Genomic DNA, 49,040 nt, shown 5'->3' on the forward strand with positions numbered 1-49,040 from the left:
ACCTGGACGGCGACGGTCCGGCCGCCGTTCTTCATGGACGCGATGACGGCTTCGGCCACCGCGCCCGCCACCAGGCCGTCGTATGCGGTGGCAAGTGGTGAGGGACGTCCGGTGGCCACGGCGTCGGTCCACGCCTGCAGTTCGAGGCGGTAGGCGTCGGCGAACCGGGAGCGCCAGTCGGCCGGATAGCCGAGCGAGCGGGCCCGTGCCGAATCGGTCACCAGGCGGGCTGGGTTGGTGAGGGCCAGCGTGCCGTGCTCGCCCGCCACCTCGCAGCGGACGTCGTAGCCGTACCCGGCGTTGAGGAACACCTCGACACTGGTCAGCGCGCCGTCGGCGGTGCGCAGCAGCATCAGTTGCGGATCCTGCAGGCCGGTCGCCGCCGTCGTGGAGCGAGGAGCGTGCCAACTGACCTCCGTGATCGGGGAGTCGAGCAGCCAAGGCACGGTGTCGAACTCATGGATGGCCGAGCCGGTGATACTGAACTCGTTGGTCGCTCCGGGCGCGGAAGAGACCCCTCGGCTGACACAGTGCAGCAGCAGCGGCGCCCCGCAGACACCAGCTGCCAGAGCCTGCTTCAGTTCCACGTACGCGGGGTCGAAACGGCGCATGAAGCCCAGCGAGATCAGCCCTCCGCCGGCCTGCTGCTCCTCTCGTACGACGCCGATGCATTCGTTCAGCGTGGGTGCGAGGGGTTTCTCGCACAGCACCGGCTTTCCGGCCCGTACGGCGGCAACGGACAGGTCGGCGTGGGTCGTGTCGTGGGAGGCGACCACCACCGCGTCGACCTCCGGATCGGCGATCAGGGCGTACGGATCACCGGTGGCGCGGGCGTCGGGGACGGCACCTGCGACGGCGGCGGCCCGCCCCTCGTCGATATCGGCGACCACGGTCACGACGGCGCCGGAGACGTGGCGGTGCAGAGTGTTCACGTGGTCGGCGCCCATGTTGCCCGCGCCGATCACTCCTATGCGGACGGTGCTCATGCCGGGTTCACCCATTCCCCTCGCTCTGCGGACCGGACCGTGGCGTCGAGCGCTGTGGCGCCGCGACGCTGTGCACCGCGCGTCACAGCAGGCTCACCGCTTTGTCGACGGCGCCGGCGACGTCGCCGCCTGCGGGGTAGAGGAGGGAGCGGCCGACGACCAGGCCCTGTGCGGTGGGCTGCTTCAGCGCCTTGCCCCAGGAGGCGAAGGCGGCGTCGGCGTCCTTGACCTCGCCGCCGAGCAGCAGCGCGGGCAGGGTCGAGGCGGCCAGGACCCGCTCCATGTCCTCGACCACGGGGAGCTTGAGCCAGGTGTAGGCGGTGCGGCGGCCGAGTCCCGAGGCGATGGTGACCGACTTGATCACGGCGTCGGTGGAGAGGTCGTTGCGGATTTTGCCGTCCTGCCATGCCGAGAGGAACGGCTCGACCATGGCGATGAGTTGACGGTCGTTGAGCTCGTCGATCGCGTGGGCGGTGTTTTCCAGCACCGACGGCGTGGCGGGGTCGCCCAGGGCGATGCGGGTGAGCATTTTGCCGCCGTCGAAGCTCATCGCGGCGATGGTTTCGGCGTCGTAGCCGGTGAAGCGGTCGTCGATCTCGAAGACGGAGCCTGCCAGGCCGGCGCGGTTCATGGAGCCGAAGACGCTCTTGCCGTCCAGGACGCCGAGCAGGAGCAGGTCTTCCAGGATGTCGGCGGTGGCCAGTACACCGGTGACGCCCGGCCGTTCCAGGGCGGTGCACAGGCGGTCGAGCAATCGGGCGCGGTCGGCCATGGCAGTTGGGTCGCCGCCGACGCCGTTGGCGCCGCGCGCGGGGTGGTCGGCGGCGATGATCATTGCCTTGCCGTGTTCGCCGAGCAGCGAGGTGGCCTTGATGCGGCGGGCGGCGGCGGACGTGATGGCGCCGGGGTCGCCCACCCGGGCGGCCACGATCCGGCTGAGGTTGTCGGACGGCACGTCGTCACGCCTTTCGTTCGGTGGGGGTGAGTACTTGAGGGCGGCCCGCAAACCCTGTCGCGAGGCGTGCGCCGGGACGGCCACGGCCTTGGAGCGCCGTGGACCAGGCGTCCTGGGTGCGGCGGTTGGGTGGCCGCCCCGTGGACACCCGCGACAGTTACCGGTAGTTGATGCGTTCGCCGAGGTCAGGAGGCCGCTTCGCCGGCGGTCGCCACGGGTGCGGTGAGGTCCTTCTCTTCCGGGAGTTCCTCGACGTCGACGCCGCGCACCTGGGACAACTCGTGCTTGAGTGCGGCGAGTTCGGCGCCGCCGGCCATGTGGTTGGTCAGTTCCTCCAGGGTGATCTGGCTGCGCTCGGCGGAGAGTTCCATGGTGCCCAGGCGGAGCACGCTGAAGTGGTCGCCGACCATGTAGGCGTGGTGCGGGTTGTGGGTGATGAAGATGACGCCCAGGCCGCGGTCGCGGGCGGCGGCGATGTACTTGAGCACCACGCCGGACTGCTTGACACCGAGGGCGGCGGTGGGCTCGTCCAGGATCAGCACGCGGGCGCCGAAGTAGACGGCGCGGGCGATGGCGACGCACTGGCGCTGGCCGCCGGAGAGGGTGCCGATGGGCTGCTCCAGGTTGTCCAGGACGATGCCCATGTTGCGGAGTTCCTCGTCCGCGGTCTTCTTCATCTTCTCGATGTCGAGACGGCGGACGGGCCAGGGGCCCTTGGTCATCTCGGAGCCGAGGAAGAAGTTGCGCCATACCGGCATCAGCGGGACGGTCGCCAGGTCCTGGTAGACGGTGGCGATGCCCTTGTCCAGCGCGTCACGCGGGGTGGAGAAGCGCACCGGAGCGCCGTCGACGAGGAATTCGCCCTCGGTGTGCTGGTGCAGCCCGGAGACGATTTTGATGAGCGTGGACTTGCCGGCGCCGTTGTCGCCCAGCACGCAGGTGACCTGGCTGGGACGGACCTGCAGGCTGACGCCGTGCAGGGCGCGGATGTTGCCGTACGCCTTGCCCGCGTTGCGCAGTTCGACGATCGGGCGGTCCTCGTCCTCGGGCACGGTGTCCTGGAGGACGGCCCCGTGGGTTCCGGTTCCGTTGTCTGTCATCGGGTCACCTCCTGGTCGCCGACTGGCGAACCCACAGATTGATCAGGACGGCGCCGAGCAGCATCACGCCGAGGAAGGCCTTGAACCAGTCCGGGTTCCAGCCGGCGAACACGATGCCCTGGTTGACCATGCCGAACATGAAGGCACCGAAGACCGGGCCGATCGCCGAGCCGAAGCCGCCGGTCAGCAGACAGCCGCCGATCACCGCCGCGGCGATGAAGATCAGCTCCTGGCCCACGCCCTCGCCCGACTGCACCGTGTTGAACGTGAACAGCTGGTGCATCCCGACGAACCACGCACCCACGCCGACCAGCATGAACAGCGAGATCTTGGTGAACGTCACCGGCACACCGACGGCCCGCGCGCTGTCCTTGTTGCCGCCGACCGCGAAGATCCAGTTGCCGTACTTGGTGCGCAGCAGCACCCAGGTGGCGATCGCCGCGAAGACCAGCCAGTAGAAGACGGTGATCTTGACGTTGACTCCGCCGATGTCGAACGTTGACGCGAAGACCTTCTTGGCCTGGTCGAAGCCGTCCATGTTGCTGATGTCGTCCGTCGCCACATTGCCGGTGACCAGCTTGGTCACCGCGAGGTTGACGCCCTGCAGGATCAGGAAGGTGCCCAACGTGACCAGGAAGCTGGGCAGTCCGGTCTTGACCACCATCCAGCCGTTGAAGAAGCCGACGGCCAGCGACACGATCAGAGCGGCGATCACACCGACCCACACGTTCATGCTCAGCTGATAGGCGAGCATGCTCGCGGTCAGCGCCGAGGTGATGACGGCGACGCCGGACGACAGGTCGAACTCGCCCCCGATCATCAGCAGGGCGACCGGCAGCGTCATGATGCCGATGGTCGACGACTGGTACAGAACCGTCGCCATGGAGCTTCCGTCGCGTACCGGCGGAGCGGCGATCAGGAAGAACACGTACACCGCTGCGGCGCCGAGGAAGACACCCACCTCGGGGCGGGCCAACAGCCGGACGGCCAAGGGGCGTTCGGCGGTACGCCCGTCGGTCTGCTCGGGGCCGGAGGCCGGCGGTGTGGTCACCGCCGGATCGGCATGCTGGGTCATACCCATCACCGCGTGCCCTTCGCGGCGAACTTGGCGACGGCGTCGGCGTTGTCCTTGGTGATGAAGGCGGGGCCGGTGAGGACGGGTGCGGTGGAGCCGCCGCTGAAGTTGCCGTTGGTCTTGTAGAGCCACAGGGCGTCGACGGCGAGGTAGCCCTGGAGGTAGGGCTGCTGGTCGACGGCGAACTCGATGGTGCCCTTCTGGACGGCGGTGACGAGGTCCTTGTTGAGGTCGAAGGTGGCGACCTTGGCCTTGGAGCCGGCGTCGGTGAGGGACTGGACGGCGGTCAGGGCGATGGGGGCGCCGAGGGTGACGACCTGGTCGATGGTGGAGTCCTGCTTGAGCTTGGCGGTGATGGTGGACTTGACGGAGGGCATGTCGGTGCCGTTGACGTAGAGGATGTCGGTCTTGCCGGTGAAGCCCTTCTTCAGGCCGGCGCAGCGGGCTTCGAGGGCGACCTGTCCTTGTTCCTGGATGACGCAGAGGGCGTGTTTGGCGCCGAGTTGGTTCAGGCGCCCTCCGAAGGCCTGGCCGGCGATGTTCTCGTCCTGGCCGAAGTATTCGAGCATGCCGAGTTTCTTCCAGTCGCTGACGCCGGAGTTGAAGCCGACGACGGGGATGCCGGCGGTGGTGGCCTTGGCGACGACGTCCTTCATGGCGTCGGGTTTGGCGGCGGTCAGGGCGATGCCGTCGACCTTCTGGTCGATGGCGTTCTGGACGAGGTTGGCCTGGTTGCCGGCGCTGGGGTCGCTGGAGTAGACGAGTTTGATGTTGTCCTTGGCGGCGGCGGCCTGGGCGCCCTTGCGGATGAGGTCCCAGAAGGTGTCGCCGGGGGAGGCGTGGGTGACCATGGCCACCGTCATCCGGGGCGTGGTGGCCTTGCCGGCGGAGGCGTCGGTGCCGCCTTGTTCGGACTTCTTGCCGCCGGAGCTGCTGGAGCAGCCGGTGGCGAACAGGGCGCCGGCCAGGACGGTGGCGGCCACTGCGACGGCTCGGTGGTTTCTGTGCATGTCCCTTGCACCTCACTGTGCTGGTCAGGGGGATCGGAATGGGGTTTCGGCCTTGATGAACCTTGATCAAGGAGCTCCGCCCGGTCCGGCGGACGGGGCGAGCGGCTCGGGAGCGCCGTGTGCGGCGGGGTGTGCTGTGCGGCAGCCATGGGTGTGTGCTGCTGATCCAGTGGAGCTAGAGCGCGTTACTAGCGCGCGCTAGGTGCTCGTACTATGGAGCGCCGCACTGGTGATGTCAATAAGTTTGTCAGGACGTATCGACAAGGTTGCCGACGCGTCAGGCCCGCCCGTGTGCCTCCTGCGAGCGTCGTGACAGTGCGTCGATGACCACCGCGGCGAACAGGACTCCGCCCGTGATGACGAACTGGATGGCGGTGGGCGTGTCCGTGATCGCCATGCCGGAGGCGATCGACTGGATGACCAGCATGCCGAGCACCGCGGACCAGGTCGTACCCCGTCCTCCGTACAGGCTGGTGCCGCCGATGACGGCTGCCGCGATGGCGTTGAGGAGCAGGACGCCCGATCCCGAGCTCTGGCTCACCGAGGTGATGCGCGAGGCCAGGAACAGGCCGCCGATCGCGGCCATCGTCCCGGAGGCCGCGAGCACCGCGGTCTGGATGCCCGTCACATTGAGGCTGGCGCGGCGGGCTGCCTCGACGCCGCCGCCGAGTGCGTAGACCTGCCGGCCGTAGTGCGTGTGGCGCAGGACGATGTCGAGGCCGGCCACCACCACGAGGAAGATCAGAAGGGCGAGCGGCAGCCCCTGGAACCGGTTGAGCAGATAGGCCGTGGTGAACGCGATCACCGCGAGCCCTCCCGTGCGTACCGCGATGTCCCGCAGCGAGCGGTGCGGCATGCCCGCGGCCAGGCGGCGGCGCCGGCCCAGATATGACGTCAGGAAGACGGCGCCCGCGCAGAGCGCCGCCAGGCTGTAGGCGACGGCGTCGTTGGTGAAGTAGTAGCTGGTCAGCTTGGCGACCAGGCCGTTCTCATCGAGGTTGATCGTGCCGCTGGTGCCGAGGACGTAGAGCATGAAACCGTTCCAGGTGAGCAGTCCCGCGAGCGTCACGACGAACACCGGCACCCGGGTCTTGGCGCAGGAGAAGCCCTGGACGGCTCCCGCCGCGGCGCCCGTGAGCACCGCGAGGACGAGGGCGAGCCATTCGGGCACGCCATTGTTCACGTTCAGAACGGCGAAGACGGCTGCGGCGAGGCCGCTGATCGAGCCGACCGACAGGTCGAGTTCACCGAGCAGCAGCACGAAGACGATGCCGACCGCGATCAGGCCCGTGCCCACGATGTCCACGCTGAGATTGGACAGGTTGCGGGGGGAGAGGAAGTTCTGGTTGAGGGACTGGAAGATGATCCAGACCGTGGCGAGCACCAGGACCACGGGCAATGAGCCCAGTTCGCCGGCGCGGAACCTACGTCGGAGGGAGGCGGCCACGTCTCTCAGGGCGAGAGTGAGGGCCTGCCCGCGGTGCGGCGCGGGGGACTCGGCGGTCGGTGCGCCGCCTTCGGTCCGCGTGCTGTCCGTCATGCGGCGCATCCCTTTCACCACGCTGCGTCGTGGGTGGCCGGCCGCCGCGGCACGTTCTCCGTGGCGCCGGTGATGGAGGAGATGATCTGCTCCTGGGACGCGGTGTTCACGTTGAAGAAGCCGTTGTTGCGGCCGAGGCGCAGCACGGCGGCCCGGTCCGCGAGTGCCTTGACGTCGCCCATGTTGTGGCTGATGAGCAGCACTCCCATACCGCGGTCGCGCAGCGCGTCGACGAGGTCGAGGACCTCGGTGGTCTGCTCGAAGCCCAGCGCCGCGGTCGGTTCGTCCAGGAGCAGGACCCGGGGGTCGCCGAGCAGCGAACGTGCGATGGCGACCGCCTGCCGCTGGCCGCTGGACAGGGAGACCACCGGGGCGCGCAGCTCGGGGATGGTCCTGGTGAGGCGTTTGAGCAGCTCGATGGTGCGGCTCTCCATCTCCATCTCGTCGAGGAACCCGAACCTGCGGATCTCCCGGCCGAGGAAGAGATTGCCGACGACGTCGAGGTTCCCGCACAGCGAAAGGTCCTGGTAGACGGTGGCGATGCCCAGGTCCCGGGCGTCGTGCGGGCGCCTGATGTGCACCGTCCGGCCCTCCCACTCGATGACGCCTCTGTCCGCGGGGGCGACGCCGGAGATCACTTTGACGAGGGTGGACTTGCCGGCCCCGTTGTCGCCGAGAAGGGCGACGACCTGGCCGGCGTGGATCTCCAGCTCGACGTCTTTGAGGACCTCGACGGCACCGAAGCGTTTGCACACGCCGCGCAGCGCCAGCAAGGGGGAATCCGGCACGGAGATCATCTCCTTCCCGGGGCTCGGACTCGGTCGAAGCCGGTTCGTCAGGTCAGTCCGGACCTGCTGCAGGCGGCCTGGAGTCGGGGGACGCAGATCTGCTGGACGGTGTAGAAGCCGTCCTTCACCAAGGTGTCCTTGATGTTGTCGGCAGTCACGGACACGGGAGTGAGCAGGACGGCCGGAACGGTCTTGCCGCCGCTGGTGCGCACCTGGTCCTTGGCGACCTTGTCGAGGGCGGTGCGGCGGGCCGCGGCCACGGCCATGGCAGCGCCGGCGGAGGCCTCGGGGCCGAAGGGCTTGTAGACGGTCATGTACTGATCGCCGGCGACGATGCGCTGCACGGCGGCGAGTTCGGCGTCCTGCCCGGTGACCGGGGGCAGCGGGGCGACCTTGTTCGCCTTGAGGGCGGAGATGATGCCGGCGGCGAGGCCGTCGTTGGCGGAGTAGACCCCCTGGATATTGGCGGCGCCGAGGGCGGCGATGGCCCCGGACATGTTCGTGTTCGCGATCTCCGGCCTCCACTGAAGGGTGTCGTACGCCTTGCCGATCTTCACCCTCCCCGTGAGCACGGACAGGGCGCCCTTCTTGAACGACACCGCATTGGGGTCGCTGGGATCACCGTTCATCATGACGATCTGGGGGGTGTGCCCGCCGTCGCCCATGGCCTTCAGCAGCGCCCTGCCCTGGAGCCTGCCGACCTCCTGGCCGTCGAAGGAGACGTAACCCGAGATCGGGCCCTGGGACAGGCGGTCGTAGGCGATCACCGGGATGCCCGCCTGAGCCGCCTTCCTGACGGAGGTGCCGAGCGATCTGGAGTCCACCGCCACCAGCACGATCGCATCGACGCCCTTGGTGATCATCGAGTCCATCTGTTCCTGCTGGAACGCCACATCGCCCTTGGCGTTGGCGTACTCGATCGTGCAGCGGTCGCACAGCTTCATGATCTTCTTCTCGAGCAAGGGCCTGTCCTGCGTCTCCCATCGGGCCGTGGTGGCATCCGGCAGCAGCAGGGCGATCTTCGGTGAGTTCCCCCCGCCGGAGTCGCTTCCGGTGCCCGACCCGCAGGCCGACAGCGCAACGGCCGTCGAGACCGCGGTCATGGCGAGGGCCGCGCCCCGTATGCAGGCCTTCATGTGCGAGACCTCCCTCCGTGCGCGGGTCGGGTGGTCACGCCGGCATGGAGATCCAGAAATCCGCCTCGGAGATGCCGTGCGGAGGCGGCAGGACGACCATGCCGTCAGTGTGGCACCGGCCATGACGATCTGCGAATGCAGTGGCGGTTTGCCCGTATATACGATTCTGTTGTGAGGGCGCCCGATCTCAGCCGCATCCCGCGGCCCGGACGGGAGGTAGGTTGCGGACATGCCCCATGACGGCCGTGCCCGGGCCGGAGTGTCTCAGCCGATGGCATCCGGCGCCGACACCGCAGACACCGGTGTACCGGCTTCGGCATGCCGGGCGGGAGCGGGTGACCGGGCCCTGGCCTTCACCGGAGTGGTCCTGGCCACGGTCTATGTGCCCGATGCCGAGCAGCAGGAGCTTCGGCTGGCGGAGACGGCCCGGTGGGCCGCCTCGGATCACCGGCTGCCCGAGTATCTGCATCTGCCCGGAGGCTCACCCGCGGAACACGCCTTCCGTACGGGCCGGCCCCTGTGGCTGACTCCCGCCGAACTGGCCTCCTACCCCGAGGGCGGCCCGACACCGCGAGCGGAGACGTCGCTCGGTGCCCTGCCGCTCAAGGCGGACGGCAGCCGGCTCGGCTGTCTCGTCGTCGTGGGGGACTCCGCCGGCGGCTTCGAGGCCGGGCAACGCCGCTTCCTGGAGCGTTACGCCGACGCCGTCGCTGGCCTGCTGCTGGCCGCGGCCGGCCGGTCCCCGCCCCCGCCGCTGCTGGGTCCCGCCCTGCGGAGCCTGCACGTAGGCTCCTTCGTGCTGGTGCCGGACACCGGCTTGATCGAGGCGGACGACACCCTGCTCGAACTCCTCGGCATCACGCCCGCCGACTTCGACGGCAAGGCGGACACCCTGCTCGCCCATGCCCTGCCCGAGGACATGCACGCGCTGGTGTCGGTCCTGGAGCCGGCCCCCCAGGCGTTCGGCCGGCGGGAGCTGGAGTTCCGGGTCCGCGGCGCTGCGGGGGAGATGCGCTGGCTGGCCCTGAGCTGCCGGGTCGTGCCGGGCACCGACGAGCGGCCGGAGCAGGTGCTGGGCGTGGTGACGGCGACCTCGGTGCTGCGCCGGGGCCCCGACGACGTCTCCAGGATCCAGTGGCTGACCGCCGCACTCGACGACGCCACAACGGTCCGTGACGTCAGCCGCGTCGTGGTCACCGCGCTGCGCGAGCCGCTGGGCGCCGACCGGGTGGCCCTTGCGGAGCTGCAGGGCGACCGGCTCATGGTCACCGTGCTCGATCCGCCGCAACCCACCGCCTGGCCTCAGGCATGGCGTGCCGAGTGGCGCACGGAGTGGCCCGACGCACCGATCAGCGCCCTGCCCACCCTTCAACTGGCCCTGCGGGACGGACGGTTGGACCTGTGGCCCGCGGGCACGGCCTTCGAACCGAATCTCGCAGGCATCGGCGACGGAGGCCTGGCGGTCCTGCCGCTGCCCGCCAGGGGACGGGTCACCGGCCTGTGCCTGGTGGGCTGGGACCAGCCGCACGACTTCGCCCCCGACGAACGGTCCCTGCTGACCGCCACCGCGGCACTGGTCGGACAGGCTCTCAAGCGCGCGCACGAGCACGACGCCGAGCAGGAGCTCGCGACGATGCTGCAGCGCAGCCTGCTGCCCCGTCGCCTGCCGACGCTGCCCGGCGGGACGGCCGTGGCCCGGTATCTGCCCGCCAGGCGGGGCCTGCAGGTGGGCGGCGACTGGTACGACGTCATCGCCCTGTCCGAGGACCGGGTGGCGCTGGTCATCGGCGACGTACAGGGGCACAGCGCGGGAGCCGCGACCATCATGGGCCAGATGCGTACGGCGGTCAGGGCCTACGCGGTCGAGGGCCACCCGCCCGATGTCGTCGTCTCCCACGCCAACCGTCTCCTCGTCGGCATGGAGACCGACCTCTTCGCCACCTGCTGCTACGTCGAACTGGACCTGGAGCAGGGCAACACCCTCTTCGTCCGGGCCGGGCACCTGGCCCCGCTGGTGCGCCATCCCGACGGCCGCACCGAGGAGATCCAGGTCGAGGGCGGACTCCCGCTGGGCATTCTCGAAGAGGCGGAATTCCCCATGACCGCCGTCGAACTGGCCCCCGGCACGGTCCTCGCCCTGGTCACCGACGGCCTGGTCGAGGCCGCCGGCCTGCCCCTCGACGAGGGCATGCGCCAGACGGGCGCTGCGCTCGCCGCGGCCGATCCGGCGGATCTGGGGCGCATGGCCGACCAGCTCCTCGGCGACGTCGGCCGCCGTGAGGACGACGTGGCCGTGCTGCTGCTGCGCTACGACGGCATGGGGACCCTCCCGATCCGGGCCGGCTGGGTGGTGTGGCGGCTGCCCGACGCCGTCATGCACGCCCGCCGCTTCACCGCCCGCACGCTGCGCCGGTGGCAGGCCGAGGAAGTGGCCGACGCGGTGCTGCTGGTCGTGTCCGAACTGGTCACCAACGCCCTGGTGCACACGCAGGGCCCGGTCCGCCTCGACCTCATGCTCCGCGGCGACCGGGTACGGGTCTGCGTGACGGACTCCTCGCCCCGGGCCCCCGCCAAGCCGGTGATCGTGGACTGGGAGTCGACCGGCGGCCGGGGACTGCTCCTGGTCGAGGCGATGTCGGAGTCGTTCGGATCGAGGCCGGTGGCCGGCGGCAAGCAGGTGTGGAGCGAGATCGTCCTGCCGGGCCGAGCACCGGCATCCGCAGGCCCGGCACCGGGCCCGTCACGGGGGAGCCTGCGGTGAGAGCCCGCCTGTGGCATGTCGTCGCCGCCCTCGTCGCGGGACTGATGACCATGCCCCAGGCCGGCTGCGGAGGCGAGGGCCGGGCGGGCACGGGCAGCTTCACCGTCGGCCTGCTGCTCCCGAGCCGGACGGCCCCCCGCTGGGAGCACTCCGACAAGCCGCTGATCGAGAAGCGGCTGAAGGAGCTGTGTCCGCGCTGCACCACGGAGTACGCCAACGCCGAGAACGACGCGGACAGACAGCGGCAGCAGGTGACCTCCATGATCACCAAGGGGGTCGGGGTTCTGATCCTCGACGCCGCCGACGCGAGGGCGCTGCGTTCCTCCGTCCTCGAAGCCCACCGGGCGGGCGTACCTGTCGTCGCCTACGACCGGCTCGTCGAAGGCCCGGTCTCGGGCTACGTCAGCTTCGACGGAGCGCAGCTCGGCCGGCTGCAGGGCGAGGCCCTCCTGAAAGCCATGGGCGAGCGGGCGAGGAGCAGCCAGGTCGTCATGCTGAACGGCGATCCGACCAGCTCCAACGCGGCCTGGTTCAGAAAGGGCGCGCTGTCCGTCCTGACAGGCAGGGTCAGGATCAGCAGGTCGTACGACATCCAGGGCTGGAGCACGGACAACGCCTACGCCGACATGGCTGCCGCCATTGCGGCCCTGGGTGCGGACCGGATCGGCGGGGTCCTGGCGGCCAACGACGTGTTGGCCGCGGGCGCCATCTCCGCGCTCAAGCGCGCCGGTGTCGGGCGACTTCCCCCGGTCACCGGTCAGGACGCCGACCTCGACGCGGTGCGGCGCATCATCCGGGGAGAGCAGTACATGACGGTGTACAAACCGTTCCGGGCGGAGGCCGCCGCGGCGGCCGCCATGGCCGTGGCGCTGGGGCGGGGCGAGGATCCCCGAAAGGTCGCCACGACGATGACCGACAGCCCCACCACCAGCCGTATCCCGTCCGTCCTGCTCACCCCGAGCACTGTGACGGCCCGCAACATCGGGCAGACGCTTGTCAAGGACGACGTGTACACCGTCGAGCAGATCTGCACCCGCAAGCTCCGCCCCGCCTGCGAGAAGGCCGGGCTCGCCCAGTAGCCGCCGTCACGGGGTCCACTTGATGTTCGGGTTCACCTGGCCGGTCCAGTTGAAGGTGGCCATGTTGTCCCAGCCGTCCCCGCTGTTGTTGATGTCGGCGGGATCCCAGCCGTTGCCGGGGACCGCGTACCAGGTCGGCTCCCAGTAGAAGACGCCGATCGCGCCCGCGCTGCGGGCCGTGTTCTGCACGGCGGTGAAGTTGTCGGCCTGGCCCTGCCAGGTGAGCGGGTAGCCCGAGCAGCCGGAGGTCACCGAGTTGGCTGTGCTGTCCGCGTTCCCCGTGGTGAACGGGTACGCCGTCTCGGCGATGATCACGTCCTTGCCGTACCGGGACTTCATGTCGGACACCACGCTGCCCATGTTGGCCAGCGTGCCGTGCCACATGCAGTAGTAGGACAGCCCGGTGATGTCCCAGTTGACGCCCTTGGCCTTGATGCCGTCGTAGAACCAGCGGGCGTGCGCGTCACTGTCGGCGTCCGCGGTGTGAATGACGACCTTGGTACCGCTGTTGCATGCCTTGGTCGCGTTGTAGCCGGACTTGAGGAGCAGGCTGAGGTTGGTGAAGTCGTTGTTGATCACCTTGCCGTCGTCCCACAGCATGCCGACATTGATCTCGTTGCCGATCTGCACGCTGTCCGGAGTCGTGCCCTGGGCCTTGAGGCTGTTGCAGACGTCGTACGTGTAGTTGTAGACGTCCGTCTGCAGCTGGCCGATACCGTGGCTCGACCAGGCCGCGGGCTTGTACTGCTTGCCCGGATCCGCCCAGGTGTCCGAGTAGTGGAAGTCGACCAGCAGCTTGAGGCCCTTCGCCTTGACCGTCTTCGCGTAGGCCAGGACCTTGGCCTTGTTGTTGTAGCCGCTGGCCGGGTTGTTCCAGATCCGCAGCCGGACGTAGTTCACGCCGGCGCTCTTGAGGATGTCGAGCGGGTCCTTGGCGTTGCCGTTCGCGTCGTAGTACTTCGCGCCCAGGTCGAGAGCTCTCTGCGCCGTCGACACATCGGCGCCGAGCATGCTGAGCGAGCCCGCGGCGGCGGCGCTCGTCGGTGTGCCGAGCATGGCCGCCGGCAGCGCGGCGGCCGATGCGAGCAGGGCGGCGACCTTCATGGTGCGCCTGGAGCCGTGCACGGACATCCCGATCTCCTTTGACCCGGCGTTGAGTTGACGCGATGCATCACCCTGAGAACGTGCACAGTAGGGGAGCTCGTTGTCATGGGCAATACAAAGCACAAGCCAGGTGGGAAGAACCAAGAGATATGGGAGCGTGCACACTCGTTCAGGTCACTGGTGGTGCGGATGATCGAGTGCATGTGCATCTGCGTCGGCCCTGGCGCGGCCGACGAAGGCCTCCACGATGACCAGGAGGTTGGCCCTCCGAGTGCCCGTCAGGGCGTTGCCGCGGCTGCCCGTGTACTCCTGATTGTCCTGACGATCCGTCATATCCCAATGTCCGCGTGCGTAGACGGCCTCCTGTCGTATGTCCGGTACCGGCGGCGGTGTCGCATGCGGCGCAGGGATCGAATGCGTGACCTTCTCGCGGGCGGACCGGGGGCGTCCGTACTGCGGCCGTGCCGGCCGAGCGCTGGCCGGCCGCAGTACGGCCACGTCCTCGCCGCTCCAACCGTCCGGTGGCCGGCCGTTGGGCAGGACGCGTGCAGCCACCGGTTCAAGGTCGCTGTTCTCGGCGATCTCAACCCCCTTCCCCGCGCCGACGGTAGCCACCACAAGGTGAGCCGGGGGGGGGCGACGGTTCCCTCGCCCGTCAGTCCTCTGCCGTGAGGCGCTCGAAAACCAGTGGAGCAGAGCCGCTGTGCGCCCTTACCGTGCTGCCGGACCAAGTCCCCCAGGCAAGGACGTGCCCTTGTACACCGTGTGAGACCCCCCGAGTGCTGATCTGTCGCGCGTCGCACCTGTGCGCCGCGCTCCTTTCTGCTGCGGTCCTCTCACTGGAACCGGTGTACTTCTGTGCTCAACAACTGGGTTGTCATGCCCACCTGTCTGCCGCTCGTCCTCCGCCGTTGCCGCACGTGCGCGTCCGAACACTTCCGGGCAGACGGTAAATTCCGCGTCAACGCCAACCACAAGTTGCTCGACGTCTGGCTCCTCGTGCTCTGCACCTCATGCGGGGAGACCGCAAGGCTCACGGTCCTGGAGCGGATGAATGTGCGCGCCGTACCACCCGAGCTGCTGGACCGGATGCATGACAACGACCCCGAACTGGCAGCCGAGTTGCTCCAGGATCCCGTCGTGCGGCGCCGTAATCGCATCGCCCTCGACTGGGACAACGCCTGGCGCCTTGACACCGCCGGGTCGGACTACCTGGACCGCGATGCGATCGATGTATCGGTCCGCTTTGCGGCGCGGATCCCCGTCCGGCCGGTCCGACTGATCGCTGAAGGGTGCGGTCTTTCGCGGGCCGAGGTCGAGAGGCTGATCGCCGAGGGGAAGCTCGTTTCGGCAGTCCGGCTGAGCGGGAAGCTCTCCGGCGACTTCACCTTCACGCTGAAGCGCTGAGCCCCGCCCTCGGGGCCACGGGCCTGTCCGGCAGGATCCGCCGGACAGGCCCCGGATTCTACTGCCGGTGGTCCCCGATGATCACGGTGCCGCTGGTCCTCGTACCGTCCTGGTTGTCGTAGACGACGGCGCCGGTGGACTTCTTCCAGATCCTGATCCGGTACGTGTCCGGGCCGTCGGTGGCGGTGATGCGGAAGCCGTAGCCGCCGCTGCCGTCGACCGTGCCGGAGCCCTGGTAGACGGCCCGCGAACCGGTGATCACGAGCCAGTCGGAGGCGGTGGAGCGGAATGCCAGCCGGGCGGCGCCGAAGGTGAACGTGGCTTCTCCGGTCGGGGTGTTGGCTCCCTTCCGGTACCGGGCGCCGAAGCTGAACGCCGCCTTGCCCGTCAGCCCGGGCCCGGCCGGACAGGCACCGGCCGGGGACGTGATCGTGCCGACGCCGAACGCCGGACCGGCGGCGCGGTCGTAGACGATCACCTCGGGGAGCGTCGTGCTGTCCGTGCCCCCGTCGTCGTCGGTGACGGTGATCACCGGGCGGTGGATGCCCGCCGCGGCGTAGACGTGCTCGGCGCGGCAGCCGTCGCCGGAGTCGTTGACCTTGCCGGCTGCCGGGTCGGTGCCGTCCTTCCAGTCGATGCTGCAGGTGTGGCTGTCGGACGTGCCCGGGTCGGTGACGGCGGCGGTGACAACCACCGCTTTTCCGATGGGAGTTGGGGTGGTCGGGCCTGTCGCGGAGGTGATCGACGGGGCGGCGTTGGAGACCGTGACCGTGGTGGTGTCGGCGCTGCGGCCGCCGGTCAGGGTGAGCTTGAAGGTGCCGTTGTCGGTGCAAGTGACCGTTGTCCGGGCCGAGTTGGGGTCCGCGATGGTGCAGGGGGCGCTGTCCTCGACCGTCCAGTGGGGTGTGCCGGCGCCGGAGACGGTGCCGGCGAGCGGGATCGCGTCGCCCTCGGTGCCGGTGGCGTCCGGGCCCGCGTGGACGATGGTGACCGGGTCGATGCTCGTGAGCGTCGGGACGACCTTCTTGATCAGGCCGTCGGAGTCGAACTCCATCTTGTCGATGGTGGTTTCACGGTGGGTGCCGTCGCCGCCGGGGATGGCGAAGCGGTGGTAGGCGATGTACCAGTCGTCGGTGTTCGGGACGTGGACGACGCTGTGATGGCCGGTGCCCTTGATGCCGAGCGAGAGGTCCTTGGAGAGGATCACGCCCTGCCTGGTCCAGGGGCCCGTGGGGGAGGGGCCGGTGGCGTAGGCGACGCGGTAGTTCTCGTCCCGGGTGTCGTTCTCCGACCACATGAAGTAGTAGGTGCCCTTGCGTTTGATGACGAAGGAGCCCTCGTTGTAGCCGCTCGGGGTGATGTCCTTGACCTTCGAGGTGTCGATGGAGGTCATGTCGGCGCCCAGCGGCACCACGTACGCGTGGCCGTTGCCGAAGTACAGATACGACTGGCCGTCGTCGTCGGTGAAGACCGCCGGGTCGATCATCTGGCCGCTGAACTCGCCCGCCTTCAGAAGGGGTTGACCGAGCGCGTCCTTGAACGGGCCGGTGGGCGAGTCGGACACCGCGACACCGATGTTGGCGTCGGCGCAGAAGTAGAAGTAGTACTTGCCGTCCTTCTCGGCGATCGTCGGCGCCCAGGCCCTGCTGTCCGCCCAGGAGACGTCCGGCCCCAGGTCGAGGATGACGCCGTGGTCCTTCCAGTGGACCAGGTCGGTCGAGGAGTACGCCTTGAACCGGGTGCCGCTCCAGCCGTCGAAGCCGTCGGTGGTCGGGTAGATGTAGAAGGTGTCTCCGAAGCGGACGATGTTCGGGTCGGCGTTCAGGCCCGGCAGCACCGGGCTCTTCATGACGAGCGCCGACACGGTCCAGATGCGCTTCGTGCCGTCGGAGCCCGTCACCTCGTAGGCCACCGGCTTGGTGAAGTCCTGGACGCTGCTGGAGGCGGGGCTGATCGCCGCGCCGTGGGCCAGGGTGAACTCAGGTGCCAGGGACGTGAGATCGGTGCCCTCCTTCATCGGGAGGGTGATCCTGCTGTCGGCGTTGTCGACGATGGCGTCGACCTTCAGATCAGGGTGCGTGGCCTTCGTGATGCCCGCCGTGTTGCCGCTGAGCTCCATGACCTCGGCGGCCGACAGGGCGCGGTCGTAGATACGGAAGTCGTCGACCTCGCCACCGAAGTACGGATCGGCCGAGTACAGGGAGCGGCCGATGTAGCCGGTGTAGTCCTTGTTCGCGTCGTACAGCTCGGACGGCTTGATGGTGGTCGTCGTACGGGCCACTTCGACGCCGTCCGCGTAGAGGACCATCGTGCCGGTCGAGCCGTCGAGGGTGACGGTGACGTGGTGCCACTCGCCGGGGGTGAGCCGGGAGCCGCCGGTCAGCTTGGACTCGGCCGACCAACTCGCCTTGGTGATGGCCGAGTAGAGGCTGGAGCCGCCGTTGGAGGGCGTCGCGAAGAGGTACTTGTTGCTGTCGGGGCCGAGCCCGAACAGCCACTGGAAGTTGTCGCCGCCCTTCCACTTGGCGTACGTCGACACGGTCACGCTGTCGGCGTTCTTCAGCACACCGTTCGGGATCTTGACGTACGGCGATGTGGTGGAGTCGCCGGACATCTTGAACGAGCCGCCGTGCACGCCGGTACCGAAGTCGGGCGTACGGGCGTAAGTGCCGTGGTAGCCATGGCCGCTGGAGTCGGCCGCGATATTGCCGGACGTCTCGTCGAAGTCGTAGTGCAGGAGCAGGTCGGCCGGGACGTCGGCGCCCTGCTCGTCCACCGTGACCTGGGCCTGGACCGGTATCGCGGCGCCGTCGGGCAGACTTCCGGTGACCGTGAAGGTGCCGGGCCGGGCGTACTCGGACGCCGGTACGTCGTCCCAGCTGACGGCGACGGGGCGCTTGACGCCGTCGGCGTACGTGGCGATCACGGTGGCCGGCAGGACCGGGGCCTCGCCTGTGCGCGTCTTCACCGTCACGTCCGCGACGTTCTCCACCAGCTGGTCGGGCTGGTAGGCGCGCAGCAGCCGGTCGTATTCGGCCTGGGTGACGGGCAGGACGGTGCCGTGGCGCGGCTTGGCCGGCAGGTCGTAGGCGGTGGACGGGGTCCAGTTGCCGGAGTCCAGGTCTGTTGTCTCGAACGGGATGTAGCCGCGGCCCCCGAACTCGTCGAGGAACGCGTACCACTTCTCCTCGGTGTTGGACTTGAACACCAGCGGCCCCTCGGCCGCGCTCATCGTGCCCTTGCCGATGCCCTCCGCGACCGCGGTCCAGGAGGGGTTCAGGATCGAGTCGCTCTTCTCCTCGAAGATGAACTTGCTGTTGGGCGTGGAGGAGGTGTTGTTCCGCTCGTCCTTCGACAGACGGTAGTACGTCCCGTCGTGCTGGATCATCGTGGAGTCGATGACCGAGTAGCCGCGGTCGATCCACACCTTGGGCTCGCTGAAGGTGTAGAAGTCGCGGGTGGTCGCGTACATCATGCGGTTGTACGTGTCGCCGCTGTGCTCGGCGTTGTCGTACAGCTTCGACGCCCAGAAGACGACGTACTCGCCGAGCTTGCTGTCGTAGAACGCCTCCGGCGCCCAGGTGTTGCCCGCGCTGTCCGGTGAGATCTTCACCAGCCGCTGATCGGTCCAGTGCACCAGGTCGGTGGACTCCCAGATCATGATGGACCTGCTGCCGGTGCGCTGGGCGGCGTCCCAGTCGCCGTTGCCGTAGATCCTGAGGTCGGTGGCGATCTGGTAGAACTTGTCGCCCTCGGGGGAGCGGATGATGAACGGGTCGCGCAGGCCCTTCTCGCCGAGGGTGGAGGTGAGGACCGGCTTGCCGTCGTTCAACTCCCGCCAGTGCAATGGGTCGTTGCCCTTGCTGAGGGCGTTGTGGATCTGCTCGCCGTCCGCCGTGCCCTCGCCGGTGAAGTAGCTGAACATATAGCCCTTGAGGGCCGCCTTGGCGGGTAGTTCGGGCACGTGCACGGTGAAGGTACGGGCCGCGGTCGCCCCGCCCTTGGTGACGGTGGCGGTCAGGTCGACGGTGGTGGCGCCGTCGCCGTGTGCGGGGCGTTGGACCACTCCGTCGGCGGAGACGACGTCCGGGGCGGCGGAGGACCAGGTGACCGTCGTGCCGTATGAACCGCTCGTCGGGAGGCTGAGGTTGCCGCGTGCGTCGTCGAGGTTGTGGACGGTCAGCGCGTCGGCGGCCTGCCGGGTGGCGGTGGCGTCGTCGAAGTCGGGCAGGACCGTGACGTCGAAGGTCCGGGTGTCGGTGACGGTGCCCTTCTTGAGGGTCGCCGTGAGGGTGGCACGGCCGTCGGGTGAACCGGCGGCGGGGCGGGTCACCTTGCCGGAGTCCGAGACGACGGCGCTGTTGTCGCTGGCCCAGCTGATCGTGGAGCCGCCCGCCGTGCCGGTCTTCGGCAGGTCCAGGTCGGCGGTGACGGCGCCGGTGTCACCGAGGCTCAGGGCCGCCTTGTCGTCGGCGACGCCCTGTGTGTCGACGGGCAGGGCGAGTTGCCCGACCTCCGAGCCGGCCAGTGCGCGGTCGTAGACGCGGAAGTCGCGGATGCGGCCCTTGAAGAGCTTGTCGCCGGAGTAGACAGACCTGCCTATGTAGTTGGCGGTGGTGGTGCCGGAGCCGATCGCGCCGGGAGTGATGGTGACGGAGGTGTTGCGGCCGACCTCGACGCCGTCCTCGTACAGCACACCGGTGTTCCCGGTCTGGGTGTAGGCGAGGTGCTTCCAGACCGCGCGGGTGAGGTTGTGGGAGTCGGACGGCTTCGTCGTCTGTTCCGTCGACCAGTTGCCGGTCGCCACCGAGGTGCGCAGGGAGTTGCCGGTGGTGAAGAGGTAGCCGTTGCCGCTGCTGCCGCTGGAGTTGCCGAAGCCGTAGAGGAAGTACGGCGTGCTCTGGGCGGAGTCGATGAGCACGTCCAGGGAGACGGTGATCGAGTCCATCCCCTTCATCACGTCGTCCGGCACCTTGATGTAGGTGTCGGACCCGTTGAAGGCGAGCCCCTGACCGGACGCCGACCAGTCGGCGGTGCCATTGACCGTGCCGTCCCGACCGTTGCCGGACGTGTCGCTCACGGTGGTCCCGGAACCGGCGTCGAGTTTGTACCACAGGGCCAGACCGTCGGTGAGCCCGGAGGCTTCGGCCGTCGGTGCCGCCTGCGCGGGGAGGGCGGGTCCGGCGAGGGCCAGGAGCATCGCGGCGGCGGTAAGTCCGGCGAGCTGGCCCGCCAGGCGTCTCGCACGGTCGCGAAGTCGTGCACTGTGCGTCATGTCGGAATTCCCTGCTGAGACACGGCTGATGACGGAAAGAAAGGCAGGAGAAGGCGGGAGAAGGCGGGAGAAGGCGGGAGAAGGCGGGAGAAGGCGGGAGAACGCGGGATGCGGGCAGACGGAAATCGGCCGACGGCGAGGCGCTCGCCGTGGACCTGGTGTTACGTGGAGGTGACGTCGTGTTGCGAGAGTGTCAATCGGCGTCCTGTGGGGCGTCAAGAGGTTTCGAACGATGTGCGATAGGTCGAACAAGCTGGGGGCGAGATGAGTACAGCGACCGTCGTGGGTGCCGGACCCAACGGCCTGGCCGCCGCCGTCGCCCTGGCCCGGGCCGGCCTGCGGGTCACGGTGCTGGAGGCGGCCGAGAGGATCGGCGGCGGCACCCGCTCCGGAGAGGCGATCGTGCCGGGACTGCTGCACGACCACTGCTCGGCCATCCACCCCATGGCCGTCGGCTCGCCGTTCCTGAGCGGGCTCGGCCTCGACCGGTACGGGCTGCGCTGGGCGTGGCCGGAGATCGACTGCGTGCATCCGCTCGACGGCGGCACGGCCGGGGTGCTGCACCGCTCGGTGGCCGAGACCGCGGCCGGCCTCGGCGCCGACGGACGCACCTGGCGGCGGCTGTTCCAGGGCCCTTCGGCGGCGTACGACAGCTTCGGCGACGACATCATGGGCCCGCTCCTGCGCCTGCCCCGGCATCCCGTCCGCCTCGCCCGCTTCGGCATCCCCGCGCTCGCCCCTGCGGCCCTGCTGGCGAAGGCGTTCAGGACCGAGGAGGCGAGGGGGCTGTGGGGCGGCGTCGCGGCGCACGCCTTCCATCCCCTGGAGCGGCCGCTCACCGCGAGCGTCGGGCTCGGCATCGTCACCGCGGGGCACTGCTACGGCTGGGCCGTGGCCGAGGGCGGCTCACGTCGCATCACCGACGCGCTGGCGGCGCTGCTGCGCGAACTCGGGGGAACGATCGAGACCGGGGTACGGGTGCGGTCGGTCGCCCAACTCCCGCACACGGAGCTGACCTTGTGGGACCTGGCGCCCACCGCCCTGGCCGACATCCTCGGCGATCTGCTGCCGCCCCGGATCGCCCGCGCCTACCGGCGCTACCGCTACGGACCGGGCGCGTTCAAGGTCGACTTCGCAATCGAGGGCGGAGTCCCCTGGCAGGCCGGGGCGGCGCGGCGGGCCGGCACGGTGCACGTCGGCGGCACCTACGCCGAGATCGCGGCCACGGAGCGGGACATCCACGCCGGGCGGATGCCGCAGCGGCCGTTCGTCCTGGTCGGGCAGCAGTACCTGGCCGACCCGTCGCGGTCGACCGGCGACGTCCACCCCGTGTGGTCGTACGCCCATGTCCCGAACGGCTACACCGGCGACGCCACCGCGGCGATCATCGCGCAGATCGAACGGTTCGCGCCCGGCTTCCGGGACCGGATCGTCGGCACCGCGGTGCGCACCACGCCCGGGTTCGCCGAATACAACCCCAACTACGTCGGCGGCAACATCATGACCGGCGCAACGGACGCCGCGCGGCTCGTCCTCGGAGCACGCCCCACCCTGCAGCCCTACGACACGGGAGTGCCGGGCCACTATCTGTGCTCCGCGGCCACCCCGCCCGGCGCCGGCGCGCACGGAATGTGCGGGGCCCACGCCGCAGAACGAGCCCTGCGCCGACTGCGCGCCTGACCCTGCGGCGTCCCGGCACTGGTCTGACTTGTCCGATTCCTGCGCGGCGCGCACGCTGGGTCTGTGAGGACCCTCACCGCGCGAATAGAGCGAGAATGGCCACTTACGATCAAGGAGACGGTCACCGCAGGTGGTCAGCCGATGTCGCGACGGTCACCGTCGGCCTGGACGGCATCGTCACGGGATGGAGCGAGGGCGCTCGGCGGCTGCTGGGCCACCGCGCCCCGGATGTCGTAGGCCGCGCCGCGGCCGATCTGCTCCTGGGCCGGGAGGCTCTCCAGGCGGCGGGGCTCGCCCTCACCGGCTCCCGGGAATGGAGCGGTACGGCGGCGCTGCGGCACCGGGACGGCCACCGCGTCGAAGTGACCCTGCACGCCCATCCGTCGCTGGGCGGCGACGGCACACCCCAGGGATTCGTCGTCACGGTCACCACCACCCCCGCCGATGCCGGGCACGACCGCACGATGATGGAGTGGGCGTTCGCACAGGCCTCGATCGCACTCTCCGCCTACTCGACCACGTCCCGCTCGTGGCATCTCAACCCGGCCGCGCAAGGCGGCGAGCAGGCCCCCGGGGCGGAGAGCGGGCGGCTCACGGCCACCCCCGCCGACGAAGGCTTTCTCCGCTGCGTCCGCCGCGTCGCCGAAGAGGGCACACCGATGCGCTACGAGCACTCCGCCCCGGAACCGTCCTCAGCCTCCGCCTCCGAGCGCCACCGCGACCGCATCTTCGAGCTCTGGCCCGTCCGGGATCCCGCCACCGGCGAGGTCGTCGGCGTGGGCACCGCCGCATTCGACAGCAGCGACCAGCACTCGGCCCGCCGGCGGCTGGCCCTGCTGCAGGAAGCGGGCACCTGCATCGGCACCACCCTGAACGTGACCCGCACCGCCAAGGAACTCGCCGCTCTCGCCGTCCCGCGGCTCGCCGACTTCGTCAGCGTGGACCTGCTCGACTCCGTGCTGCGCGGGGAGGAACCTGTGCCCGGCCCGGTCGACGCGACCGTGGTGCTGCGCAGGGTCGCCCACCGGTCCGCGTCCGCGGGCGAGGCGGTGGCCGAGGCGGCCGTCGACCTCGGCGGGATCGACTCCTACCCCCCGTTCTCGCCTCCCGCCCGCTGTCTGACCGCCGGGCGACCGGTGCTCAGCGGCGCCGACGACCCGGACTTCGTCCGCTGGATCGCCGGGCACGAGTCACGCAACGCGGCGGTCCAGGCGTACGGAATCCACTCCGTCATGGCGGCCCCGCTGCGCGCCCGCGGCATCACCCTCGGGGTCGCGGTCTTCGTCCGGACCGAGGGCTCGCCGCCCTTCGAACAGGACGACCTGATGCTCGCCGAGGAACTCGCCGGCCGGGCGGCCGTCGGTGTGGACAACGCGCGCCGCTACACCCGCGAGCGCACCAACGCCCTCACCCTCCAGCGCAGTCTGCTCCCCCGTGACCTGCCCAAACAGGCGGCCGTCGAGGTGGCGTCCCGCTATCTGCCGGCCGGCCGGGGCGCGGGAGTGGGCGGCGACTGGTTCGACGTCGTACCCCTGTCCGGCACCCGCGTCGCCCTGGTCGTCGGCGACGTGGTCGGGCACGGCATCCACGCCTCCGCCACCATGGGGCGGCTGCGCACCGCGGTGCGCACGCTCGCCGACGTGGACCTGCCGCCGGACGAACTCCTCACCCACCTCGACGACTTGGTCATCCACCTGACCGCGGACGACACGGTGGACGGCGGGGTCCGGGACGACACCGGCGAGATCGGCGCGACCTGCCTCTACGCCGTCTACGACCCCGTCTCCCGCGTCTGCACCCTGGCCAGCGCGGGCCATGTCCCACCCGCCGTGCTGCTGCCCGACGGCACGGTCAGCGTCGTCGACCTCACCCCCGGCCCGCTGCTCGGCGTCGGCGGGCTGCCCTTCGAGGCCACCGAGCTGGAGCTGCCCGAGGGCAGCCTGCTGGCCTTCTGCACCGACGGTCTGATCGAGGCGCGCGACCACGATGTCGGCCTCGGTCTCGAACGGCTCTGCGAGGCCCTGGCCAGCCCCGTTCCCTCGCTCGAGGTCACCTGCGACACCATCCTCAAGGCCCTGCTGCCCGACAGCCCGGCGGACGACGTGGCCCTGCTCCTCGCCCGCACCCGCGCCCTGCACGCCGACCAGGTCGCCGCCTGGTCCCTGCCGTCCGACCCCGCGGTCGTGGCCGATGCCCGCGCCCAGACCTCCCGCCAGCTCGCCGCCTGGGGACTTGAGGACGTCGCGTTCGTCACCGAGCTGGTGGTGAGCGAGTTGGTCACCAACGCCATCCGCTACGGGGCCGTACCGATCGGGCTCCGGCTGATCCGGGACCGGACCCTGATCTGCGAGGTGTCCGACGCCAGCAACACCGCCCCGCATCTGCGCCGGGCCCGCACCTACGACGAGGGCGGGCGCGGGCTGCACATGGTCGCCCAGCTGACCCAGGGCTGGGGCACCCGGCAGACCTCCGTGGGCAAGACCATCTGGGCCGAACAATCACTCCCGGCCGGCTGACCATGGCCGGGCACACCCGCGACGAGGGCTTTGGCGGGGCGACGCACACGCTCGGGCTGCTGTACCCGCCGGCCGGCCGGGGCCGCGCCTACACCACCATGCAGCTCGCCTTCGTCGGAGGGGTCGCAGAAGCCGCCACCGCCCAGGGCTACGACCTGCTGCTCTCGCCCGGCGAGCGGTACGACGACCCCTCGTTCCTGCGGATGATCGGGGACCGGCGGGTCGACGGAGTGATCGTCATGGAGATCCGCCGGGAGGACGACCGCGTCGAGCGGCTGGCCGAGGAGGGCTTCCCCTTCGTGGCCATCGGCCGCAACCAGCGGGCCGACGCGGCGGGCTGGGTCGACCTCGACTTCGCCGGCCTGGCCGGCGGCTGTGTCCAGCACCTCGCCGACCTGGGACACACCAGGATCGCCTTCGTCAACCGGTCCGAGCGGCTCTTCGACAGCGGGTACGGGTTCGCCCGGCTCGGCGACGAGGGCTACACCGAGGCGATGAAGAAGCTGCTGCTCACCCCCCGCGCCTACCTCTGCGGCGACGACCTCGCCTCGGGGGAGCAGGTCGTGGAGCGGATCCTGCTGGACGACCCGGCCACCACCTCCCTGGTCACCCTGAACGAGGCGGCCCTGGAGGGCGTCTACCGCGGTCTCACCCGGCACGGCCGCAGTGTGCCGCGCGACTTCTCGGTGGTCGGCGTGGCCGCCAGCCCCTGGGCCGAGCAGGTGACCCCGGCGCTCACCGCCGCCGAGATACCCGCCAAGGAGATGAGCCGGGTCGCCGTCGACCTGATGATCCAGCGGCTGCGCTCACCCGACTCGCCGCCCCGGCACGTCCTGCTGAAACCCCTGGTCACCCTGCGCGCCAGCACGGGCCGCTGCCGTCCGGTGCCGGGTTCGGAACCCGAGGCCGACTTCTCTGATTTCCCCGATTTCGGCATAGATTTCTGATACGTCGGTTTCTGCGTCCCGATCACCGACCCCCCCTGGGAGCCGCCCCATGTCGTACCCCCTCGACCGCCGCGGCTTCCTGCGCACCTCGGGCACCGCGGCGACAGCGGCTGCCCTCGGCCTCGGCGGCACTCTGACCTCCTGCAGTTCGGCCGAGTCGGGTCCGGTCACCCTCACCTGGTGGGACTACTTCACCCTGGACACCTTCCAGCCCGGAATGAGACGCCTGATCAGGGATATCGAGGCCGGGGTCCCGGACGTGAGGATCGAGCGGCGGACCTTCCCGTTCGCGGAGCTCGACCGGCAGATCGCCCTGGCCGCGATCTCCGGCGATCTGCCGGACCTCGCCATCGTCGACAACGTCGCCATGAACACCCTCGGCGGCAACCATCTGCTCGCCGATCTCACCGCCAGGGTCGAGAAATGGGGACAGGCCGACCAGTACTACAAAGGCCCCTGGACCGGCTGCCAGGTCGGCGGGAAAACCCTCGGCATCCCCAACAACAGCAACTGCCTCGCCCTGTACTACAACACCGCGATGCTCAAGTCCGCCGGCCTGAAACCCCCCACCACCTGGGACGAACTGGCCTCCGCCGCCCACCGGCTGACCAGCGGCAGCCGCTACGGCCTGGCGCTGAGCGCGATCAAGACGGAGGAAGGCGTCTTCCAGTTCCTGCCGTTCCTGTGGCAGGCGGGCGGCGACCTGGACACCTTCGCCACCTACGGCGCCACCGCGCTGTCCTTCCTCGACGACCTGATCGCCAAGGGCTCGCTGTCCGAACAGTGCGTGGGCTGGACCCAGCAGGACGCCAACACACGCTTCCTCGACCAGCGCGCCGCGATGCAGATCAACGGCCCCTGGCAGATCCCCACCCTGAAGAAGGCGGCCTTCGACTGGAACGTGGTGGCCCTGCCCCGCGACAAGGCGGCCGCCACCTGCCTGGGCGGCGAGAACTGGGTGGTGATGGCGAGCAGTAAGCACGTCGACAAGGCATGGGAGGTCCTGGAGTACACCCAGCGCCCGTCGGTGCTGGTGCCCTACCTGGTGTCGTTCGGCGAACTGCCCGCCCGCAAGGACCTTGCCGACCAGGGCACTTGGGCCTCCGATCCGGCCCTGCGGCTCTTCCTCAGTCAGCTGCCGCTGGCCCGCCCGCGGCAGTACGGCGCGCACTACGCGGAGGCCTCGCAGGCCGTCGCGGAGGCGGAACAGGCCGTACTCGCCGGGTCAGCGTCCCCCTCCGCGGCGGCGAAGACCGCGGCCGTCAAGATCGACAAAGCCCTGGGCAAGCAGTGAGCCGGCCGCTGTCCCCGTCCGCACGCCGCCGGCGCGAGGGCTATCTGTTCTGCCTCCCGGGAATGCTCTTCCTCGCCCTCTTCCTGGCCTACCCGCTCCTCTACAACGTGTGGACGTCGGTCCACGACGTCGACCTGGGCCAACTGCTCGGCGGGGCCGAGCGGTTCAACGGCCTCGCCAACTACCGGACCGTGCTCGACGACCCGGCCTTCTGGCACTCCGTACGCCTCTCGCTGATCTTCACTCTGGGCTCGCTGCTGCTCCAGTTCACCATCGGCTTCGCCCTGGCCCTGCTCTTCGCCCGCCCGTTCCCGTTCAACGGCCTGCTGCGCTCGCTCCTGCTGGTCGCCTGGCTGCTCCCGCCGGTGGTCAGCGGCACCCTCTTCCGCTGGCTGCTGGACGCCGAGTCCGGCGCCTACAACGCCCTGCTGAAAGCGGTCGGCCTGGGCGCCCTCTCCCACGACTGGCTCACCGACCCGTCCACCGCCCTGGCGGGCGTCGTCTTCGCCAACATCTGGGTCGGGGTGCCCTTCAACATGCTGCTGCTCCTGGTCGGACTGCACACCATCGACCCCGAACTCCACGAGGCCGCCGCCCTCGACGGCGCGGGCGCCCGGCAGCGCTTCCGCCACATCACGCTCCCGCTGATGCGGCCGGTCTCGGTGACCGTCCTCCTCCTCGGCCTCGTCTACACCTTCAAGGTCTTCGACATCATCTTCGTGATGACGGGCGGCGGCCCCGTCGACGCCACCCGCGTCCTCTCCCTCTACGTCTACGAGGTCTTCTTCGCCTTCTTCCGCTTCGGCCAGGGCGCCGCCGCCGGCCTGCTGCTGCTCGTCGTACCGCTGCTCGCGGGCGTGCTCTACGTACGACGGCTGCGCCGCGAGGAAGAGACGTCGCCGGGCGGTGCCGTATGAGGCCAAGAGTCCACCCCTGGGTGCTCACCGCGACCGCCGCCGTCGTCACCGCGGCCTTTCTGCTGCCGGTGTACTGGATGGCGAAGACCAGCCTCACGCCGCCGGACCGTATCCAGGCCCCGACCCCGCAGTGGGTGCCCACTCCCGTCACCGGCCAGAACTACTCGACGGCACTGGGCTATTCGGGACTGACCAGGGCCCTGCTCAACAGCCTGGTCATCTCCTGCGGAGTGGTGGCGCTCACCCTGGTCCTCGGTGTCCCGCTCGCCTACGCGCTCGCCCGGATCCGGATGCGCGGCTCGGGCGCCATGGTGCTTGCGCTCCTGGTCGCCCAGCTGCCGCCCGCCATCGTGCTGGCGGCACCCCTGTTCATCCTCGAAAGCCGGGCCGGCCTCGCCGACAGCTACCCGGGCCTCATCCTCGCCGACACGACACTCACGCTCCCCTTCACGGTGATCGTGCTGCGTCCCGTGCTGCGCAGCGTGCCGCCCGAGTTGGAGGAGGCCGCCCAGATCGACGGCTGCGGACTGCCGGGTGTGCTGCTGCGCGTCGTCCTGCCGCTGATGGTGCCCGGAGTGGTCGCGGCGGCCGGACTGTCCTTCCTGATCGGCTGGGGGGAGTTCCTCTTCGGCCTCACCCTCGCCCAGGGGCCCGACGTCCAGCCCGTCACCGTCCTGCTCAACTCCTTCGTCGGACAGCACGGAACGTCCTGGGGCGCCCTGATGGCCACAGCCACCCTCATCAGCATCCCGGTGGTCTGCGTCTTCGCCGTCTTCCAGCGCTTCATCGTGGGCGGGCTGACCGCGGGCAGCGTAAGGGGCTGACGACCCTCAGGCTCCGTCCCGGGCCGCTCGTACCAGGGCGTCGAAGATTCCCTGCTGAGCGGAGTCCTCGTGGGCGGTGTCCTCCGGGTGCCATTGAACGGCCGTGAACCACCCATGGCCGCCGGGGAGTTCGAGTCCCTCCACGGTGCCGTCGGCGGCCCGTGCCGTGACCGTGAGGCCCGCGCCGGGGCGGTCCACCCGCTGGTGGTGGTAGCAGGACGCCTCCACCTTCTGTACGGCCGTGGCCTGCTCCAACAGGGTGCCGCACTGAACCGCCACCGGGTGCACCACGTGCCGGTGTGCGCGTTCCGGGCCGCCCATGTCCTGGTGCAGGGTGCCGCCGAGGGCGACGTTGACGACCTGGAGGCCGCGGCAGACGGCGAGCAGCGGCAGGCCCAAGTCCAGTGTCCGGCGGGCGAGTCGGAGGTCGAAGGCGTCCTGGAGGTCGTCGACGTCGTACACGCTGTCGTGGGTGTCGGTGGCGCCGTAGCGGTGCGGGGCGAGGTCGCCGCCGCCGGGGAGGAGGACGCCGTCGAAACGGGCGAGGCGTTCGCCGACCTCCCCGGCGGCGGGATGGATGCTCGCCGGTTCGCCGCCCGCCCGCCACACCGCCTCGATCAGCGCACGGGCGTTGACCTCGGCGGCGTACCGGAGGGCGGAGGTCGTCGCGGAGAAGCGGGCGGGTATCGCGATCAGGGGCCGGTTCACAGCTGGATCCACGTGGTCTTCAGCTCGGTGTACTTCTCGATGGCGTGGACGGACTTGTCGCGGCCGTTGCCCGACTGCTTCATTCCGCCGAAGGGGACCGTCAGGTCGCCCTCCTCGTAGCAGTTGACCCAGACCGTGCCGGCCTTCAGCGCGCGGGAGACCTTGTGAGCCGTCGACAGGTCGGAGGTCCACAGGCCGGCGGCGAGACCGTACTCGGTGGCGTTGGCCAGCCGTACCGCCTCGTCCAGGTCGTCGAAGGCGAGGACGGACAGCACGGGGCCGAAGATCTCCTCGCGGGACAGACGCATGCCGGGGGCCACGTGGTCGAAGACGGTGGGACGCAGGAAGCTGCCGCCGGTCCCGACCAGTGTGCGCTCGCCGCCGACGCGCAGCCGCGCGCCTTCCTCGCGGCCGGTGCCGATGTGGTCGAGGACGCGCTCCAGATGGCGCTCGCCCACCATCGCGCCCATCTCGGTCGCCGGGTCCAGCGGATCGCCGACCCGCAGCTCCCGGGCCCGGGCAACGATCGCCTCGGTGACGCGTTCGGCGATGGAGGAGTGCACCAGCAGCCGGGAGGGGGCGGTGCACATCTCGCCCTGGTTGAAGAAGATGCCCCAGGCAGCGGTGGCGGCGGCCCACTCCAGGTCGGGGGCGTCGGGAAGGATGATGTTCGGGGACTTGCCGCCCAGTTCGAGCCAGACGCGCTTGAGGTTGGAGTCGGCGGCGTAGTGCAGGAAGTGGCGGCCGACCGCGGTGGAGCCGGTGAACGCCAGGACATCGACGTCGGGATGGAGCCCGATCGCCCGCCCGGCGACGGGGCCGTCACCGGTCACGACGTTGAGCACGCCCGGCGGCAGCCCGGCCTCGGTGCCGATCCGGCCCAGCAACAGCGCCGAAAGCGGCGAGTTCTCCGACGGTTTGAGTACGACCGTGCAGCCCGCCGCCAGCGCCGGGGCGACCTTCCAACTCGCCAGCGTCAGCGGGAAGTTCCACGGCACCACGGCGCCCACGACACCGGCCGGCTCGCGGGTGATCAGCGCGAGGGCGTCCTGGGAGGTGTGGGGCGACTCGTCGGTCAGCTTGTCCGCCAACTGGCCGTACCAGCGGAAGGTGTTGATCGCGGCACGCAGTTCGATCTCGTACGCGTCGGTGATCGGCTTGCCCATCTCCAGGCTGATGGTCAGGGCGAGCAACTCCCGCTGTTCTTCCAGCAGTTCGGCGATGCGCAGCAGGATGCGACCGCGGTCGGCGGGCGCGAGGCGCGGCCAGGGTCCGGAGTCGAAGGCCCGGCGCGCGGCGGCCACGGCCAGATCGACCTCCGCGGGCCGGGCGTCGGCGACCTCGCGCAGGACCTGCCCGTCGCGGGGCGAGACGACCGCGAACGCGGTTCCCCCGCCCGGCTCGTCCGTCCCGTCGATGTGGTGCGCGCCGGGCAGCTCCAGATCCTTGGCACGACGCAGCAGGCCGTCGTGGGTGAGGGCCGACATCAACTCTCCTATGCGTGAAGGTACGGTGCGTGAGGACTTGCCTTGATGACCGGGCCGACGGCGGCACCAGGGGAGTGGTGCCGCCGTCAGCCTTGTGAGCCTTGTGTCGGAAGTCGGACGTCGAGCGGCGAGGTCAGTCCGTGGCGGCGGGCCGGTCACGGGTCAGCCGCGCCACGCCGAGCCCCAGGACCAGCACCGCGGGGACGGTGAGCTGGAGCCAGACGGCGGTGGTCCGGTCGCCGCCGATGAGCGTGGTGAAGTTGTCGATGATCAGCCAGATCGCACCGGCGATGCCGAGTGCGCCCAGAACCGGTGCGACCACCGTGTTCCACCGCCGGGTGTCGGCGCGTGAGCGGCGGAAGAAGAACACCACCGAGACGGAGGTCAGGAAGTACAGGAGCATGATCGCCAGTACGGCGACTCCGCTGAACCAGGAGAAGAGCGTCAGCACCGGGTCCTTGCCCAGGACCGCGAACGGCATGACCAGGGCCACCGCGATCACCGTCTGGACGATGCCGGCCAGCCAGGGGGAGTGGCGCCGGTTGAGCGTGGACAGCCCGTGCGGCAGCAGACCCTCGCGGCCCAGGGAGAACAGATAGCGGTTGGCCGAGTTGTGGAAGGCGAGGATGCCGGCGAACAGCGAGGTGGCCAGCAGGATCGGCAGCACGTCGCCCGCCCACCCGCCGAACTGCGCGGTGATCGGCGCGAACACGAAGGACGTGGCGTCGCCCGACCCCAGCGCCTTGCCCGCATCCGCCGTCGCCTTCGAGGCGCCGTGCGCGGAGACCAGCATCCACGAGGTGAAGGCGAAGAATCCGGTGATCACCGCAACCGACAGGTAGGTGGCACGCGGGACCGTCTTCTTGGGCTCCCGCGCCTCCTCGCCGTAGATCGCGGTCGCCTCGAAGCCGAACATCGACGCCACCGCGAACATCAGCGCCACGCCGGGGGCGCCCTGGAGCGCGGCGTGCGGCGAGAAGCTGTCGCCGAAGCCGAGCCCCTCCGGACCGCCGCCCTTGGCGAAGGTCACGAGGGCGAAGGCGATCAGGATGCTGAACTCCGCCAGGACGAAGACGGTCAGCACCTTGGCGCCCATCTCGATCCCGGCCGAGCCGAGGATCTGGACGACCACCATGGTGACCAGCGTCCACACCCACCACGCGATGTGTACGCCGGCGTAGTGCTCGACCAGACCGTTCACCGTCGCGCCGTAGAGCCCGTACATGGCGGCCTGGACCGCGCAGTAGGCGAAGAGCGCGACGCCGGCGCTGCCGGAGCCGGTCGAGCGGCCCAGCCCCTTGCCGATGTACGTGTAGAAGGCGCCGGCGTCCACGACGTGCCGGCCCATGGCGACGAAGCCGATCGAGAACAGCAGGACCACGAGGCCGGCCGCGAGATAGGCGGCGGGGGTGCCGGCGCCGTTGCCTATGGCGACGGCGATGGGGACGGCTCCGGCGATGCCGGTCAGCGGGGCCTGGGCGGAGAGGACGAAGAAGAGGATGCCCAGGACGCCGAGGGAATCGGGCTTGAGCCGGCCTGTCATGGATGAATCTTGCGCGGTGTGCGGGGTGACCGCCGTCTGACTGTCCATTCGGATCACCTGTCGGGACGGGGAGGGACGGATTCGTTTAGGGTCAAACGAGTTGCCTCATGGTGGGCTGGAACTATCCGTTTGACAAGGGGCTGCGCGAAGATTTCCCCGCGGTTGGTGGTTTCTTACAGGGCCGTAATCCGGGCAGCCAGGGCTGTAATCCGGGCAGCAGCGAAAGGCCCCGGGCGAAGAATGCCCGGGGCCTCGAAATGCGCAGCTCAGAGGGTCATGCGTGGGCCTCGCCGCTGCCGCTGCCGTCGCCAGCGGCGTCGAGCAGCCGCAGCAGGGCGCGCAGCTCCTCCAGTGCGGAGTCCGTGACCTCGGGCTCGGCGAAGACGAGCTGGTGCAGTACGAGGCCGTCGAGCGCCGCGAAGACCAGCCGGGTCAGCGCCTTGTCCGCGCCGGCCGGGAGCATCCGGCTCAGCTCGCGCTGGGTGGCGTCGAAGTACTCGTCGTACAGCTCGCGCAGATGCGGCAGCAGCTCCGGCCGGCGGCGCGACTCCAGCAGCAGTTCGTACTGGAACGCCTGGGTGTCCGGATCCGCCGTGACCATCTCCGACAGCCCCACCGAGAAGTCGGCGACCTTGCCGGTGCCCGGTTCGAGGGAGCTGGTGCTCAGCGAGGTGCGGATGGTGTGGGTGAGGGCCTCCTCGATCAGCGCGTCGCGCGAACCGAAGTGGTGCACGACCAGGCCGTGGGTGACCCCGGCCTCCTCCGCGACGGCCCGGTAGGTGAGCTTGCGCAGTCCGCCCCGCGCCACCACACGTACGGCGGCGTTCAGCAGGGCCTCGCGCCCTTCGCCGTACTGGAGGCGCTTGCGTGGCTTGCTTCGGCTCTCGGGGGCGTCGGTCATGCCGGTGACACTACCTGCCCCCTTCCCTGCCGGGATGTCAGCGCCTGGGCGGGCGGATGCCGCGGAACTCCCAGTCGCCGCCGAGCGCGGTGGACAGCACCTCCTCCGACTCGGTGGGCTGGGCGCCGACATCGGTGCGGACCGGGGTCGGGCCGCTGACGATGTGGTTGGTGAGCCTGCCGAGGCCCTCCACCTCGACCTCGACGATGTCGCCGGGCTGTACGGGGCGGGAGTTGGCCGGGGTGCCGGACAGCAGCACGTCGCCGGGGTGGAGGGTGATGGTGCGGGCGATGTCGGCGACGAGGTAGTGCATGTCCCACTGCATCTCGTCGGTCGAACCGTCCTGTACCACCTCGCCGTTGACGTACGTGCGCAGGCTCTTGCCGTGGAAGTCCCAGTCGGTGACCAGTCCGGGGCCGAGCGGGCAGAGGGTGTCGGAGCCCTTCACACGGAGCATCGAACCGGCGTCGGTGTCGCGGAAGTCGTGCAGCCCGTAGTCGTTGGCGATGGTGTAGCCCGCGATGAACTCACCGGCTTCGGCAGGGGAGATGTTCCGCGCGGTCTTCCCGATGACGATGGCGACCTCGCCCTCGTAGTTGAGCCATTTGCAGCCCTCGGGGCGGACGACGGCGCCCTTGTGGGAGTTGAGGGCGGAGGTCGGCTTGTGGAAGTACGTGGGCGTGTCCGGGAGTTCGATCCGGAACTCGTCCACGCGGCTGCGGTGGTTGAGGTGGACGGCGATCACCTTCGACGGCACGACCGGTGGAAGGTGCTGCGCCTGCTCCGTCTTGACGCGGCGGCCGTCCCCGGCGACGAGTTCGTCCCCGTCGACGGTGACCTGGACGGCGGCGCCGTCGAGGAGGATGCGGCGGTATTCGGGCATGGCGGGCCTTCCTAGGGGAGTCGGTGAGGGGTGCCGGTCCAGCCGTCGGCCGGGCGGTCGAACCACAGGTGCACCTGGCCGGTGCCGACGGAGTTCTCGTACTCGCCGTACTGGCGGGCCTTGGCGACACAGGCCTGTTCGCCCAGGGCGCCGGCCATCATCAGGTAGTGGAAGAACTTCGCCTCGGGCTTGTGCTTCCAGAACTCGTCCATGGTGTCGAGGACCTTGTCGTGCCGGCCCTCCTTGAACCAGGCGATGCGCTCGTAGTCCGCCTCGCGGGCCTCGGGAGTGCGGATGTGCACGGGGTCGCCGGCCTCGTGGTCGCGCAGCTCGCGCAACGGCCAGAAGGTGTGCGACAGCGCACCGGAGGCGATGAGCAGCACCCGCCGCCCGGGAGTGGCGGCGATCCCGTCGGCCAGCGCACGCCCCAGCCGCAGATGGTCCTCCATGTCACCGGTCTGGCAGACACCGATGGTCACCCACCGCTTGTCCGGCAGCCCCTCGCCGAGGTACTTCCACAGATTGATGGTGGCGTAGTAGATCGGCAGGTACTCGTCGTCGATCGCGGTGATCCAGGTGCCGTGCTTGTCCGCGAACTTCTCGATGTTACGGGCCAGTTCGGGATCGCCCGGGAAGTCGTACGGCATCCTGCACATGCCGCGCGGCAGCTCCTCGGAGGTGAACAACCCGGCCCGGCGCTGCTGGGCCGTGACGACGAACTCGACCGTCGTGGCCCAGTGCGAGTCGAGAACGACGACGGTGTCGTAGTAGTCCCGCTCGAAGACGTCCCTACGGAGCTGCTGCAGCCCGGTGACGAGGGTGATCTCCTTGCCCTCGTTGAGCTCCAGCCGGTCTGCCTCCGGCAGGACGATGGTGGGGACATGGGCGAGCAGCCCGGCCCCGACGATCTCACCCATGGTTGCGGCTCCATCCGTTCGGGGCGGTCACGGTGTTCTTCAGGTCGCAGTAGAAGTCGAAGCTCCAGGTGCCGCCCTCGCGTCCGACACCGGACAGGCGGGAACCGCCGAAGGGGGCCTGCAGATCGCGTACGAAGAAGCAGTTGACCCAGACCGTGCCCGCTACGAGCTGCGCGGTGACCCGTTCGGCGCGCTCGGGGTCGCCGGTGACGAGCGTGGCGGCCAGCCCGAAGCGGGTGTCGTTGGCCAGACGGATGGCCTCGTCCTCGCTGCTGAAGGTCTGCAGGGTCAGCACCGGCCCGAAGACCTCCTCCTGCACGATCTCCGAGTCCTGGGCGACATCGGTGAGCAGGGTCGGCGCGTAGTACTGCGCGTCCTTACGCTGCCCGCCGATGACGACACGCGCCCCGTCCGCCACCGCCCGCTGCACGAAGCCGTCGATCTTCTCCAGCTGACGGGGGTGGATGTTGGGCCCTATGTCGGTGCCCTCGTCCCGCGGATCACCCTGCGTCAGCTGCCCGGCCTTCTCCACGAACCGGCGCGTGAACTCCTCGGCGACCGTCTCCTCGACGAGGAACCGGGTGGCCGCGAGGCAGACCTGCCCGGCGTTGTCGTACTGCTCCACCGCGAGGTCGACGGCGAGGTCCAGATCGGCGTCGGCGAACACCAACAGCGGTGATTTACCGCCGAGTTCGAGGCCGAGCGGGGTGAGGTTGGCGGCGGCCGACCCCGCGATCCGCTTGGCCGTAGGCACCGAACCGGTGAAGCTGATCCGGCGCACGTCCGGGTGCGAGGTGAGGGCGTCGCCGATCTCGGAGCCGTAGCCCTGGACGACGTTCAGCACTCCGGCGGGCAGCCCCGCCTCGGCGGCGATGTCGGCGAGCAGGGAGGCGGTCAGCGGAGACCACTCGGCGGGCTTCAGCACGACGGTGTTCCCGGCGGCGAGCGCCGGGGCGACCTTCCAAGTGGCCAGCATCAGCGGGGCGTTCCACGGAGTGATCAGTACGCAGGGACCCGCCGGATCCCACGACACGTGATTCGTGTGGCCACGCGTCTCGAAGTCCTCGTGGCCGAGCTTCAGCAACCAGTCCGCAAAGAACCGGAAGTTGTGCGCCACACGCGGCATCACACCCCGCCGGTGCGAGCGCAACAGGGCGCCGTTGTCGGTGGTCTCGACGATCGCAAGCTCTTCGAGCCGCTTCTCCACACCGTCGGCGATGGCATGCAGAATACGGGCGCGCTCGCCACGGGAGGTGGCGGCCCAGCCGGGGAAGGCGGCCTTGGCGGCAGCGACAGCGGCTTGGGCTTCGCCGGGTCCACCACGGGCGATCTCCCCGAGAACGGCACCGTCGATCGGCGACGAATCGGCGAACGTCTCGGCAGAGGCGACACGTCGACCGCCGATCCAGTGCCGGGTATCGACGGATACACCGCCAACAATGATCTTGTCAGCCATAAGAAGGGCTCCTATCAGACGAGGGGGAAGGGCGACGTACTTAGGGGCGCGGGGAACTGCGCGATCAACCACAACGAACCCGCAGCGACCCACCGACCTCACTCGGCAGACGCTCCGGACACCCCCGACTCCAACAACCGCCCGCCGTCCCAAACCACGCCGACTTGGCGGTAATACGCAGCGATGGGCTCCCGAATCTCCAACCGAGCCAACTCCTCCGTAGGTGCCTCAAAAAGCTCCAACTCGGCTTCCCCGACCCACGGTTGACCACCTTCGAAGGCAGCCGCCCCGGTCTCGATCAACTCGTCGAGAGCAAGCCCCTTACCCTTCTCGATCGAGGGCAGCCAGCGGTGGTGGGCCATGGGGTGCCCATTGACGAACCCGTTCGTCGACGACGGCTCCCGCAGGGTCACGACGGCCTGGGCGAGCCGCCGGTCCGCCGCAGCGAGCGTCGCCCCGAACCGGGCCCCCGCCGAGATCCGCGGAGCGGGCCCGTACGGATGCGGACGCGTCTGATGAATGGACCCCAGCTTCTTCGGATATCCCTGGTGCAGCCCGCGCGCGATCGCGAAGTCCTTGTCGACCCAGATGTACACGCACCGCGAGTACGTCTGCCCCCGGTACTTGCAGCGGACGACCGCGAAGGCCTCCTTGTACTGGGAGAGCACCGGGTCGAGCAGCTCCGCCCCCGACTCCGAGCAGGACTGCCAGTCGGCCCAGATCAGCGCGACCGCGCCGGGATCCTCGTCGGCCAACTCCAGGGGTTCCGGCAGCAGTTCACGCACTCGCGCCGGATCGGTCCGGTATTCGACGGTGAGCAGATCACCCGAGTAGTGCCACGGCGGCGACGGAATCAGCGACGAGGCACCGCTCGCCGTCTTGGGGTGGAAGTATCCACGGACGGTGGTCATGATCAGCGGGTTCCTTACGCGGTGAGGGCGGGCTGCTTGAGCAGTTCGGCGCGGTGGCGGGCGGCGCCGGACACGGCGGCGGGACCGCCCAGCGCCACGACACCGACCAGCCGGCCGCCGGCGTGATAGCCGACGAGGACGTCCCCCTCGGGGTGGCCGTCGAGGACCCGGACGTCGCCGAGGCCGAGCAAGGGCGCGCCGAAGGACTGGAGCCGGAAGTCGTGCTGGTCGCTCCAGAAGGCGGGCAACGGAGCGAAGGGCGCGGGCTCGGCCTCGGCGCCGGTGAGATGGGCGACCAGCACCTTCGCCGCGTGCTTGGCGGTGTCGGTCGGGATGCACCAGTGCTCGACCCGGCGCGGTACGCCGTCGTAGCGGGCGTTGGGGAAACGGGCCACATCGCCGACCGCGACCACGTCCGGCCTTCCGCCCACCCTGAGCTGTTGGTCGGTGAGCACGCCGTCGGACAGATCGAGCCCGTTGCCGTCCAGCCATTCGGTGTTCGCGAGCGAACCGACGGACTCCACGACCACGTCGGCGGGCAGCACGCTCCCGTCGTCGAGCACCACACCCGTGACGCGGTCCTCGCCCTCGAACCCGGCCACTCCCGTGCCGAGCGCGAAGCGCACCCCGCGCTGTTCGTGCCGTTCGAGCAGCGTGCGCCCCAGCAGCTCGCCGAGCGGGCCGACCATGGGCAGCGGCAGCGGATCGACTACGGTCACCTCCCGCACGCCGAGTCCTACGGCGGTGGCGGCCACCTCGCAGCCGATGAACCCGGCGCCGACCACGACCACCCGTACCCCCGGCCGGGTCAGCTCGTCCCGCAGGCCCTGCGCGTCGGCGAGGGTGCGGACCGTGTGGCGGCCGGCGAGCGGGCCGGGGCAGCGCAGCCGCCGCGGGCGCATACCGGTGGCGACGACCAGACCGTCGTAGGAGAGCGCCTCGCCGTCGTCGAGCTCGACGATCCGTTCGGCCAGGCGGGAGGCGACGACCTTGGTGCCGAGGCGCCACTCGGCGTCGGCCACGCTCGCGCGGGGGCGGAAGGCCAGCGACTCGAAGGGCGCCTTGCCGGCGAGCACCTCCTTGGAGAGCGGGGGCCGGTTGTAGGGCATGTGCGGTTCGTCGCCGATGAGCGTGATCGCCCCGCTCCAGCCCGCCGCGCGCAGCTGCTCGGCGGCGCGCAGGCCGGCCATGGAGGCGCCCGCGACGACAATGCGTCCGGTCATGGCGCTCAGTCCTCGATCCGGATGGCCTGCAGCGGGCACACGTCGGCGGCTTCCTCGACCTCGTCGCGCAGCGCGTCGTCCGGGTCGGAGACGTAGGCCAGGTGCCCGTCGTCGTCCAGCGAGAAGACGTCGGGGGCCGCGAAAACGCACTGGCCGTGGTCCTGGCACTTGTTCATGTCGACGACGACCTTCATGGCAGACCCTCCTGGATCTCGTTTGACTTCAAACAACATAGGAAGCCGCCTGGCCCTGGTCAATACCTGTCCAGGTGGATAATTTTTTGGTGCCGACCCCTTGCGGGAGGCTGGAGCCGTTCTTATCGTTTGGCATCAAACAACATGCCGGCCGTCGAGGAGACAACGGTGAGCGCATCCGAAACACCGGACGTCCGTCAGTACCAGGAGCGGCTCGCCGCCGAGGGCATCGACGTGGTCCGGGTGACCTATCCCGATCTCATCGGCACCGACCGGGCCCGCGACGTCCTGCTGGACCAGCTGCCGACGGCGTGCGAGCACGGGCTCGCCTTCTGCCGGGCCGTCTACCACACCTCACCCCAGGGGGACGTGGTCCCCGTGGCCGGCGGCCTGGACGCAGGCCTGCCCGACATCAGCGTGCGCCCGGACCTCGACACCCTGGTCGCGCTGCCCTGGGAGCCCGGGGTCGCTGCCTGTCTGGGCGACGTCATCGACCCGGCGACCGGGTCACCCGCCCCCGAGTCGCCCCGCGACCTGCTGCGCTCGGTCCTCGCCCGGTGCGCCGAGCAGGGCCTGCGCCCGATGGTCGGCCCCGAACTCGAGTACTTCCTGTGCGAGGAGGACCCGGCCTCCCCGAGCGGATGGAAGCGGTACTCCGCAGCCACCGGCGTGGTCTACACGGCCGGCCTGCGCGCCGACCCCGACAACCATCTGCTGCGCACCCTGCGCCTGCTCCGCGACCTCCGCCTCGGCGTCACCAACGGCAACCACGAATTCGACGGCGGGCAGTTCGAGATCAACCTCACCCACTCCGAGGCCCTTGCGGCCGCCGACCGTGCCTTCCGTTTCAAGGCAGCCGTCAAGGAACTCGCACGCAAGGAGGGCCGACTCGCGACCTTCATGGCCAAGCCGTTCAACGACGCCGGCGGCTCCGGCTTCCACCTCCACCTGTCCTGTCAGGACGACCGTGGACGCAACGCCTTCGACGACCCGGCGGGCGCGTACGGCCTTTCGGCCACCGCCCGCCACGCCCTCGCCGGTGTTCTCGCCCACGCCCCGGCCCTCGCCGCCCTGGCCAACCCGACCGTCAACTCGTACAAGCGCTTCGGCCCGGACACCCTCGCGCCCTGGCTGATCGACTGGGGTCTGGACAACCGCAGCGCCATGGTCCGCATCCCGCCCGAGCGCGGCTTGGGCGCCCGCCTGGAACTGCGGCTCGGCGACGCGAGCGCCAACCCGTACCTGCTGATCGCGGGCACGATCGCCGCCGCGCTGCTCGGGGTCCGCGCAGGAGAAGAGCCGCCCGCCCCGCTGGAGGGCTACGGCTACGACACCGCACGCGCCGCCGTGCTGCCGATGAGCCTGCCCGCCGCCCTCGACGCGCTGGAGGCGGACACCGCCCTGACCGAGCTGCTCGGCAAGGACTTCACCACCTCATACCTCAGCTACAAGCGCAACGAGGTCGAACGCTTCGGGCGGCACGTCACCGACTGGGAGTTCACCGAGTACGCCTACCACCTGTGACGTGCCCACCACCTGTGCAGTTTGGGAGCCACCGATGACCGAAACCCTGACCGCCGCCGTGCACGAGCCGATGCCGCTCGCCGACGTCGACCTCGCGAACCTCGACAACTTCACCGACGGCATCACGCCCTGGCGGATGTTCCACACGCTGCGCCACCACGACCCGGTGCACTGGCAGCCGGAGGAGGCCCCCAACTCCGGTTTCTGGGCCGTGACCCGGCACGCCGACATCGCCCGCGTCGACCGTGACGCGGAGACCTTCACCTCGACCAGGTTCGTCAACCTGGAGGAGGTCGACGACGACCAGATCAAGAAGCGGGCCTCCATCCTGGAGCTGGACGGTGTGCGCCACCGGGCCCTGCGCAGCCTGATCCAGCGGCAGTTCGGCGCGGGCGTCATCAACGGCTACAGCGACTTCCTGCGCGGCCTGACCGCCACCACCCTGGACACGGCACTGGCCAAGGGCAGCTTCGACTTCGTCGCCGACGTCTCCGCCGACTTCCCCATCAACGTCCTCGCCCGGCTGCTGGACGTGCCGCCGCAGGACAACCAGAAGCTCATCGACTGGGGCAACCGGATCATCGGCAACACCGACCCCGACTACGCGGACGTACTGCTGCACAGCGCGGAGAGCGAGAAGTACCGCGACCTGCCCTTCCGCTCACCCGCCTCGCTCGAAGTCTTCGACTACGGCCGCGAGCTGGCCCGGCAGCGGCGCGGAGGGGACGGCACCGACCTGGTCTCGCGGCTGGTCAACACCACACCGCGCGACGGCGTCCCGCTCTCCGCCCAGGACTTCGACAACTACTTCCTGCTGCTGGTCGTGGCCGGAAACGAGACCACCCGGCACACCATCACGCACTCGATGCTGGCCCTGCTGCAGCACCCCGAGCAGCTGGCCCGGCTTCGGGAGGACCCGTCGCTGATCCCGGTCGCGGTCGAGGAGTTCCTGCGCTGGGCGTCGCCCGTGTACCACTTCCGCCGTACCGCCACCAAGGATGTGGAGCTGGGCGGCAAGCAGGTCAGGGAGGGCGACAAGGTCGTCATGTGGTTCGCCTCCGGCAACCGTGACGAGGAGGTCTTCGGCAACCCCTACGACTTCGACGTCGCCCGGCAGAACAACGACCACGTCACCTTCGGCAAGGGCAGCCCCCACCTGTGCCTGGGCAATCTGCTCGCCCGCACCGAGATCCGCATCCTGTTCGAGGAGCTGATCCCGCGGTTGGCGGACATCCGCCTGGCCGGCGACGTCCCGCGCGTACGGTCCAACTTCGTCAACGGGATCAAGAAGCTGCCCGTCGAAGTGGCCCTGGCCTGAGCGGTCGGTGCGGGACGGCGACCGGGACACGGTCAGGGCGACATCAGCTGAAAGCGGAGTACACCGCCCGTGGTCAGGACGCCGCCCGGAAGGAACGGGCCGTTGAGGGGCTGCTCGTCGAGTCTCAGGGATCGTACGTGGGTGTTCCTGGCCGACGCCTGCGGGGCGAGGAGGGTGAGAGTGACCCCGTTGCCGCGGTGCACGGTGGCGGCGGGGAAGAGCGGGCTGGCCAGGGCGAGTTGGGGGCTTCCCGGTTCCTGGGGGTACATGCCCAGGCACGCCCAGACGGCCCAGGACGACATCTCCCCCAGGTCGTCGTTGCCGACGAGACCGTCGGGGCGGTCGCTGAAGAGGGTCATCAGGGCCCGCCGCACGGTGTCCTGGGTGCGGTCGGGGCGGCCCGCGTAGTCGTAGGCCCAGGGGATGTTGAAGGAGGGTTCGTTGCCGAGATAGGCGTACGGCTTGTCGGAGCCCGCGTTGAGCTGGGTGAAGAAGCTGTCGAGACGGTGGGTGACCGCGGCGTTGCCGCCCATGGCGGTGAACAGGGCGGGCAGGTCGTGCGGCACCAGCCAGGTGTACTGCGCCGCATTGCCCTCGACGTACTCCCCGTGCTGGGTGGGGGAGAAGGACGGCCAGGTCCCGTCGGCGTTGCGGGGCTGGATGTAGCCGCTCGCGGGATTGAACAGATTGCGCCAGTTGCCGGAGGCGCGGGTGAGGGCCGTCTCGGTGGCCGTGTCGCCGAGGCGGCCGGCCAGACGGGCCAGCGCGGCGTCCGCGATCGCGTACTCCAGTGTGGTGGCCGCGCTGCCCCAGACGCCCTTGGTGCCGGCCGGGACGTAGCCCAGGGTGTCGTACTGCCGGTTACCCGGTCGCTGTCGGTCGTCGTGCCGGCCCGCCACGGCGGTGCGCAGCAGCGCCCTGGCGTCGAAGTCGGTGCCGCCGAAGGCGTGGATCGAGGCGGCCATGGCCGGCAGCGGGTCGCCGACCATGACGCGGGAGCCGCCGTTCGCCACCGTCCAGCGGTCGAAATACCCTGCCTGGCGGCCCTGTTCGAGGATCGACTGGGCGACGTCGGACGCCTCGTGCGGCGCGAGCAGGGCGAGCAGCTGGCCCTGGGAACGGTAGACGTCCCAGCCGGAGAAGTCCGCGTACTGCACATGGCCGCGCCGGGTGCGGTGGACCTTGCCGTCCATCCCCCGGTATCGGCCGTCGGTGTCGCTGAAGGCGCTGGGGTGCAGCAGCGCGTGATACAGCGCCGTGTAGAACACCCGGCGCTGGGTTTCGGTGCCGCCCTGCACGGCGACCCTGCCCAGCCAGTCGTTCCAGCGGTCGCGGGCGGCACGCCGGAGCACGCCGTAGGAGCGGCTGCGCTGTTCGTCGGTGACGTTGCGGCGGGCGGCGGCGACGTCCACGAAGGACACACCGACCCGCGCGGTCACCGCGCGGGTTCCGGGAGCGAACGACACGTACGCCCCGGAGGTCTTTCCGTCCAGGTGCTCGGAGTGGTCGAAGGGGCGGTCGAAGACGGCGTGGAAGTAGAGCCGGTAATGGTTCGAGGAGTGGCAGAAGCCACCGCTGTCGGTGTAGCCGGACAGGGTGCGTGACCCGATGCGGATCTCTCCGGTGGCCTTGTTGAAGGCCCGTCCCGCGTCCACCGTCAGCCCGACGGGCTGTGCAGCGTTGGCCGGGTAGCTGAAGCGGGCGATGCCGGAGCGCTGGGTGACGGAGATCTGCGTACGGATGCCGTTGTCGAACCGGACCCCGTAACTGCCCGGCGACGCCTGCTCGTTGGCGTGCGAGAAGGTGGCATAGCGGGTGGCCGGGTCCGTGGCCGGGCGGCCGGTGAGCGGCATGAACGGCACGTTGCCGTAGTCGCTGCAGCCCGCGCCGGAGATATGGGTGAGACTGAAGCCCCGGATCCGGTTGTCCTTGTACGCGTACCCGCCGTGCTGGCGGGTGACCGTGTCGGGGCTCCACTGGATCCCGCCCAACGCAGCCGTGGCGCCGGGGAAGGTGTTCCCGGCCCCTCCGCCGTGGCCGAAGTCGGTGCCGCCCGGAGCGGTGCCGACGAACGGATTGACGTAGCCGGCGGGATCGTCCGTGGCGCGTGCGCGCTCGGCCGTGGCCGGGGTGGCGGATGCCGCCAGGGCCGGCGGGGCCAGCAGCACGGCCGAGGTCAGGGCAGCCGCGACAGGGTGCAGGCGCAAGAAGCTCTCCTCGAGACGGTGGGACGTCGCGGTGTCGTACGACGACGGACTGCCCACCTTCCCGACCGGACGGCCCGTTTCCGCGGCGCCTTGCCGTGGGACGCGCGCGGATCAGGCTCACGGCGCAATGCACCGGAGTGAAAGGAGGCGCACGAGGGGGAGCTTCACACCTCCCGGTGGTCGATGCCGAGCAGACTCGCCGCGGCCCGGAAGTCGGCGCCGTGGTGGCCGAGCGCGAGGGACCAGTGGTGGCCGACGCCCGTGGCGCTCCATGCGTCGACCCATTCGCCGGGGTCACGGCCGAAGTCGACGCGGCTGGTGGTGTTGCCGATCTCCAGCAGGGGGCCGGGAACGACGGTGCCCTCGGAGGTGATGAACGACAGGCTGCCGTCGGCGTCCTGGCCCAGGCCTAGGAGGGTGACCGGTCCGTGCCGGACGTCGAACTCCACGCTGACTCCCCAGCCGCGCTTGCCGTGGTAGACGCCCAGCCCGCGCAGCAGCGGGTCACGGGCGCTGACGGCGAGGTGGGCGGGCCCGTCGTGGCCCATCTCCACCACGCCGGCCTCGAAGTCCAGGGCCTGGATCTCGGTGAAGGAACCCCCGGCGCCGACGCTCTGCGAGACCAACTGGGCGACGCTGGTGCGCAGTTCGTACTCGCCGGCCGCGGGCACGCCCCGGGCGGTGAGCAGCGAGGCACCCAGGATCATGCCCGCGCCGAGCCGTTCGTGCAGCTCGCCGTCGAGACCGCGGTGGTAGTAGGCGAGCGTGTCCAGCCCGAAGTCCTCGACCAGCCGGTCGAGCGCGACGGACACCTTCGAGCCCCACGCGAAGTCCTCGTCCACCACGCTGTCGTCGAGGGTGAAGACCTGCCGGGCCAGCGCCATGCGGTCGCGGGTCTGAGCCTCGGTCACCTGCTCCACCCGGTGGCGCAGATCGTCGAACTCCAGCACCTCGACATGGGAGCCGAATGTCGCCGGCAGCAGCGTCGGATCGGTCGACACGTCCAGCATGCCGGGATACAGATGGCCCATCAGGCCGTGCCGGGCGTGCCGCAGCGCCGCGCGGACATGAGCGGCGCGGATCCACTGCTCGATGCGCCGCCACGCCGACTCCTGCCGCAGCCAGCCCGACACCGACCGGAAGGGAATTCCGGCCCTGCGGAAGACATTGCCGACCTCCGGCACCGAGCACTGTGCGCAGTACGCGAGCCAGGCACCCGTGTCGAAGGTGGCATGGTCCATCCGCTGCGACGGCTGGAGGTCGACGACCAGCACGGGAGTGTGCGAGCGCCGGGCGATGGGCAGCACCATCGACGAGGTCAGATACGTCGTCAGGAACAGCACGATCAGATCGCAGTCCGCACGCCGGAGCTGCTCGGCCGCGGCCGCGCCCTCCTGGGCGTCCGAGACGAAGCCGACGTCGGTCACCTCGGCGTCCATCCGCTGCAGGCGTTCGGTGACGTAGGCGGCCGACTCCTTCAACTGTGGCAGGAGACCGGGGAACTGCGGCCAGTAGGTGCCGAGCCCGCCGGCGACCAGGCCGATGCGGGTGCGGCGGCGGGCCACTGGAGGAAGCAGCTCCCGTAGGGACATGGAGCGTTCGGCAATGGTCATGACTGTGGTGCTCCTTCGGATGTCCGCTTGGGATTCACGCCCTGGCCACTCCCAGATCCGCCGGAGCGGCAGCGGCGCCGGGGGAACGCTGAATGAGCACCCGGACGATGTACACGCCCGCGACCGCCGACGCCGCCATACAGAAGGTGATCGACCAGAGCAGGACGGACGCGCTGTACTCCATCAGGGCGGGCGTGACGAAGGCGACGCCCGCGAAGACTCCGCGCGACAGGGCGTAGGTGAGGCCCTGGGTGGTGCCGCGGGTGTCCGGGGGCAGAGTGAGCTGCGACCACACCTTGTAACTGGCCTCCCCCGCGAAGGGGTTGGAGATCTGGTAGAGCACGAAGAAGACGAGCATGCCGACGAGGGCGCCGGCCGTGAGGGAGGCGATGCAGAAGGCGACGATCTGCACGACCGTGAACACATAGAACAGCCGGTCGCGCCAGGGCGTGTCGGCGATCCGGACGAAGACGAAGGTCAGCACCAGTGCGATCGGGAGGAAGGCCAGATTGATCCCGGTGGCCAGGCTCTGCGAGGCGCCGCTGACCGTGACCAGCAGATAGGTGCCGAACTGGCCGAAGGTGTTGGCGCCGATGCCCCAGGTGACGTAGTAGGCGAAGGTCGCGGCCATCGGCAGCAGCGCGGCCCGGTTCCACACGTTCTTGAGTTCGATGCCGCGCGGGGCGTCCAGCGCGGCCGCCTCCTGGGCCACCTCCGTGCCCGACGGTTCGTCGGCCAGCTGCAGACGGGAGCGCAGCTGCCAGGTGACCAGCGCGGCGACGGCCAGATGGCCGGTGATGATGCGCGCCCCGGTCATGCCCGTGTCCGACAGCAGATAGCCGAGGAAGATGACGACGACGATGCCCGCCACCCACATGACCTGCGTGAAGGACACCAGACGTGCCCGGCCTTCGGCGGGTGCGGCGTCCGAGACCACGGCCAGGGAGGTCGGCAGATCGGCACCGGCGGCAAGGCCCGCCACGAGCACGCCGCCGAAGAGCACGATGTCGTTCGGCGCCAGCGTGATGACGATCGCGCCCAGCGCGAAGCAGAAGATGTCCCAGTTGTAGACACGGCGGCGCCCGAACATGTCGGCGAGCCGTCCGCCGACCAGGGAGCCGACGGCGATGCAGCCGGTGACGATCGCGCTGATCGCGCCCGCCATCCACACGCCCATGTCGTAACTGTCGCGGTAGATGGCCAGGTTGACGGCGATGCTGACGATAAGTGCGGCGTCGAGGTAGGAGGCCATGCCCGACAGGGCCGCGACCTTCCACAACTGTTTGGGGATGGGTTGTTCCGAGCGTTCGGGGGCAGTCGGGGTTCGGACCATGATGCGACTCCGTCGTCGTCTGGGGATGGGCCGAGAGCGGAGGGGGACGTCGCGGCGCTGAGGCCGATGCGCAGTGAATATAGGGACGGAAAAACGTTCCAACAACCCCTCCCGCGCCCATTCGCGGGAAGACGCGCGGGGCTTCTTCCCGTCCTTCGGATCCGGTGCCAACATTGCAGGTTGTCGACCACAAGGCCCGCTTAAAACGTTTTTGATCCGTGAGGATGCATTCGTGATCTCCTCCACGTTGCAGCAGCTGTTCGACGACCCGCCCCGGGACTTCGGCCCCACCCCGCTGTGGTGGTGGTCGGGCGCGAGGGTCACCCGCGAGCGCCTCGCCTGGCAGATGCACAGGTTCGCCGAGGGCGGCATCCACAATCTCGTGGTGATCAACCTTGCGCCGGCCGGCCCGAGCTTCGGCGCCCGGGCCGACGAACCGTCATGGTTCGGCGAGGAGTGGTGGGCCCGTTTCACCGACGCCTGCGAGATCGCCCGGGACCTGGGCACACGCCTGTGGTTCTACGACCAGATCGGGTTCTCCGGCGCCAACGTCCAGGGCGGCGTGACCCGTCTGCATCCGGAGGCGGCCGGCCGGGCGTTGCACTTCCGCCGGGCGGCGGTCTCCAACGGCGGGGTGGCGCTGGGAAGTTCGGAGACCCTCGTCGGCGTCCACGGCACCGACGGACGGCGCCTGCCCGTCGGCGCTCTCCCCGAGGGCAGTGAGGTCGACCTCGTCACCGCCGTCCCCACGGCGTTCGACTACCTGGACCCGGACGCCGTCGGCCTGCTGCTGGACGCCGTGCACCACGAGTTCGACCGCCGCGTCCCCGAGTACCTGGGCAATGTCATCGCGGGCAGCTTCCAGGACGAACTGCCCGGCACCAACGCCTGGAGCCACCGCTTCCCCAAGGAGTTCCTCGCCCGCCGCGGCTACGACCTGCTCGACCACCTCCCGGCCCTCTTCCACGGCACGGCCGGTGCTGCGCGGGCGGCGAAGATCCGCGCCGACTACTACGCGGTCCGCGCCGAACTCACCGAAGAGGCCCTGTTCAAACCCCTTGCCGCCTGGCACGAGGAGCGCGGCATGCTCCTGGGCTGCGACCAGAGCCATCCCGCCCGCTCCGGCTTCCCGGCCCAGTCCACACAGATCTACACGGACTACTTCCGCACCCACCGCTGGTACAGCGCGGCCGGCAGCGATCACCACGGCGACTCCAAGGTCCACTCCTCCATGGCCCACCTCTACGGCCACGAGCGTGTGTGGATCGAGGCGTTCCACTCCTCCGGCTGGGGCGGCACCCTGGAGGAGACCTACGACTGGCTCCTGCCGTTCCTGCGCAGCGGCGCCAACCTGTACAACCCGCACGCCAGTTACTTCGGCACCGCGGGCGGCTGGTTCGAGTGGGCACCGCCGTCCACCGACTGGCGCCAGCCGTACTGGCAGCAGTACCCGGCCTTCTCCAGGGCCGTCGCCCGCATCTGCTCGATCATGTCCTGGGGCACCTACAGCGCCGACGTCGCGGTCCTGCACCCCACCGCCACCATGCAGGCCCTCATCCCGCTGGACGCCCCCGTCAAGCACTTCGGTGACGGCCGCCTCGGCGACGACCACGCCGACGTCGACGAGACACAGCGGCACTACCTGGACCTGTGCGGCACGAACAACTGGCTCGGCCCCAGGGCCGGTTCGCTGGACCGGCACCGTGTCTCCTTCGACGTCATCGACGACGCCTCGGTGCAGCGGGCCACCGCCGCCGACGGCGCGCTGCGGGTCGGGGACCTGGCGTACACGGCGGTGCTGCTGCCTTCGGCGAGCGTCCTGGAGGAGGGCACGGCGCGACGACTGACCCAACTCCTAGACGCGGGCGGCCGGGTGGTGGTCGTGGGGCGCCCACCCTCGGCAGCGGCGGGACTGGCCGGTGACGACTCCGTCGTAGCGGAGCTGAGTGCTCATCCGCGGCTGGAGCGAGCGAGTGACGCCGAGGCGGGCGCGACTGCCGTGGCCGACGCCGCCGGGTATGCGACGGGTGAAGTGCCGTTGCTGGTACGGCGGTTGGGCGCAGAAGCGGTCGCCCTGGTGACGGGGGCCTTCCCCGATGCCCGCACCCATCCGCCCAAGGGCAACCATGCCATCGACCCCGAACGCTACGCCCGCACCACGACCGTCACCGTACGCGCCCGGGTCTCTCGGGCCGAGGCCTGGAACCCGGCGACCGGCACCCGGCGCCCCGCGCCCGTCACCGTCTCCGACGACGTCTCGACCATCCGGGTACCGCTGGAAGGCGCCCCTGCCGCCCTAGTTGTATTGCCCTGAGAGGTTAGGAACGCGGCTGGCGGGTGGCTGGCCCTTCAGCGCGGTGTGTCCGCGGTGGTGATTGTAGGTGTGCAGCCAGCCGGCGAATGCTGCGTGCCGTTCAGCCTGCGAGTG

35 protein-coding genes and 2 pseudogenes (1 of these 37 only partly in view) are annotated in these 49,040 nt (G+C 69.9%); 12 read left to right on the top strand and 25 right to left on the bottom strand.

Annotated features, from left to right (window positions below; translation table 11 throughout):
- The 8 genes from P2Q00_RS24190 to P2Q00_RS24225 form a co-directional block, all read right to left on the bottom strand.
- On the bottom strand, positions 1-986 hold the 5' portion of the coding sequence (locus P2Q00_RS24190; RefSeq protein ID WP_275774768.1) for a Gfo/Idh/MocA family oxidoreductase. Its footprint begins 13 nt before the window's first position; the window shows 986 of its 999 coding nt (coding positions 1-986); its start codon is at positions 984-986; its stop codon lies off the left edge, out of view.
- Between the two features lie 82 nt (positions 987-1,068).
- On the bottom strand, positions 1,069-1,941 hold the full coding sequence (locus tag P2Q00_RS24195) for a Cgl0159 family (beta/alpha)8-fold protein (protein ID WP_275774769.1): 873 nt from the start codon (positions 1,939-1,941) through the stop codon (positions 1,069-1,071).
- Positions 1,942-2,126: 185 nt separating this feature from the next.
- Positions 2,127-3,041, bottom strand: a complete 915-nt coding sequence (locus P2Q00_RS24200; protein ID WP_275774770.1) for an ATP-binding cassette domain-containing protein — start codon at positions 3,039-3,041, stop codon at positions 2,127-2,129.
- Between the two features lie 4 nt (positions 3,042-3,045).
- On the bottom strand, positions 3,046-4,122 hold the full coding sequence (locus tag P2Q00_RS24205) for an ABC transporter permease (protein ID WP_275774771.1): 1,077 nt from the start codon (positions 4,120-4,122) through the stop codon (positions 3,046-3,048).
- A complete protein-coding gene (locus P2Q00_RS24210; protein ID WP_275774772.1) occupies positions 4,122-5,126 on the bottom strand; it encodes a sugar ABC transporter substrate-binding protein in 1,005 nt (334 codons plus the stop codon). The genes P2Q00_RS24205 and P2Q00_RS24210 overlap by 1 nt, the downstream gene beginning before the upstream one ends.
- A 277-nt stretch (positions 5,127-5,403) precedes the next feature.
- Positions 5,404-6,675, bottom strand: a complete 1,272-nt coding sequence (locus P2Q00_RS24215) for a sugar ABC transporter permease (protein WP_275774773.1) — start codon at positions 6,673-6,675, stop codon at positions 5,404-5,406.
- 5 nt (positions 6,676-6,680) lie between these two features.
- Positions 6,681-7,463 carry an ATP-binding cassette domain-containing protein gene (locus P2Q00_RS24220; RefSeq protein WP_275774774.1) on the bottom strand — a complete coding sequence of 261 codons (783 nt, stop codon included), beginning with the start codon at positions 7,461-7,463 and terminating at the stop codon, positions 6,681-6,683.
- Between the two features lie 38 nt (positions 7,464-7,501).
- On the bottom strand, positions 7,502-8,590 hold the full coding sequence (locus P2Q00_RS24225; protein ID WP_275774775.1) for a sugar ABC transporter substrate-binding protein: 1,089 nt from the start codon (positions 8,588-8,590) through the stop codon (positions 7,502-7,504).
- Positions 8,591-8,819: 229 nt separating this feature from the next.
- Between P2Q00_RS24225 and P2Q00_RS24230 the strand changes: the two genes are divergently transcribed.
- Positions 8,820-11,351 (top strand): SpoIIE family protein phosphatase, encoded by a 2,532-nt coding sequence (locus tag P2Q00_RS24230; RefSeq protein WP_275774776.1) that lies wholly within the window; start codon positions 8,820-8,822, stop codon positions 11,349-11,351.
- Positions 11,348-12,430, top strand: a complete 1,083-nt coding sequence (locus P2Q00_RS24235) for a sugar ABC transporter substrate-binding protein (protein WP_275774777.1) — start codon at positions 11,348-11,350, stop codon at positions 12,428-12,430. Before P2Q00_RS24230 ends, P2Q00_RS24235 begins: the two co-directional genes overlap by 4 nt.
- A 6-nt stretch (positions 12,431-12,436) precedes the next feature.
- Here the strand turns inward: P2Q00_RS24235 and P2Q00_RS24240 are convergent, their stop codons facing one another.
- Both P2Q00_RS24240 and P2Q00_RS24245 read right to left on the bottom strand, forming a co-directional pair.
- Positions 12,437-13,561, bottom strand: a complete 1,125-nt coding sequence (locus P2Q00_RS24240; protein ID WP_275774778.1) for a glycoside hydrolase family 53 protein — start codon at positions 13,559-13,561, stop codon at positions 12,437-12,439.
- Between the two features lie 147 nt (positions 13,562-13,708).
- Entirely contained in the window at positions 13,709-13,867 is a 159-nt protein-coding gene (locus tag P2Q00_RS24245; protein WP_275774779.1) for a hypothetical protein, read from the bottom strand.
- Between the two features lie 525 nt (positions 13,868-14,392).
- Between P2Q00_RS24245 and P2Q00_RS24250 the strand changes: the two genes are divergently transcribed.
- Positions 14,393-14,941, top strand: a complete 549-nt coding sequence (locus P2Q00_RS24250) for a DUF1062 domain-containing protein (RefSeq protein WP_275774780.1) — start codon at positions 14,393-14,395, stop codon at positions 14,939-14,941.
- 58 nt (positions 14,942-14,999) lie between these two features.
- On the opposite strand, the gene P2Q00_RS24255 is transcribed toward P2Q00_RS24250, so the two are convergent.
- A complete protein-coding gene (locus tag P2Q00_RS24255; protein WP_275774781.1) occupies positions 15,000-20,216 on the bottom strand; it encodes a family 43 glycosylhydrolase in 5,217 nt (1,738 codons plus the stop codon).
- A gap of 264 nt (positions 20,217-20,480) precedes the next feature.
- Between P2Q00_RS24255 and P2Q00_RS24260 the strand changes: the two genes are divergently transcribed.
- From P2Q00_RS24260 to P2Q00_RS24285, 6 genes are all read left to right on the top strand, one after another.
- Positions 20,481-21,896 carry a phytoene desaturase family protein gene (locus P2Q00_RS24260; protein WP_275774782.1) on the top strand — a complete coding sequence of 472 codons (1,416 nt, stop codon included), beginning with the start codon at positions 20,481-20,483 and terminating at the stop codon, positions 21,894-21,896.
- Between the two features lie 95 nt (positions 21,897-21,991).
- The gene (locus tag P2Q00_RS24265) at positions 21,992-24,412 is read left to right on the top strand and encodes an ATP-binding SpoIIE family protein phosphatase (protein WP_275774783.1); all 2,421 of its coding nucleotides are present in this window, start codon (positions 21,992-21,994) and stop codon (positions 24,410-24,412) included.
- Positions 24,413-24,414: 2 nt separating this feature from the next.
- On the top strand, positions 24,415-25,359 hold the full coding sequence (locus P2Q00_RS24270; protein ID WP_275774784.1) for a LacI family DNA-binding transcriptional regulator: 945 nt from the start codon (positions 24,415-24,417) through the stop codon (positions 25,357-25,359).
- Positions 25,360-25,408: 49 nt separating this feature from the next.
- Positions 25,409-26,653, top strand: a complete 1,245-nt coding sequence (locus tag P2Q00_RS24275; protein ID WP_275774785.1) for an ABC transporter substrate-binding protein — start codon at positions 25,409-25,411, stop codon at positions 26,651-26,653.
- Complete coding sequence (locus tag P2Q00_RS24280) at positions 26,650-27,570, top strand: carbohydrate ABC transporter permease (protein ID WP_275774786.1); 921 nt, start codon at positions 26,650-26,652, stop codon at positions 27,568-27,570. Before P2Q00_RS24275 ends, P2Q00_RS24280 begins: the two co-directional genes overlap by 4 nt.
- Entirely contained in the window at positions 27,567-28,394 is an 828-nt protein-coding gene (locus tag P2Q00_RS24285; protein WP_275774787.1) for a carbohydrate ABC transporter permease, read from the top strand. Before P2Q00_RS24280 ends, P2Q00_RS24285 begins: the two co-directional genes overlap by 4 nt.
- A gap of 6 nt (positions 28,395-28,400) precedes the next feature.
- Here the strand turns inward: P2Q00_RS24285 and P2Q00_RS24290 are convergent, their stop codons facing one another.
- The 10 genes from P2Q00_RS24290 to P2Q00_RS24335 form a co-directional block, all read right to left on the bottom strand.
- Entirely contained in the window at positions 28,401-29,102 is a 702-nt protein-coding gene (locus tag P2Q00_RS24290; RefSeq protein WP_275774788.1) for a gamma-glutamyl-gamma-aminobutyrate hydrolase family protein, read from the bottom strand.
- A complete protein-coding gene (locus P2Q00_RS24295) occupies positions 29,099-30,589 on the bottom strand; it encodes an aldehyde dehydrogenase (protein ID WP_275774789.1) in 1,491 nt (496 codons plus the stop codon). Before P2Q00_RS24295 ends, P2Q00_RS24290 begins: the two co-directional genes overlap by 4 nt.
- 133 nt (positions 30,590-30,722) lie before the next feature.
- Positions 30,723-32,180: an APC family permease gene (locus P2Q00_RS24300; protein ID WP_275774790.1), complete on the bottom strand. Its 1,458-nt coding sequence runs from the start codon at positions 32,178-32,180 to the stop codon at positions 30,723-30,725.
- A gap of 226 nt (positions 32,181-32,406) precedes the next feature.
- Complete coding sequence (locus P2Q00_RS24305; protein WP_275774792.1) at positions 32,407-33,033, bottom strand: TetR/AcrR family transcriptional regulator; 627 nt, start codon at positions 33,031-33,033, stop codon at positions 32,407-32,409.
- Between the two features lie 37 nt (positions 33,034-33,070).
- Entirely contained in the window at positions 33,071-33,916 is an 846-nt protein-coding gene (locus tag P2Q00_RS24310) for a fumarylacetoacetate hydrolase family protein (protein WP_275774793.1), read from the bottom strand.
- Positions 33,917-33,927: 11 nt separating this feature from the next.
- Positions 33,928-34,833 (bottom strand): 3,4-dihydroxyphenylacetate 2,3-dioxygenase, encoded by a 906-nt coding sequence (locus P2Q00_RS24315; RefSeq protein ID WP_275774794.1) that lies wholly within the window; start codon positions 34,831-34,833, stop codon positions 33,928-33,930.
- Positions 34,826-36,289: an aldehyde dehydrogenase gene (locus P2Q00_RS24320; RefSeq protein ID WP_275774795.1), complete on the bottom strand. Its 1,464-nt coding sequence runs from the start codon at positions 36,287-36,289 to the stop codon at positions 34,826-34,828. Before P2Q00_RS24320 ends, P2Q00_RS24315 begins: the two co-directional genes overlap by 8 nt.
- Positions 36,290-36,387: 98 nt before the next feature.
- The gene (locus P2Q00_RS24325; protein WP_275774796.1) at positions 36,388-37,200 is read right to left on the bottom strand and encodes an acetoacetate decarboxylase family protein; all 813 of its coding nucleotides are present in this window, start codon (positions 37,198-37,200) and stop codon (positions 36,388-36,390) included.
- A gap of 14 nt (positions 37,201-37,214) precedes the next feature.
- Positions 37,215-38,423, bottom strand: a complete 1,209-nt coding sequence (locus P2Q00_RS24330; protein WP_275774797.1) for an NAD(P)/FAD-dependent oxidoreductase — start codon at positions 38,421-38,423, stop codon at positions 37,215-37,217.
- A gap of 5 nt (positions 38,424-38,428) precedes the next feature.
- Positions 38,429-38,617, bottom strand: coding sequence for a ferredoxin (locus P2Q00_RS24335; protein ID WP_275774798.1), 189 nt, complete (start codon positions 38,615-38,617; stop codon positions 38,429-38,431).
- 168 nt (positions 38,618-38,785) lie between these two features.
- On the opposite strand from P2Q00_RS24335, the gene P2Q00_RS24340 reads away from it, so the two are divergent.
- Positions 38,786-40,141: a glutamine synthetase family protein gene (locus tag P2Q00_RS24340; RefSeq protein WP_275774799.1), complete on the top strand. Its 1,356-nt coding sequence runs from the start codon at positions 38,786-38,788 to the stop codon at positions 40,139-40,141.
- A gap of 34 nt (positions 40,142-40,175) precedes the next feature.
- Positions 40,176-41,459, top strand: a complete 1,284-nt coding sequence (locus P2Q00_RS24345) for a cytochrome P450 (protein WP_275774800.1) — start codon at positions 40,176-40,178, stop codon at positions 41,457-41,459.
- Between the two features lie 32 nt (positions 41,460-41,491).
- On the opposite strand, the gene P2Q00_RS24350 is transcribed toward P2Q00_RS24345, so the two are convergent.
- The 3 genes from P2Q00_RS24350 to P2Q00_RS24360 form a co-directional block, all read right to left on the bottom strand.
- Positions 41,492-43,666 (bottom strand): GH92 family glycosyl hydrolase, encoded by a 2,175-nt coding sequence (locus P2Q00_RS24350; RefSeq protein ID WP_275774801.1) that lies wholly within the window; start codon positions 43,664-43,666, stop codon positions 41,492-41,494.
- Positions 43,667-43,830: 164 nt separating this feature from the next.
- Complete coding sequence (locus P2Q00_RS24355) at positions 43,831-45,279, bottom strand: L-fucose/L-arabinose isomerase family protein (RefSeq protein WP_275774802.1); 1,449 nt, start codon at positions 45,277-45,279, stop codon at positions 43,831-43,833.
- 34 nt (positions 45,280-45,313) lie between these two features.
- A complete protein-coding gene (locus tag P2Q00_RS24360; protein ID WP_275774803.1) occupies positions 45,314-46,612 on the bottom strand; it encodes an MFS transporter in 1,299 nt (432 codons plus the stop codon).
- 232 nt (positions 46,613-46,844) lie between these two features.
- On the opposite strand from P2Q00_RS24360, the pseudogene P2Q00_RS24365 reads away from it, so the two are divergent.
- Positions 46,845-48,917: pseudogene (locus P2Q00_RS24365) on the top strand (glycosyl hydrolase); the annotation flags it as partial.
- Here P2Q00_RS24365 and P2Q00_RS24370 read toward each other — a convergent pair.
- A pseudogene (locus P2Q00_RS24370) lies at positions 48,909-49,040 on the bottom strand (IS481 family transposase); the annotation flags it as partial. The pseudogenes P2Q00_RS24365 and P2Q00_RS24370 sit on opposite strands and share 9 nt — an antisense overlap.

The sequence above is a fragment of the Streptomyces coacervatus genome (genome assembly GCF_029223485.1).
Lineage (GTDB): Bacteria > Actinomycetota > Actinomycetes > Streptomycetales > Streptomycetaceae > Streptomyces > Streptomyces coacervatus.

Bases quoted from the DNA above. Each gene is read 5' to 3' on its own strand.
- P2Q00_RS24200 (WP_275774770.1), bottom strand. From the start codon at position 3,041: ATGACAGACAACGGAACCGGAACCCACGGGGCCGTCCTCCAGGACACC.
- P2Q00_RS24205 (WP_275774771.1), bottom strand. From the start codon at position 4,122: ATGGGTATGACCCAGCATGCCGATCCGGCGGTGACCACACCGCCGGCC.
- P2Q00_RS24210 (WP_275774772.1), bottom strand. From the start codon at position 5,126: ATGCACAGAAACCACCGAGCCGTCGCAGTGGCCGCCACCGTCCTGGCC.
- P2Q00_RS24215 (WP_275774773.1), bottom strand. From the start codon at position 6,675: ATGCGCCGCATGACGGACAGCACGCGGACCGAAGGCGGCGCACCGACC.
- P2Q00_RS24220 (WP_275774774.1), bottom strand. From the start codon at position 7,463: ATGATCTCCGTGCCGGATTCCCCCTTGCTGGCGCTGCGCGGCGTGTGC.
- P2Q00_RS24225 (WP_275774775.1), bottom strand. From the start codon at position 8,590: ATGAAGGCCTGCATACGGGGCGCGGCCCTCGCCATGACCGCGGTCTCG.
- P2Q00_RS24230 (WP_275774776.1), top strand. From the start codon at position 8,820: ATGCCCCATGACGGCCGTGCCCGGGCCGGAGTGTCTCAGCCGATGGCA.
- P2Q00_RS24240 (WP_275774778.1), bottom strand. From the start codon at position 13,561: ATGTCCGTGCACGGCTCCAGGCGCACCATGAAGGTCGCCGCCCTGCTC.
- P2Q00_RS24245 (WP_275774779.1), bottom strand. From the start codon at position 13,867: ATGACGGATCGTCAGGACAATCAGGAGTACACGGGCAGCCGCGGCAAC.
- P2Q00_RS24255 (WP_275774781.1), bottom strand. From the start codon at position 20,216: ATGACGCACAGTGCACGACTTCGCGACCGTGCGAGACGCCTGGCGGGC.
- P2Q00_RS24260 (WP_275774782.1), top strand. From the start codon at position 20,481: ATGAGTACAGCGACCGTCGTGGGTGCCGGACCCAACGGCCTGGCCGCC.
- P2Q00_RS24265 (WP_275774783.1), top strand. From the start codon at position 21,992: ATGGCCACTTACGATCAAGGAGACGGTCACCGCAGGTGGTCAGCCGAT.
- P2Q00_RS24270 (WP_275774784.1), top strand. From the start codon at position 24,415: ATGGCCGGGCACACCCGCGACGAGGGCTTTGGCGGGGCGACGCACACG.
- P2Q00_RS24275 (WP_275774785.1), top strand. From the start codon at position 25,409: ATGTCGTACCCCCTCGACCGCCGCGGCTTCCTGCGCACCTCGGGCACC.
- P2Q00_RS24285 (WP_275774787.1), top strand. From the start codon at position 27,567: ATGAGGCCAAGAGTCCACCCCTGGGTGCTCACCGCGACCGCCGCCGTC.
- P2Q00_RS24295 (WP_275774789.1), bottom strand. From the start codon at position 30,589: ATGTCGGCCCTCACCCACGACGGCCTGCTGCGTCGTGCCAAGGATCTG.
- P2Q00_RS24300 (WP_275774790.1), bottom strand. From the start codon at position 32,180: ATGGACAGTCAGACGGCGGTCACCCCGCACACCGCGCAAGATTCATCC.
- P2Q00_RS24305 (WP_275774792.1), bottom strand. From the start codon at position 33,033: ATGACCGACGCCCCCGAGAGCCGAAGCAAGCCACGCAAGCGCCTCCAG.
- P2Q00_RS24310 (WP_275774793.1), bottom strand. From the start codon at position 33,916: ATGCCCGAATACCGCCGCATCCTCCTCGACGGCGCCGCCGTCCAGGTC.
- P2Q00_RS24315 (WP_275774794.1), bottom strand. From the start codon at position 34,833: ATGGGTGAGATCGTCGGGGCCGGGCTGCTCGCCCATGTCCCCACCATC.
- P2Q00_RS24320 (WP_275774795.1), bottom strand. From the start codon at position 36,289: ATGGCTGACAAGATCATTGTTGGCGGTGTATCCGTCGATACCCGGCAC.
- P2Q00_RS24325 (WP_275774796.1), bottom strand. From the start codon at position 37,200: ATGACCACCGTCCGTGGATACTTCCACCCCAAGACGGCGAGCGGTGCC.
- P2Q00_RS24330 (WP_275774797.1), bottom strand. From the start codon at position 38,423: ATGACCGGACGCATTGTCGTCGCGGGCGCCTCCATGGCCGGCCTGCGC.
- P2Q00_RS24335 (WP_275774798.1), bottom strand. From the start codon at position 38,617: ATGAAGGTCGTCGTCGACATGAACAAGTGCCAGGACCACGGCCAGTGC.
- P2Q00_RS24345 (WP_275774800.1), top strand. From the start codon at position 40,176: ATGACCGAAACCCTGACCGCCGCCGTGCACGAGCCGATGCCGCTCGCC.
- P2Q00_RS24355 (WP_275774802.1), bottom strand. From the start codon at position 45,279: ATGACCATTGCCGAACGCTCCATGTCCCTACGGGAGCTGCTTCCTCCA.
- P2Q00_RS24360 (WP_275774803.1), bottom strand. From the start codon at position 46,612: ATGGTCCGAACCCCGACTGCCCCCGAACGCTCGGAACAACCCATCCCC.